Source organism: Paenibacillus sp. p3-SID1389 (genome assembly GCF_025151705.1).
GTDB classification, from domain to species: domain Bacteria; phylum Bacillota; class Bacilli; order Paenibacillales; family Paenibacillaceae; genus Fontibacillus; species Fontibacillus phoenicis.
In genome coordinates this window covers 1-52,051 of the sequence record NZ_JALXVO010000030.1, presented here as the reverse complement: position 1 = coordinate 52,051, position 52,051 = coordinate 1, and the positions used below count along the sequence as shown (strand labels likewise).

Here is a 52,051-nt window from a genome sequence, read left to right as displayed (position 1 = left end):
ACAGCAGCGCGGGCGAGGACACCGGCGCCGCGGCGAGCGCGCCGGCGCCGATGTTTGGCTTCGGCTCCGGCAAGGGAGGCTATGCCTCCGGGACGGTCGCCGTCGCCCGCGATGCCGGCCCTGGTTACCGCACCGGCGAGGGCAAGAGCTCGCGGCGGAAGAAGACGTCCGCGAGCGGGATCTTCATCGGCGCCCGCGACGAGGGCGCCGGGGATGCCGCCCCGAGCCGCAAGCGGGGCGGAGGCAAGGGCAAGAGCGGCGGCGGGAACGCCACCGCCGCGTTTGTGCGCAAGAAGAAAAAGTAAACACGTTTCCAGATTATCGATTTGGAGCTAAAGACACCGATGGCGGTGTCTTTTTTTGCTTGCTTGTTGTCCTTCTATAAGGGAGCGAGGAAAATCACAATGTTGTACAATTCGCATGCTAGAAATTGGGATGAAAACGCGTACATTTTCCGGATGCGGGATGATAAGATGATTTTGGGCGAAAGAGGCTGATTCCACCACCAGCTACTTGGAGAAAGGAGGAGAATATGGAGCTTGATGCGAGAAGCAGTCAACTGTTGCGTGAGCTGTTGACCAATCCCGGAATCAAGAACAAGGATCTGGAGCATAAGTACAGCTTAAGCCGAAGGCAGGTGGAGTACAGCCTGAGCAAAATCAATGATTGGCTCAAAGCCAATTATTTGCCGGAAATCAAGAGAAGCAGGACCGGGCAATTTCTGATCGGCAAGGCGCTGTTTACCGCGCTGTCGATGGACCGGGAGCGGAACACGAAGGGCAACTACAATTTGTCCGCGGAAGAACGCGCCAATCTGATTATTTTGATGATGCTGAGCAAAAACGAAGAATTGTCGCTGTTTCATTTTACGCATGCTCTCGGTGTGAGCAAAAATACGATTCTCCGCGACTTGAAAAATGCGCAGGATGCCATAAGCCCGCTGCATTTGGAGATCAAATACTCCAGAATGCACGGCTACTACATCGAGGGAAATGAGTTTAACCAGCGGCAGGCCCTGATCGACATCGTCCACAAAACGCTGGAAACGTATGGTGGAGAGAACTGGCTCAGGGAGCTTGCCGGAGCCGCTCCTTCCCAAGTCGCCGCCCTTCGCCGCAAAATCGAAGCGGTGGAAAGCAAGCTGAACCTGAAATTCACCGACGAAAAGCTGGAGTCCATGCCCTATATTTTGCTGTTGCTGCTCAGAAGAGTGAAGCAGGGGCGAGTTGTCGAGGGGTTCCATATTCACTATGATGAACTGTCCGATACCAAGGAGTACAGGGCCGTGGAGGAACTGCTCAGCGAGCTTGAGCCCATTCCGATGGAAGAGAGAATGTTCATTACGCTGCATCTGCTTACGACCAATATCTCTTCCACCGATTATTTGTCCGACGATACGTTGCCGGAGCTAAACCGGGCGTTGTCCGAGATGCTGTCCCAGTTCGAGCGTAACGCCTGTGTCACGCTGCAGGACAAGGAGCAGTTGCACAACAAAATTTTGCTGCACCTGAAGCCGGCCTATTACCGGATCAAATACCGTCTCTCCATTACGAATCCGCTGCAGGAATCGGTCAGCAAGGAGTTCAAGGAACTGCATCATCTGGTCAAAAAATCTTGCGGCCCTCTCGTGGAACTGATTGGCGCCGAAATACCGGAGAGCGAAACGACTTATTTGACGATGCTGATCGGCGGCTGGTGCACAAGGCAGGGGGACAGCATTCGGCAGAAGATCAGGGCGCTTGTCGTTTGCCCCAAGGGCGTGTGTGTCTCCAGGCTATTGGAGAGCACTTTGCGCGAACTGTTCCCGGAATTCGTCTTTTTCGATGCGCTGTCCGTCCGCGAGTTCCACAATTACGCGCTGGAGTACGATGTCGTGTTCTCCACCGTTTATTTGCCGACCGACAAGAAGCTGTTTCTCATTAAGACATTTCTCGGGAAGGAGGACAGATACAGACTGCGCAAGCAGGTGATGGAGGAGCTCCACGGTTATGTTCCTTCCGAGTTCAACATGGACAGAATCATGGAGATCATCGGAAAATATGCCGTTATCCAAAACAGCCAGTCGCTGCTCCTGGAGCTTAGGCAGTATCTCATGCCTGAACGCGAGCCAAGGAACAACCCCTTTACGGCCCCGGAGATGCCGGACTTAAGCGATCTAATTGTTCCAGATACGATCACGCTGGCCAGATGCGCAAAATCTTGGGAGGAAGCCGTCCGTATGGCCGCGGAGCCGCTGCTGCGCCGCGGCAGCATCACTGCGGGCTATGTGCAGGCTATGTTGGAAGCCAGTGAGAGCAGGGATCCTTACATTATCATCGGCCATCAAGTGGCCATCCCGCACGCCGATCCCGAATGCGGAGTCCATGAAGTGTCCATGAGCCTGCTGCGTCTGGAGGAACCGGTATGTTACGCGGAAGGGTACATGATCCATGTCATTGTGGTCATTGCCGCCAAGGATAAGTACCGGCATCTGCGCTCCTTGAACCAACTGATGAAGCTTGCCGGCAACCAAGAGGAGGTGATGGCCTTGATTGAAGCGGATACGCCCGAGAAAATCCACGAAATCGCCGCCGCATTTTCCATAGATGAAGAGAGAGGGATCGTACATGAGTACCGAATGGCTTGAGGAATCTTTCATTTTGCTTGGCTTGGAGGGAGACAGCAAGGAAGAAGTGTTAAGCGAAATGGCCGGCAATCTGCTGGCCCACGGTGTTGTGAAGGAGAGCTACATCCGGGCGATCATCGAACGCGAGCAGACCTTTCCCACCGGGCTTCCGACCGTGTCCTGCTCCGTCGCCATTCCCCATACCGATATCGAGCATGTGAACCGCAAGGCGATCAGCATCGGCATTTTAAAGCGGCCGGTGGAGTTCGGCATCATGGGCGAAGAGAGCGCGACGACCCCGGTGGAGATCGTATTTATGCTGGCCATGGACCAGAAGAAATCCCAGCTTAGGCTGCTGACGCGCCTGATGCAAATTATCCAGGACGGACGGATGCTTGATGCGCTTCGCCATGGGGAGAGCGCCGCCGCCGTCAAAGCATTGATGAACGACAAATTGCAGCCTGAAGAAATCAAGGAGGTCGAATCATATGACTAAAAAGACCATTCTGGTCGCCTGCGGGGCGGGCATCGCCACCTCAACCATCGTCACTGAAGCGCTCAAGGAATTGTGCAAGGCCAACCATATCGAGGCCAATTTAGTGCAGTGCAAAATTACCGAAGTGCCCTCGCTGGCTGAAGGTGCGGATCTGCTCGTCAGCACGACCATCGCCAACAAAGAATATCCATTTCCGGTCATCAACGCAAGAGCGTTTCTGACCGGGATCGGCATCGACGAAGTAAAAGCCAAAATTTTGCAGGAACTGTTGAAATAATACATTTTTACATTTTGGGGGGATTGGAATGCAAGATATGGTTGGCGCTTTACGCTCATTTTTGGATTTAGGTCCGACCGTCATTTTGCCGGTGGCGATCTTTATTCTGGGATAATCTTCGGGCAGAAGCCGGGCAAGGCTTTCCGTTCCGGTCTGACGATCGGCGTAGGGTTTATCGGCATCTCTCTGGTCGTGGATTTGCTGGTTAATAATCTTGGACCGGCGGCGAACGGGATGGTCGAGCGGTTTGGCATCCAGCTCAACGTGATCGATGTCGGCTGGCCCGGTTCGGCTTCCATCTCGTGGGCTTCGCCGATCGCGCCGTTCATTATTCCGGCAGGGCTATTGGTCAACGTGATCATGCTGGTGACGAAAACGACCAAGACGATGAACGTCGATATTTGGAACTTCTGGCATTTCACTTTTACAGGCGCTTGTGTGTATGCGCTTACCCAAAGCGTCGTTTTAGGCTTGCTGGCTGCGATCATTTTCCAGATTATCGTGCTCAAAATTGCCGACTGGACCGCGCCGATGCTGGAGAGCTATTTCGATTTGCCCGGCATTTCCGTGCCGACGGGCAGCACTGTATCTTATGCGCCGCTCGGCATTCCGCTGGTGAAGCTGATTCAGAAAATTCCGGGAGTGAGCAAGCTGCATGCCGATCCGGAAAGCATTCAAAAGCGCTTTGGCGTCTTTGGAGAACCGATTTTCATGGGGCTGGTGCTGGGGATCGCGCTTGGCATTTTGGCCGGGTACAACGCGGGCGAGGTGATCAAGGTCGGTATGGCGATGGGTGGCGTGATGTTCCTGATGCCGCGGATGGTCAAAATCTTGATGGAAGGTCTGATGCCGATCTCCGAATCGGCCCGCGATTTCCTCAAACGCAAGTTCGGCGCCGACAACGTGTACATCGGGCTTGACGCCGCAGTGGCCATCGGCCATCCGTCGGTCATTGCCACCGCACTGATTCTGGTTCCGATTACTGTTGCGCTGGCGGTGTTCCTGCCCGGCAACAAGGTGCTGCCTTTCGTTGATCTGGCCACGATTCCGTTCATTGTAGCCTTCATCGTCGGCGCGGCCAAAGGCAACATCATCCACTCGGTGATTGCCGGGACCGTGCTCATCGCCTTGTCGCTATATATGGCGACCGACCTGGCGCCGCTGAATACGCAAATGGCGATAGATGCCCATTTCAACATGCCTGAGGGAACAACGCAAATCTCCAGTATCGACCAGAGCGGGAATCTGATCAACTACGTCATATATAAAGTGTTTGCCTTGTTTAACTAAGGGCGGCAAACAACTGCATTCCAGAGCTAATATAAGCTGGCACTTATATTAGCCCGTGTGAAACAACAGTCTTTGCATCCGGATGGCTTGGACAACAAACGGCCTGTTTTTCAAATAAGCTCACCCCGAACAGACGGGAAACGGGCCGTTTATGACCTTTTTTGGGGGCTGCAAAGCTGCCGAATAAACGCGGAAAACCGATCCTTACATCCGCGCTTATTCTTCCTCATTATACCTTATGCAGGCAGCGGCGCACCACCAAATAAATAGATACAAATTGGAGGGGCGAAGATGAAAGCATTGGTTAAAAAGGAGCTTGGATTTGGAAACCTGGAGGTCATGGAGGTCGAGGAACCGCAGATCGGGCCGGATCAGGTCAAAATCGAGGTGAAGTATGCCGGCGTGTGCGGAACGGATCTGCATACCTATGAAGGCAAGTATAAAGTCAAGGCGCCCGTTACCCTGGGCCATGAGTTTTCCGGCCAGGTGGTAGAGGTGGGAGCGAACGTAGAGGGAATCCAGGTCGGGGATCGCGTCACTTCGGAAACGACCTTTTTCATTTGCGGGGAGTGCAGGTATTGTAAATCACGGCAATACAATCTGTGCGCAAGCCGCAGAGGGCTGGGAACCCAGCAAAACGGAGGTTTCGCCAAATATGTCGTCGCCCGCAAAGAAAGCGTGCATAAGCTGCCGGACAACGTGGATTATTTGTCGGCTGCCCTGACCGAGCCTCTTGCTTGCGCGCATCATGCCGTTTCCAAGGCCGGCATTAAGGAAGGCGAGGTCGTTGTGGTGCTAGGCCCGGGACCGATCGGGCTCTTGACGGCGCAGATCGCCAAAAGCCTGGGCGCAACTGTGATCATTACCGGGCTCAGCAAAGATAAGGTCCGTCTCGAAAAGGCGCTTGAACTGGGGATCGACTATGCTGTGAACATCCAAAACGAGGACTTAAAGGAGCTGGCTAACGGGCTGACGAACGGATACGGCGCGGATGTTGTGCTGGAATGCACCGGCGCGGTGCCGGCTGTTGCGATGGGACTGGACGTTCTGGCCAAACAAGGGCGTTATGTGCAGGTGGGCATATTCGCATCGCCGGAAATTCCGGTTGATTTTGAGAAAATTATCCAGAAGGAAATCAGCGTCATCGGCTGCCGCAGCCAGAATCCGTTCGATTGGGAGCCTTCCCTGCGGCTTATGAACGAACAGCGCGTCAACGCGAAAGCGCTGGTGACGCACAAATTCCCTATAACGGAATGGGCTGAAGCGTTTAAGCTGATGAGAAACGGCGAGGCGATCAAGGTTGTTCTAACCCCCGTTTCTTAAAGCAGGGTCTTCAATTTAGCGGAAGCGGGTGATTGTATGGTGGAAAGCTTCCTGGACTATATTTTGGGACCGCACGGCAGGTATGTTAGCGGACTTTTGCTTAAATATCAATTCCCGGCAAGCTGCGCCGTTTTTATCTATGCCATCTTCAAAATCGTTCGTCGGACGGCGCTAAAAAAGCAGGGGACGAAAGGAGAAAACCGATGAATAAGCCGAAGCTGGCGCCATCGATTCTTGCGGCGGATTTCTCCAAACTTGGCAGCGAGATTGAGGCGGCCGACAAGGCAGGAGCCGATATGATTCATATCGATGTGATGGACGGAGCGTTTGTGCCGAATATTACGCTGGGGCCGGACATCATCGCATCCGTCCGCCCCTATACCAATCTGGCTTTCGACGTGCACTTGATGATCGAGGAGCCGCAGCGGTACATCGCCCGTTTTGCCGCTGCAGGCGCCGATATCATTACGGTTCAAGCGGAGGCGTGCCGCCATTTGCACCGGACCATTCAGGAAATTAAGGCTTCCGGCGTCAAAAGCGGCGTCGCTCTCAGTCCGGCGACACCGCCGGACGTGCTGGATTACGTGATTGGAGAGATCGACATGGTGCTGATGATGAGCGTAAATCCAGGGTTTGGCGGGCAAAGCTTCATCCCTGCTGTTCTGGAGAAGATCAGGGCGGTGCGGAAAACGATCGATGCGCTGGGCGTGAGTGTGGATATAGAGGTGGACGGAGGCATCAAGCTGTCCAATGTCGGTAAGGTTGTCCAAGCGGGCGCCGATGTGATCGTCGCCGGTTCCGCTCTGTACAACAGCGAAGGCATCGGGCACAATGCCGCCCGTTTCAGAGCCGCCATGGACAACGCGGCTTTGCCGAAAGGGATGTGACCGCTACACGCTGGTCGCGAATTTTGGATGGGCTGCACCCGGTACGGCGCGCGGCCGGGCGAGGATGCCTTGTGCAGCCGAAAGCGGCGCATCCCAATGATGCACATGGCGCGGGCGATAAATTGGGATGAAAACGCGTACATTCGTAATTTTCACAATGATATGATGAAAATGAGGAAAGGAGGGTGAGACTGTTGCGATGAAGGTTGTCATAGCCAATGACCACGGCGGATTGATGCTGAAAAGGGAGCTTGCGTCCCTGCTGCGGGAAATGAACGCGGAAGTCGTCGACCTCGGTTGCGATACCCAAGATGCGGTGGATTACCCCGACTATGCGATTCGGGCGGCGGCGATGGTCGCCAACGGAGAAGCGGAGCGGGGAATTCTGATTTGCGGAACGGGAATCGGCATGTCGATCGCGGCCAACAAGGTGCCCGGCATTCGCTGCGCGCTCGCGCATGACGTGTTCAGCGCGAAGGCGACGCGGCTCCATAACGACAGCAACATGCTGGCTTTGGGTGAGCGGGTTATCGGGCCCGGATTGGCAAGAGAAATCGTGAAGACCTGGATAGAGACGGAGTTTGAAGGCGGACGCCATCAACGGCGGATTGACAAGGTGTCAAATTACGAGCGTTCCGCCCGATCCGAATAAAGAAAGAGGGAGAAAACCTTATGAATACTGATTCTGCTGCAAACAGTATCGAAATGCTGGCGGTGAATACGATCCGCACTTTGTCCATCGATATGGTCGAGCGGGCGAAATCCGGCCATCCGGGCATGCCGATGGGCGCTGCGCCCATGGCCTACGCGCTGTGGGCCGGTGAGCTGAGCCATAATCCTGACAATCCGGGATGGTTCAACCGCGATCGGTTCGTATTATCCGCCGGACACGGATCGCCGCTGCTGTACAGTCTGCTGCATCTGTTCGGCTACGGGCTGACCTTGGAAGATTTGCGAAGCTTCCGGCAGTGGGGCAGCCGAACGCCGGGGCATCCCGAGTTCGGCCATACGCCCGGAGTGGACGCGACGACCGGCCCGCTGGGTCAGGGCATCGCGATGGCGGCGGGAATGGCCATGGCCGAACGGTATTTGGCTTCCATCTATAATAAGGAAGGTTACCCTCTTGTAGACCATTACACCTACAGCATTTGCGGCGACGGCGACCTGATGGAAGGCGTGTCCGCGGAAGCGGCGTCACTCGCCGGACATTTGGGACTAGGGCGGCTGATTGTGCTGTACGATTCCAACGATATTTCGCTCGACGGCGATCTTGACCTGTCTTTTTCGGAAAATGTCCTGGAGCGGTTCCAGGCTTACGGATGGCAGACGCTGCGCGTGGAAGACGGGAACGATCTTGCGGCGATCCGCCGGGCGATTGCCGCAGCCAAAGCCGATACCGAACGGCCGACCTTGATCGAAGTGAAGACGGTCATCGGCTTCGGCGCGCCGAACAAGGGCGGGACGTCGGCCTGCCACGGCGCTCCGCTGGGAACGGAGGAGGCGTCGGCCGCCAAGGCCGCCTATGGTTGGCATTACCGCGAGCCGTTTTATGTGCCGGAGGAAGTGAAGGCGCACTTTGCACGGCTGGCGCAGCGCGGACGGGAGCGGGAAGCCGCCTGGAATGAACTGTGGAACAGCTACCGGCACAAGTTCCCGGAAGAGGCTGCGCGGTTTGCCGCCGCCGTATCCGGGCAGCTTCCGGAAGGCTGGGATGTGGGCTTGCCTTCGTTCGCGACCGGCCAGATGATGGCGACGCGCGATGCTTCCGGCAAGACGCTGAACGCGGCGGCGCAGGCCATCCCGCAATTGATCGGCGGCTCGGCCGATCTGGCAAGCTCCAACAAAACGCTGCTTGCCGGCGAAGGCAATTTCAGCCGCCGCGATTACGCCGCGCGGAACATCTGCTTCGGCGTACGCGAGTTCGCCATGGGAGCGATGATGAACGGCATGGCGCTGCATGGAGGCGTCAAGGTGTACGGAGCGACGTTCTTTGTATTCTCGGACTATCTGCGTCCGGCGATTCGCCTGGCGGCGTTGATGAAGCTTCCGGTCATCTACGTATTTACGCATGACAGCGTGGCGGTCGGGGAAGACGGGCCGACCCACGAGCCGATCGAGCAGTTGGCTTCGCTGCGAGCGATGCCAGGATTGTCCTTGATCCGTCCGGCGGATGCGATGGAGACGGCCGCGGCTTGGCGGCTTGCGCTGGAGAGCCAAGATACGCCGACGGCGCTCGTGCTGTCCCGCCAGAGCCTGCCGACGCTGCCCATTTCCCGGGAAGCGGCTTACGAGGGCGTGGCGAGGGGCGCGTATGTCCTTTCGCCTGCGCAGGGCGAGGCGGAAGGTTTATTGCTGGCGACCGGCTCTGAGGTTGCCCTGGCGCTGGCCGTACAGGCGAAGCTGGCGGAAGAGGGGATCAAGGTATCGGTGGTCAGCATGCCGAGCTGGGACCGTTTCGAGCGCCAGAGCGCCGAGTACAAGGAAAGCGTGCTGCCGTCTTTGCTGAAGGCGCGGCTAGCGATTGAACTCGGTTCACCGCTTGGCTGGAGAGAGTATATAGGGGAGCAAGGGGATGTGCTTGCGCTGGATCATTTCGGGGCGTCCGCGCCGGCGGAGGTTTTGCTCGAAGAGTACGGTTTTACGGTCCGGCATGCGGCCGACCAATTTAAGACGCTGGCGGCAGCGGTGAAAAGGCAGGGTGGCGGATCATGGTGAACGAGACGTTTGTAGTGACGGAGGAGTCCGGCATCCATGCCCGCCCGGCATCGGTTCTGGTGCAGCACGCGAGCAAATTCAAATCGGACATCCGGCTGGAATACGACGGGAAGACCGTCAATCTGAAGTCCATCGTCGGCGTCATGTCGCTGGGTATTGAATATGGGCATCGCTTCACGATCACGAGCTCCGGGGAAGATGAAGAGGAAGCGATCGCCGCTTTGCGCGGAGTTATCATCCGGGAGGGGCTTGGCCAATGAGCGTGAAGATGGTGCGAGGCATTCCCGCTTCGCCGGGCATTGCGATAGCGAAGGCCTATGTGATGGAAAGCCATGAGCCGGTGATCGAGAAGGAAAGCGCGCTTGGCGCGGAAGCGGAATTGGAACGTCTGGAAGCCGCCGTAGCCCAAAGCAGCCGGGAGCTTGAGGAAATCCGTGAGCATACCGCCGCTGAACTTGGAGAGGAAGAAGCTAAAATATTTGAAGCGCATTTGCTTGTCCTTCAGGACCCGGAGCTGCTCGGCCCGGTCAGGGACAAGATCCGCAATGAAGCGGTGACGGCTGAATTCGCCCTGCGGGAAACGGCGCGGGAAATCGCCGCGGCGTTCGAAGCGCTGGGCACGGAATATCTGCGGGAACGTGCCGCGGACATCCGCGACGTAACGCGGCGGGTGCTGGCTGCCTTATCCGGCGAACCGTTCCAGGATCTCGGCGGGATCACGGAGGAGGTCATCATTGTCGCGCATGACCTGACGCCTTCCGATACGGCCCGGTTGAACCGGACTTTTGTGAAGGGATTCACGATCAGCGCCGGCAGCCGCACCTCTCATTCGGCGATCATGGCCCGATCCATGGGGATTCCGGCGATCGTCGGAAGCGCGGACGTGATGGAGTCTGTCCGGCACAACGATCTGTTGATCCTCGACGGCCATGAAGGCGTCCTGCTGGTGAATCCTTCGCGCGAGCTTGTCGCGGAGTATGAAGACAGACGGAGGGAAGAAGCGCAAAAGAAACGGGAATGGGCTTTGCTCGTCGGGCAGCCTACCGTCACCGGCGACGGGCAGCGGGTGCTGCTGGCCGGAAATATCGGCAGTCCAGCCGATGCCGCCGAGGTCATTGAATGCGGCGGCGAAGGCATCGGTCTGTTCCGTACGGAATTTCTGTATATGGGGCGCGCCGACGCTCCGTCCGAAGAAGAGCAATTTTCGGCTTACCGCCAGGTGCTGGAGACGATGGCCGGAAAGCCGGTGGTCGTGCGCACGATCGATATCGGCGGCGATAAGGAGGCGCCTTGTCTGAATCTGCCGCGGGAGGACAATCCGTTTCTCGGCTTCCGGGCGATCCGCCTGTGCCTAGATAGCGCGGGGGAGGAGCTGTTCCGTACCCAACTGCGGGCTCTGCTGCGGGCGAGCGTGTATGGCCGGCTGCACATCATGTTTCCGATGATCGCCGCTCTGGAGGAGCTGCGGCGGGCCAAGCAAATGCTGGCGGAAGAGAAAAGGAAGCTTCTTGCTGAAGGGGCAGAGGTTTCGGATAACGTCAGTGTCGGGATGATGGTCGAGATTCCGTCGGTTGCGGTGATGGCCGATCTTTTTGCGCCGGAAGTCGATTTTTTCAGCATTGGAACCAACGACCTGATCCAGTATACGATGGCGGCCGACCGGATGAACGGCCGGGTCTCGCATCTATACCAGCCGTTCAATCCGGCGGTGCTTAGGCTGATCGCGGGAGTGATTGACGCCGCGCACGCCCACGGCAAATGGGTGGGCATGTGCGGGGAAATGGCCGGAGACCGCCTGGCCGTTCCGCTGCTGCTCGGTTTGGGGCTGGACGAGTTCAGCATGAGCGCCGCGTCCATTCTTCCTGCCCGCAGTCTGATCCGCAGCCTGTCCAGGGCGGAGATGGCCGTTATGGCGCAGCAGGCCCTGCGGCTGGCCGATGCCCGGGAGGTCGCCGACTTCGTCCGGCGCTCCGTTAACGCCGCGGTCGTATCTCCTTGATATTGGCATCAGGAGGACATTTTGAGACGTTTTGTTTAGGCGCATCCGGTTTCTGAGTTTCTGATCCGTTTTGAGAAGCCCGTGTTCTTTCACGTTTTGGGAGAACCGGGTTCTTTTTTTACGTCCTTAGTTTGCGTGCTTGTAGCTTGGAACACAGTGGCCTTATTTTGTCTTTTGCCGTTTACCACTTGATTCCTGTTTTTTCGGCAAATAAAAGGCGCTTTTTTGCTCCTTGTTATTGTTGTAGGAATTACGGAGGAATTATTCATAGTCCGGGGGTTCATTTTCGGCAGCGCATCCTTGCTTTTGACCGCCGGAGTTGATACAATTAATGTCTGGTAAACTGCCCCGTGGGGCTTCAGGAGGAGGATGAACATGGGTAAGAAAAGTGAAGGCAAGGTACTCGCGCAGAACAAAAAAGCTTCCCATGATTATTTCATCGAAGACACCTACGAAGCGGGCATGGTCTTGACGGGAACTGAAATCAAATCGATCCGCAATGGCCGAGTGAACATCGGGGATGCGTTTGCGACGATCCGCAACGGCGAGATTTTTATCCACAACATGCATATCAGCCCGTTCGAGCAAGGCAACCGGTTCAATCCGGCCGACCCGACGCGAATGCGCAAGCTGCTGATGCACAAAGCGCAAATCAACAAGCTGCTCGGCTTGTCCAAACAGGAAGGCTATACGATCGTGCCGCTGAAGATTTACATCCGCAACGGATACGCGAAGTTGCTCCTGGGCCTGGGCAAAGGGAAAAAGCAATACGACAAACGCGACGCCGCCGCCAAACGCGACGCACAGCGCGATATCCAGCGCGCGCTTCGCGAAAAGCAGAAGGTGGCAAGGTAAGTTCAGTTGCTCAGTTCCCTCTGTTTCCATCAAGTCCATAAACATGAGGCAGTTTAAACGTGTTATACTATGTATTGTAACAATGCGGTCGCTAATCCTTGATTGGACAAGGAAAGTGACTGCAAAGCAGCACACCTTTGCCGGCTGCACCGATGTTCCAAAACCTTTTTCATTCGGGGGCGTTTTTGGATTCGACGGGGGTAGATCGAGCATGGGTAGCGGGTAGTGGGGAGCGTCCGCTTTATCAACGCTAACGCCAAATTTAAACGGCAAAGCTAAACAACCAACTCTGGCTCTGGCCGCCTAATAACGGCCTCCAGGCTCCTACCTTCCATCGCCCATGTGGCAGGATAGGGGCTCAACTCTAGTGGGCTACGCTGTCCAGTCTCCGCCTGGGGCTGGCTGAAGAAGACAATCAGGCTGACCCGGAAGGAAGCCGGTTACGGGGCGGCCTTCCGGGTGACATCAAAACCGTGACTACACCCGTAGAAGCCTGTGTGGCGTTGCCTTCGGACAGGGGTTCGACTCCCCTCGCCTCCATTTTGGAAAACCACAACCTCATGGTTGTGGTTTTTTGCTATATGGGCATCAATTGTGAGACGCTCTTCCCCGTCTCCACATATAGAATGTCAGTCCAGCGTAGAACAGAATAACGAAGAGGCTCATGTCCCCGCTGATATATTTTGCGGCTTCTTGATGCTCGACCGTCACTCCGGCAAAAATGAGCCATACTAAATTATGCGTAGTGTGGATCATCGAGGAGGTCCATACACTGCCGGTCCGCATGCGAATTTCGCCGATCACGGGGCCAAGAAAGATCGTGCTGAGCACGGTCATGGGCAGCAGGAGCCAGAGATTCTCACCGGAGTGGTACGCTTCCGTGTTGAGAATTAACGGGAAGTGCCATACCCCGTGGACGGCTCCGTGGAGTAACATCGCCTTTTTTCGGCTCATGCATCCAAGCATGGTCGGCAGCAGATACCCGCGCCAGCCAAGTTCTTCGCCCATGGATTGGGTTAACACCGACTTGATGTATAAGAAGACAATGAGCAGCGGAAATACAGTCCAACTGAAGCCTTCAAAGTCACTTCCAGGCTCGAAGGAGGATAGGTTCGCCGCATTGGCGACGGCAAATCCCACAGCCAACGGGATGATTGGAACGACCAGCGCAAATCCCCAACTTTTGAAACCGAGCTTATGCAAACCAAGCTTTTTCCAGCCTGATTTACGGTAACCGTCACGCGTCACGATCAACATCATGATGAGCACTGCAATCGTTGGCGTCATCATATAAGCAAAGGTATTCATATGAGGGATGAAGCTGAAACCAACCGCCAGAAGCAAGACGAGCAGAATAAATACAATGGATTTAGTTGAATCTTTCAGGGAGGAAAATATGTTAATCACACCTTCTCTTAAGAATACAACCGCATGAGTGGCTGCATTCCAAGAGTATCAAAGTCATGTCATATCTACATAGTGACCGTTGTCATAATAAAAGTCATATCTGTCATGCCGTGGACTTGCTAAGGATAGGAGAAGATGCAATAATTCTAATCACATGCGAAGTTAAAGTTTTCTTTAAACTTCAACTATCGGCGATAATTCGGAGATAAAATAAGAGGAAAAGTGTCGAATCATCGTGCGAAGCGGGACCATGCATCCAGAATAAACTTTACAGTTCCATGATAAAGGGAGTGATGGATGAATGTTATCGAACGACTCGTATAGCTTGATCGATTCGACGAGCGGAACGGCAGCCATGAATGTTGAATCCTCCAATAGAATGAGTGAAAGTTCGTCTTTATTGTCCAGGCTCATCTCACCAAGTATGCATTATGTGCAATATTTCAAGACAGCGGCAACCGGAATTGTTAACTTCTTGAAATCTACATACAGAGTGCAAGAAGCGGCAAAAAAATTGATGCTGCGGAATAATCCATTATTCGAAGCAAGAACGGTGGAAACCTCGAACAGCAGCCTGGTTATTGCAATGGCATCGGCTGGAGCTGCAAGGCAAACCTATGAAGTGAAGTTGAAAGCGATTGCAAACCCTCAAAAGAACAGCGGGACCTCATTGTCAGGAGCAAGTGCATCCGTCGTAAGCCAAGGGGTGAATGAATTCACCATTGCTCTTGGCGGCAAGACGACCAAGCTATCGGTGGTGATCGCTGAGCACGATACGAATGATCAAGCGCTGAGCAAGTTACAAGAGGCGATCAATGCAGCAAAGACAGGGATGACTGCAACGATGCTCCCAGATGCAGATACGGGCCACCTGAAGCTAGAGTTATGCAGCGACCACACCGGAACGGATCAGGCTTTCAAAGTTGAAGACGTTATCGGCAATGCGATGTCAGCAACAGGCGTACGGAATGTAACCCAAATTGCGTCCAATGCCTCATACAGCGTGAACGGCGGTGCAATTCAAACGTCTCAGTCGAACACGATTGAGCTGGAGAAGGATAAAGTGACGGCAACACTCCTGGCTCCATCGATGGAAGCGGTGAGGATTCAGGTTAATTCGGATGCCGATAAAATCATTTCACAAGTGAGTGAGTTGATATCGAGTTACAATGCCATGGTGGGTCGTCTGACAGAAGCTGGCGGGATCTTGAACCCCTCTATCCGAAAAAGCTTGGACTTCTTAGTCGATTCCCCGACCTATGAGCAATTCGGCCTCTATCGTGACGGCGACGGCTTACTCCAGCTGGATGAAGAACAGTTCAAGAAGAATTTGAGCTTGAATTTCGATCAAACTACGCGAGCAATTAGCAGTCATGTCGGCCTGGCTTACCGTCTAGCCTTAGCTATGGAAAGATTCAATACCGTGCCGGCCAGCAGCCTGATGAACCAGACGGCTCGTCAGTTACAACAATTCGCGATTTACCAGTCCTCGATTCAAATCAAGATGCCAACCTACGGAAGCGGTTTGTTTGTGAATATGCTGTTTTAGCTTTAGATTAATCATCGGGTCAACCAGAATTGGTTGGCCTTTTTTGGCATCAGGTATAATGATTCTAGGCGGATTGGGGGAGGGAGCATTCTGTGTTTGCGGATATCCAAGGTTATGAAACGTTCAAAAAAATCGATCTGATCACCAAAGGCTGGTCGAGCGACCAAAAATACTACATCGAAACCGTCACCAACGAGAGATGGCTGCTGCGCATCGCTGATATTTCCCAGTACGACCACAAGAAACATGAGTTTGAAATGATGAAAAGATTAGCCAAAAGCGGGGTGCCCATGTCACGGCCTGTGGATTTTGGGGTATGCAACAACGGCCAGAGTGTCTATTCCCTCTCGACCTGGTGTGACGGCGAAGATGCGCAAGCGGTATTGCCGAAGCTGACGGACACGAGGCAATACCATCTTGGCGTGACAGCCGGGCAAATCTTAAGGCAAATTCATAGTATCCCTGCCCCGGTGGATCAAGAACCGTGGGAATCCTCTTTTAATCGAAAAGTAGACCGGAAAATCAAGCAATATCAAGACTGCGGTGTAACAATGGAAGGCGATGAGCAGCTCATCTCTTATATTGAAGCAAATCGGCACTACCTTAGCGAGCGGCCGCAGTGCTTTCAGCATGGTGATTATCATGTGGGGAATATGATCATCTCGCCCGAAGGGGAGCTGTGGATCATCGATTTTAATCGCTGGGATTATGGGGATCCATGGGAAGAGTTTAACCGTATTGTTTGGAGCGCTAAGGTGAGCCCGCATTTTGCGACGGGGCAGATTCACGGTTATTTTCATGGGAATCCTCCGGACGAATTCTTTACGCTATTGGCTCTCTATATCGGCAACAATGCGTTGTCTTCGATTCCTTGGGCGATCTCTTTTGGTGAAGCGGAAGTCGCCGTGATGCAGCAACAGGCCCGGGATGTCTTAACGTGGTTTGACGGGATGAGGAACCCGGTGCCGGCTTGGTACTTATCTGATATTAAATCAAGTATATAGATGGAATTCCGTACAAGTTGAAGTGTGGGCGGAGGATTTGCGGCGATTGATTTTTATGATGGCTGTGTCCTGTATGGCTTTGCTGCTCCTCGCGCTTCATGTCTCCAGAGGAAATTACGCTGGGTGCGGTTATCGATGAGGTCTCGTTAAGAGCTGTGAGCGAGGATCGGTGCAAGCGTCAGCAATCCCTTGTGGAGTTGAAACGGGAGTGGGATGCGGCTCTCTTGAAGTGAACTGAAGCACGCTAAAATCAACAACCCTGCGAGGTTGTTGATTTTTTTGTTTGATGGGATGATTCGTGGGAGAACGGTTGAACAAGGGGGATACTCGACGAACTTAGGCTGATGTATAATCATTCCATCAAAAAACTGAATAGTAGAGGTGATAGAGATGAGCGAGGAGATTTCCATCTTGCCGATTCAATCCTTCTACTCGCTCGATGATCGTACCGTTGCGGCGACGGTACTGCACCAAGAGCCTTTGATCATGAAATTCGAACGGCTGCTGACGGACGACGAATGCCGGCAATTGATTGAGGCAGCCGCTCCCCGACTGCGAGACTCCAAACTCGTGAACAACGTGACCAGCCAAATCCGCACGAGCCGCGGGATGTTTTTCGAAGAAGAAGAGAACCCCTTTATCCATCGCATCGAAAAACGAATCTCCGCCTTGATGAATGTACCCATCGAACACGCGGAAGGCTTGCAAATCCTCCACTACGGCCCCGGCCAAGAATACCAAGCCCACTATGACTTTTTCGGTCCGAACAGCCCTTCTGCTGAGAACAATCGGATCAGCACCCTGATCATCTACTTAAATGATGTGGAGGCAGGCGGAGAGACCGTCTTTCCCTTATTGGATCTAGAGGTCAAACCTGAGCGCGGGTCCGCCTTGTACTTCGAATACTTCTATCGCCAACAAGAACTCAACAACTTGACCCTGCACAGCAGCGTCCCGGTGGTTCGCGGTGAGAAGTGGGTAGCGACCCAGTGGATGCGGAGGCAGCGTGTGAGGGAGGGGGTTGTTTTGGGGTGATGCAGTCCACCTTAATAGAACAATTAGAAGCGACCTGTGGGTCGCTTTTTGTATTATCGGAATAATTAAGGAATCACTAGCGGTGTTTTGAAAAATTCTATGGAATAAACTGTAAGAGCCTGATCATCATCCCTCGCTGTGTTTATTATAGAAGGGACATTTAATAAAAACTAACGAATTATGGCGAAAAAGCCATTCTACATATTTATATACTGTAGAGATATACAAAACCTCTATTAAAAAGTTGATATTAAATATGTTTAGTTTTAGAGTAAAAAATAGCAAAAAATAGGAGGAATGAACTAAAATAAATCGAATAATGTCTAGTACTTAAGTATTTTTTGAATAAAGAAACGGAGGCCTACTATGGGTAATAACTACTCAAGTGAAATTAGGACTGGTGATGTTCTGACCACGTGGAATTCATCTGGAACACGAATATTAAAATATTCTGTCGAAATGTACCACAAAGGTTTAAATGAGCATAAACTCATTTCTGCACCAGAACCAGATATTCTTCAGAACAAGGTCAAAATACAAGCTAAGAAATGGAATGAAAAGTGGAGTAGTATCTTACATAAAAGACAATTGAATCAAGAGAAGGAAGCAAGCATTGAAGAAGCGGCCAGGAGAACAGAGGAGGCAACAAATAATTTAATAGAGATAGATAATCTGTTACTGCACACATTATCCGTCGATGATACCGTAGACTGGGACAGCCTGAAAAGAAATGATCATTACCCTATTAACTATCCTGAACCAAGAATTAAAAAGGTTTACCCAGAAAAACCCAGAGAGGAAGCCCCATCCTTTTCCTTGATCGATATAATTATTAAATCAAGAAAGCAAAAAAAATTGCAGGAAAGTACTAGTAGATATTCAGCTATGCTTATGCAATGGGAGGAGCAAAAGAAATCCATCGATGAATATAACCAATCTTTAGAGCGTGAGTATGAACAAGAATTACAAGAATGGGAACAGAAGAAAAATGAATTTCTAAAAGAACAAGAGGAGTACAATAAAAAAATCGATGAATTAAAGGAATTATATTTTAAACATAACGTGGATTCAGTAGTTGAATATTGCGATATGGTACTAAACAATTCTGAATATCCGGAGTCTTTTCCAAAGGATTATGAACTGGAGTATAATCCTGATACCAAAATACTTGTTGTAGAGTACCAGTTACCTTCGATAGAGTGTTTCCCCACCCTTAAGGAGGTAAAATACGTTGCATCAAGAAAAGAGTTGAAGGAATTTTATATTTCAGAGTCTCAGGTTCAAAAAATGTTTGATGAAGCCATGTATAAAATAACTCTTCGAACGCTTCATGAGATCTTTGAATCTGATGTAGCCAATGCAGTAGAAGCCATTTCTTTTAATGGTTGGGTTAAGACGATTAATAAAGCAACAGGAAGAGAAGAGATCAATTGTATCTTAAGCATCCAAGTTAAGAAAGATCAATTTGTTGAAATCGATCTTGCTAATGTTGATCCGAAGGTTTGCTTTAGAAATTTGAAGGGGGTTGCTGGCAGTAAATTAAGTGCTCTAACTCCGGTTCAGCCTATTCTACAGATAAATAAGTCGGATAAACGCTTTGTAGAAAGTTACGAAGTAGCAAATCAAATTGACGCAACGACGAACCTTGCAGCAATGGATTGGGAGGACTTCGAGCACTTAATCCGTGAACTGTTTGAAAAGGAGTTTCAAACAACTGGTGGTGAAGTCAAAGTAACGCAGGCGAGCAGGGATGGTGGGGTAGATGCAATAGCTTTTGACCCTGATCCAATCCGGGGTGGAAAAATTATTATACAGGCAAAGAGATATACGAATACGGTAAGCGTGTCTGCAGTAAGGGATTTATACGGTTCCGTAGTAAATGAGGGTGCAACAAAGGGGATTTTAGTCTCAACTGCAGATTATGGACCGGATGCTTATGAGTTCGCTAAAGGCAAGCCGTTGACTCTGTTAAATGGGTCTAATCTTTTGCATTTATTAGAGAAGCATGGTCATCATGCCAAAATTGATTTAAAAGAAGCTAAGAAAATACTGGCTGATAAAGCTAAGGGTTAATCGGTATTATATAAGGGACCGTAGAGGTCCCTTTTCAATTGAGCAAGTTCCCATCCATGATGTTTCCATAAACTGTATCGACCATTTCAGCTATAATATCTATATCACTATCCCGGAGGGCAAAGCATGTCACTTCCAGTTGAATTAGCAAATATATTTCGTACAAAGCAAAAGTCCTACAAAATGGTGCTTGTGCTTGCGATGATCGACACTTGGCGGGAAACGCATGATCAGATGCTTAAGTTTGATGATGTCGCCCGGCGGTTCCTGACCTACTATCAATATAGAGAGAGCAGTGGTCTTGTTGTAGATGCCCCACCGTCATATTTAGCAAGCCGGTGGGAGTCCATGAACCTGTCCCAGGTGAGATCCCTGCTCGATACCCCAATAGAAGCGCTTCGTTCGGTTGTTGTTAAACAAGCGGACGGGGCTTTTTTGACGTTTGCAGATTCGGTATGGGCGCAAGGTGAAGCAGTGCTGTCGGAACTTCAAGATTATGCTAACCGTGAATTGGACCTGTACCATAAGCAACTGGGGCAGGGGTCAAGCTTTTCCCTTAGGGAGAGTTTGGTTCATATTTTGCAAACCTATTCTCAAGCAAAGACCGAGTCTTTTGCGAATCATGAATTAGGTACTTTGTTTAGAAAGACGTTACCAGAACAGCTCCAATCGCTTCCTTTTATTTCAGAGCATATTCGGATTCAGGGTTCTGTGGGACAAGGCAATTGGGCAACGGTTCCTTGGCTGGCCCTTATGGACACTCGAATTACGAAGTCTACCCAGTACGGGGAGTATATCGTCTACTTATTTGCAGAGGACATGAGCGCGGTCTACCTGACCTTTAACCAAGGGGTCACGAAACCTATTCAGGAGCGAGGGAGAAAAGAAGGATACAAGTTCCTACAGCAAAAGGTGGCGGAATTAAGGGAGAGTCTCGATTTTCAAGGCTTCTCCAAAGATGAAAATATCCATCTCACTGAGGCAGGCTTGGGGCGCGACTATCAAGTTTCGACGGTCGCTTATAAGCGATACGATGCGTCTCATATTCCGAGCGATGAGCAATTAATTGCTGATCTAGAACAGCTAATGACGACATACCAAGCATACGTCGAACGGAAGCTTCAAACAGATCAGATCGAAGATCCAGAATTTCCTTTGGAAACGGTGGAAGAGAACATGGATGATGAGGCAGTTCGTGGGCATTTGGATAGAATCCAATCGTACATTCAAAATAAGGGGTTTGCCTATCCTACAGGATTGATCGAAAACTTCTACCTCTCCCTCAAAACCAAACCTTTCGTCATCCTTGCAGGCGTATCGGGAACCGGGAAAACCAAGCTGATTAAGCTCTTTGCGGAGGCGTTGGGAGCGACTTCGGAGAATGGACAGTTTACGCTAATTCCGGTCCGGCCGGATTGGAGTGATCCGTCGGATTTGATTGGCTACAGTGACTTGTCCGGCAAGTTTCGTCCAGGGCGTGTTACTGAGGTGTTGTTAGAGGCCTCCCGTAACCCGAGCAAACCTTATTTCATCTGCCTGGATGAGATGAACTTAGCTCGAGTAGAGCACTATTTCAGTGATATGCTCAGCATTTTGGAGACTCAGGAATGGCGCGACGGACGTATTGCTACCGCTCCAATCATTCACAGCAGCTCGTTCGTGCAGGATGAGGATCAAGAAGTGTATGGCAATCTGTCGATTCCGGAGAATGTGTACTTGATCGGAACGGTCAATATGGACGAGACGACGCATCCTTTCAGTAAAAAGGTGCTCGACCGGGCAAATACCATCGAGTTTAATGATATCTTTTTAGATCAGTTTCCTGACGAGGAGTTAGGGGCGGGGCCACGTCCAGAGGCAACACCTAATCGGTTCCTAAGAAGTGATTATCTGCAGCTAGTAGATGCCTATAATGCGGATTCCAAAGATCTGATTAGTAGTACGACCGAAAAGCTAATGAAGATCAACAGCATTTTGGAGGAGATCCATGCGCATGTTGGTTTTCGCATTCGGGATGCGGTGTGCTTCTATATGCTCTATAATCAACGGTTTGGATTGCTGGCCGAGGATGAGGCGTTTGATCACCAGTTGCTCCAGAAAATACTTCCTCGCATTCAAGGCAGCAGCGCTTCGATCCGGAGAGTTCTTCTGAATTTGATGCGGGAGTGTGTGGATTCTTCTTTTACCGTCAATGAGTATTTGGAGGACACGACCTCATTGTTCGAGGGCGATAAGCTCAAACCCCTACTCGATCGGGCCAAGTATCTGCGTAGTGCAAGGAAAATCGCTTCGATGTTACGGAGGCTAGAAGAAGATGGATTCACCTCTTACTGGTTATCGTAATGCGCCAATAGAGTTACTACGCATAGAGACGAATCTGTTTGATTTGTATATCAAAGGGAAGCCATTTCATCCGACCGTCGAAACGATGCAGCTTCATCGGCAAGAAGGGGATGTGTGGGTGGATGCCCATTTCCAAATCGATGTCCCATCTCCGAAAGTGGAGATGACTTCGATTGAGGTCTTTTCTCATCAGACGATGGATCTTCAGACTTGGAATCCGGGCGATCCGGCAGAGCCTCTGTTTTTTGAAACACAACCTTATGAATTCGTGGTGGAGAAGAAGCAGGAGGATCTACCAATCGTATTTTTCCATGAAAATCTTCACTTACGTCAAGCTGTGAAACCAATAGGGAGTCGTGGCCGGATCTTGTCCGGGATACTTAACTTTCAAAATGAGGTTGGCCTGTCGGAGTTGGAGCTTCGCTTGCATGACGAAGTGATCTTTAAGCTGCAGCTTGAAGTGTTTCCGTCCAAAATGGACTACAAACGCGATTACGAAGTGATTTTGCGAGAGGTGAATGAGCAGATTTATAATCTGTCTTTTGACTTTCTGCGTAAGACGTTTCATCTTACCGGGTTAAGGGAGACACGACATCAGAGTGTGACGGAGTTTTTTACGATATTACAGCAGGTTTTTGGGCAGTTGACCCAAGGTGTCGACCGCATCAAAAACGCTCCCCACTACAAAATGCGCCGTGAACCTCATCTTGTGGAAGCATCGAAGGCGAAGCGGGTAGGGAAGGAGAATATCGCTTTTTTGCGCAAACGGCCAGAGCTGTGTGTTCCTGGGCAGGAGCTACCTACGCATGTGCTTGAGACCCGGCGGTATAGGGACTTCGATACGGCAGAAAATCGATTCATCCGCTGGGCGTTACTGCGCATCACTTCGAAATTGAAAGAGCTACGGTCCCACGCAGCAAGGAGAGAAAACACGGACCCTGTATTGCTGAAGAAAACCGACGTGATGAGTTCGCAGTTACAGCGGCTGTTGAGGCAGGATTTTTTGCAAGTCGGGGATATGAAGCAGGTTTCGCTATCCCTGGTCCTACAGATGGCTCCGGGGTATCGGGAGGTCTATCGGATTTATCTCTTGCTGATGAAGGGGCTTTCGATCCAAGGCGATCTATTCCGGTTGTCGATGAAGGACCTGGCGCAATTGTACGAGTACTGGTGTTTCCTGAAAATCCATGATTTGATGCGGCGAAAATATGAGCTGGTAAGCCAGGATCTGATTAAGGTGAACCGGAGCGATCTATTTGTGACGTTGAACCAGGGACGGAAGGCGAAGATGGTGTATCGGAATCCGCGAAATGGAGAGGTGTTTACCCTCTACTATAATTCTCTGCCACCGGGAGACAGCCACACTACGTTGGCACAGAAACCGGATAATGTGCTGACATTAAAAAAGAATGATGCGGCGATTGAGTATAAGTATATTTTTGATGCCAAATATCGTTTGAATGCCGCCTATGAGGGGACGCCTTATTGGAAGAAGTACAAGCAGCCGGGGCCTGAAGAGGAAGACATCAACACCATGCACCGCTACCGGGATGCAATTGTGTACCAGGATCAACGAAACGGCGAGTACGAGCGGAGTATGTTTGGGGCGTATGTGCTCTTTCCATATCCAGATGAGGTGAAGTTTAAGGAGCATCCTTTTTACAAAAGCATTCAGCTCGTCAACATCGGGGCAATCCCGTTTCTGCCCAACACAACCGGTCTGATGGAGCAACTACTGGATGAGATCATTCAAGACAGCCCGGAGAAAGCTTACGAACGTTCCACTCGCCCTCGCGGGACGAAGGAATATTACTACAACAAGTTTGCGGGCAAGAACGTCTTGGTAGGTTCACTCAGAGAGCCTTCCCAGCTGGAAATGGCGCTGAAGCTCCGTTTTTACCATATGCCACTGAAAAATATCGTCGACCACAAGTTACTGACTCAAATCGAATACATTGCAATGTGCCAGTCTCGCAAGAAGTTCCAGGACCCAGGGAACACGGGGATCCATTGGTTTGGTCGTGTTCTGGATTGGAAGGTGGTCCGGAGAAGGGAAATCACGGAACGGCCCGCTCGGCCCGGGACGGAGGAGGAGTTGTATGTTAAGTTTACGATCGAACGGTGGGAGCGGCGGGACAAGCCCATTGCGCTAGGTGGACAAGGGATATATACCTGTCTGTACACGAGCAAGTACATGTTTGATCGAGCCAGTGAAATTGCGGAATTGAAGCTGGAGAATGAGGAAGACCTGCGGGAATGGCGTGAAGCACGTCGACTTGGTAAGGTGAAGGTGCAACTGGATCACAGCGATGTGGATTTGGCAGAAAAAGTGGTAGGGATTCGGGTGGAGGAATCCTAGGAACACTTCTGAAATAAATATCTTGAAGCAATGAAGCCCGCTCGTTGAGCGGGTTTTTGCTTTCAAGGTTATATGATTGAATTTACATGAATTAATCGTTTGTGGAATCGATAAACTTAACATTCTTAAGGGCATATTCCAACGCCATGTTAATGATTTCGTTCCGAGAACGATTGCTCTTCCGGGCAAGTTCATCTAATTGTTCTTGAAGGATTTTTTCAATGCGAATGGACATTGTCACAGTCTTGTCTTCCCTTGGAGTTATGATGAACTCATCATTGCTCACACGAATCACCTCACATATCAGTATAGATAGAAAGTGAGGAATTATAACATAACACAAAATGTATTTAGTAATGAATACAAATTGCAATATAGTAATAATACATATATAATTACAAACATGATGAAACGACTGAAATGACCCTCTTGCTGCACTCATACTATGCAGAAGCATTCGTTATTTTTGACCCCGGGGCTGTAATTCATGTTAGGAGGCATCATTTATGGAAATTATTTTAGAATCAATTCCAGGTGGAGCCTTATTCTTTGATGAATACATAACCGACTTGTTTAAAGTGAGATTTTATCTGGAAGACCAAAAAATCGTTAGTCCTATTTATGCTTATGGTCCAAACTCAGAAGGTAAGGAATTCAAAACTGAACTCTGTTTGAGCAGCTTACTACCCTATGTAGATGAAGTTAGAATTAAAAGAATTTTATTAGAGATCTTGATATCGGATACAAGATTGGAATTGAACTCCTATGAACAGGAACTAAACACAGCAAGTTCCGAAGAACTCACGAAAATATGGGAACCCCGCGATAAAAGCAAATGGTGGACACTGTTATATCTAACAAAAAGAGAAGTTCTGCATTACAGTAAATACGATGCACAAAGGAAACTTCATAAATACGAGAAAATGCTAAGTGAATTGTTGGATGAGTTTTAGTTTCTTCACGTATTGAATGGCTTCTTAAATATATAGGGCAGGGATACGACGCCCCTCGCACCCATGAAGAGAAACCACAACCTTATGCGGTTGTGGTTTCTCACTATGCTCAGTTCATCACATTGAACAACACAGGAAGCAAGATCAACTGGTTAATGACATGCGTAGCGATATGTCCGAGCATGGCGTAGGCTATTCCGTGTTTCCAATACAGATAGCCAAATCCGATGCCTGGCAAGAAGTTAAGCAATAGCGTCCGGGCTACAGTAACGTTGCTTAACCCCAGCATTTGTGCAGTGGCAGGAAGATGCCCTGCGGCAAAGATCAAGGCGGCCAAGACTATTCCCACGATATAGATGCTATTGCGATCCGAGGTGTTTGTCAGCTTGCTGGCCAGCCAGATGAGGATGGACATCAGTCCGAATCGGATTAGAAGCTCCTCAATGATTCCCCCATACAATACGCTTCCCGCAAAATAAAGCCAGGAAAATTCAAACTTCTCCGATAGTCCCAAACTTCCGGCAAACACCAGCTTCTCTGCAATGGCAATAAAACTGGCGGACAACAGTCCGATGCTCAGCGCTGCTATCAGGCTGGTTCTGCTCCACACCAATGGCTTGTTCAGATTCACTTTGGGAGCCGCCCAGATCCCTGCGATTGTAGCCAGTCCGGCTAACACTGCCGTTTGAAGCATGGTGATCAGAATAAGGACTTGCTTCGACCCGAGTTGCGCCACGATTTGATCTTCCAGTTCAGGGGATAAGACAATCGTTTGTTGGGCTCCTAGCAAAGCCCCGGAGATCAAGCCTAGTACGATCGCGGCAATCACTTTTTTTGCGGATAACATTCTCTTTGTTGTGGTCATCGCTCGTTTTCCTTCCCAATACTAGATTTCAAGGCATTGATGACAGCAGCATCGTCACGAATGCCGACATCACGTAAATAGATCGAGCCGCTGGCGGTTTGATCAAACACGAATCGGATTTGGCGGATCCGCTCCGGCTGGAACGACGAATTGACGTGGCTGAAGTCGGATAGCTGGAAAGCGAAGTTTTGAAAAACCGGCTCTTTGGTCGGCATCAGCGACGTCAACGGCCATTTGACGATACCGCCTTCGAACATAGGCAGCAGACCGCCCGCTGCACTTAGCGGCAGGGAGGCCGTGTTGCCGCTGATATCCTCGACTTCGATGGTCAGATCGACAAGCTCTTCCTGTGTACCCGACTGATCCGCCATGGAGAAGACGAGGGTGCCATTCGGCGGGACAACAAGTCCGTTACCGGGCAAGACGATCGTATAGGAAGGAGTGCCGTCGACCTTGACGCGGTCCCATCCGAGACGAACGGCGTTAAACGGGCCGGGGGCGAACTTCATCTCGACCTTCTCTTCCTTCCATTCCGTGAGATGCTCTCCCCTCAGTTGACCGCCGGGCATTGTGGTGGTGGATAGATCAATATCCTCGTCGAAGTTGCTGATCAGCGTCGTCCGAGCATCCGAATAATCGTTGATATACATCGTATCCGGCAGCCATTCTCGTGCATAACTCAGATTTTGAAAAATGGCGCGGTACTCTGTTCTCCCATACAAGGTTGCATCAAGGAAGGACGAGATGAGCACCTTCGCCGCTTGCAGCTGCTCCTCCTGTGGGATCAGCTGGGCCCGGTTGTACAGCAGGTTGCCAAGCCCCGGTGCATCGCTCCGGCCCCATACCGTATTGAACTGCCCGTGATTGGCCCCGTAGATATAGACGGACGCTTTGAAATCATCGCTGCCTGAGGTAAACCGGATCCGGTTGTACTGGCTTGCTCCGGCAAAGGAACTGACGTCCATGTCGTGAGCGCCTTGCAGGGCGAGGTAGTTCACATCAGTCAACTCCGTTGGCTGGCTTGCCGGTTCGTATTGCCCGTCTGTACCCGCCAGCGAGATGACGGAACGGATGCCAAAGCCGTAATTGAACTTGATGTTGCCGTCCTCCGGCGACGACTTCAGCCGGTTGTACGCGGCCGCCACGGTGACTGCCTCGCCGCCCCGGGAGTGGCCGATGAGCGCGATCCGGTTCATGTCCACTTTCCCGTAGAACGGGTTGCCCGCCGTGCTGTTCCATTCCTTCCATACGCTCAGGTGCTCCAGCATGAGCCAGCCGCGTGCGGGGTTTTCCTTCTCCAGCACGTTCAACATGAACAAGTCGTTGAAGGGCGACGTGTTAAGGAAATTTTCATCGATGGACACGACGATATAGCCGCGGCTTGCCAGCAGTTCCCCTAAATAGGCATAGCCCGGGTCTGAATAATCGGTGGCGAGATGGTTGCCATGCACGATCATCACCAGCGGAAAGGGCCCGTCTCCGTCTGGATACCAGACCAGTCCGTTTAACGGCATCGCATCTGGCCCAAAACCAAACGTCTTCGTCCGGAGCGAGGACCAGTTCGCTACAAAAGCAGACCCGTCCACCGGCTCTGTGATCAGCGAATCCTCTGCGTTAAAAACCTTACGGTAGCTGTCTGCGCTCCCGTAGGTTAGGGTTTGAACCGGATACGTTCCTGGCTCCGCAGGATTCGCTAGGGTTCCCGAGGAATGCCCCGCTGCCTTCATGGCCGACAGCCGGTAAGGCTTCACCAGTTCGGCGCGCCCGCCATCGACCAACCAAACTCCCGTACAGAGGGTAAAAGCTACGGTCACTGCCGTCGCCACTCCGGCCATCACCTTGGTGCGTGTTGTCGCTTCGCGATAGGAACCCCGGATCCAGCGGGAGATCAACGCCCCCGATAAGGAACAGCCGGTCAGCACGGACAAGGTGACGATCAGCATGACCGTCATCGGACCGATGAAGCTGATGAACATTAGGAGGAAGGAGGCAAGTGCCAGACCTATGTACCTCGAAGGCACACGCTTGGCAAGATGCAGTACCCCGGCAAGGATCATGGCAATGAAAGTAATGGCAATCAGGAACACGCCGGTTCCGATCACATAATCCCACAGGCCCCGCGACCCAATCAGGTGATAGCTTTGGATGAGAAAAATGACGCCCGCGATACCATAGAGCGCGATGGATGCTCCTTTCCAACCGGGAGACAACGGGGGCCTACCCTTGAACCCCTCGACAAGCCGATTCCGCCACGTTCGGATGGAATCTCTTCTGGACAACTCTGTTTCTGCCATAATATGACCTCTTTCTCAGATAAAAGTTACAACATCCAATATAGAAACTTTGCCTTTCTACCGCCTGTCGCTTTCCTTACAATAACCTTACATAGCAGGAAAACGGCTGCACGGTGCGAACATTACGAAGGAGTGAGGTGGTGGAATCATGCGCAAAACGATACTGTTAGTCGACGACGAGCAGGATATCTTGGATATGCTGAAGCTTTTTTTGGAGCCGGACTATCACGTTCTTGAAGCCAACGACGGACAATCCGCGATGGAGATGTTCGCTCGCGAGTCCATTGACCTGGCGGTGATTGATATCATGATGCCTTATGTGGACGGCTTCAAGCTCCTTCAATGGATACGCAGCCATTCCAAGATTCCGGTGATTGTGCTGTCGGCCAAAAACCAGGAGGCGGACAAAATCGCTGGGCTTGGCCTCGGTGCAGACGATTTTATTACAAAGCCGTTTAGTCCCTTGGAGGTAGTGGCCCGAATTCAAGCGCATTTGCGAAGAACATACGAATTCAACGACGCCGGCGCGGCTAAGGGAACTGGTGCGGGCAAGGGCATCGCGGAGACCCGACTTGGAGAGTTGATCCTGGATCATGAAGCATGCCTGTTGTACAAGCGTGGAGAACCGATCGAGCTGAGCGCGATCGAATACAAGCTGCTGAAGTTGTTTATGAGCAAACCGGGGCGTATTTTTACGAAAAAGCAAATCTTCGAGCAGGTGTGGTCCGAGCCCTATATCGCAGATGACAATACGATTATGGTGCAGATCAGCCGACTACGGGACAAAATCGAGGATTCGCCGCGGGAACCTTTTTATATTCGGACGGTCCGCGGACTCGGATACCGGTTCGCCAAAAAGGATGAGTTAGATGCGACGTAGACCCCAAAAGCTGTTTGGGATGTTGCTGCGGAATTACGTGATTTTTTCTCTCACGCTGGGGATAAGCTTCGTCTTGCTGCTGCTTTTTTTCGTGGAAAGAACCAATGTGCGGATGCCTGCGGATATGTCATTGCTGCAAGCCCATGCGATTGTTCGACCAAATCCGGCCGATATCCCGACCGATGTGGTTGAAGAAGTGGGCGGTTGGGTGGAAGTTCTCGATGAGCAGCTGCGGATCCAGGAGGTTAGGGGAGAGAAGCGGGACGGTGACAGAACAGCGTATACGGAGCGGGAAGTGAACGCTCTTTTTTACGATACGGACGACAATCCGTACTATACGTCAATGGCTCCATTTCATACGGAGGACGGAGAGCGTCGTTACGTCTTGGTCCGGCTGCCGAAACAACAGATCCAAGCGGAATTCATGCTCAACGAGATGACGGAAGACTATCAGAGAATCTTCTGGATCGCACTAGCCGAGACGGGAGCGTTGTTCGTCTTGCTATTTGGAATAAATGTATATGTATACAGTCGCTTGGCCGCAGTCAGACTAACTAACCCGCTTAGCGCGATTGCCGCAGGTATCCGGAGTGTATCGGATGGGCGTTACCATGAGCGGCTTCACATCGAAGCGAATTACGAGCTGGCGCAAATTCAGGAGAGCTTCAACAAGATGGCGGAAAAGCTGGAGCGAGCAGAAGCGAACAATCGACAGCTGGCGGAGAGCAAGCAGCAAATGCTTGTCCATATTTCGCACGATCTGAGAACGCCGATCACGACGATTCAAGGTTACGTAGAAGCGCTGCAGCATGGGGTCATCAAGGAGGAGTCCGGACGTCAACGGACACTTGGCCTCATCCACGGCAAGACGAAGCTGGTCGCGGAACTGATCGACGATGTATTTGAGTTGGCGAAGCTGGAGGTTCCGGATTATCCTGTCGTCAAAAAGGGATGTGATCTTGCAGAGTTCACGCGCGAAATGGCCGCCGATTATTACGATATGTTCGAGGAGAAAGGGATGACGTTCGAGTTCGACATTCCTTCAGACGAGGTGTCGGTGCCGATCCATACGAAGCTGCTGTATCGAGCCGTCTCCAATCTGCTGGCGAACGCGCTGAAATACAATCCACCGGGGACGCATGTACGGCTGTCGCTTATTGATGGGCCGGACGTAGTGCGGATTGAGGTCGCAGACAACGGCGTTGGCATCCCCGCTGAACTGCGTGCCCGTGTCTTCGAGGCGTTCGTCCGCGGAGACGCCGCGCGCAAGAGCGACGGCGGCTCAGGGCTTGGCCTGACGATCGCCAAGCATATCGCAGAGAAGCATGAAGGCAGCCTTGTGCTTGATAGCGACACAGGCTGGACGTGCTTTGTGCTGACCTTGCCAAAGACGGGAGAGATGAGCTCGGTCAAAGCCTAGTCTATATAAGACTGGGCTTTTTTTTTCTTATCTCTGGTTCGTAGACTTCAAAATTCTCTAATTTTAAAATGCAAAAAAATTTGAATTTCTGTATTGATATTAATTTAACATGATGTTAGAATTACACTCGATGATAATGATAATTATTATCAATTTGTGATCACTTGCGATGTAAGGGAGTGGATTCATGAAGGATGGAACAAGGTACATACGGATTTAGTTAATCATTCTATTTATATAATTTTTATTTAAAGGAGAGGTCATACAAATGAAAAGATTCATAACGAGCATCTTGATGGTCATCTTGGTATTGGCGTTAGCCGCATGTTCCTCTAATACAAACACTGCGGGGGAAAGCAATACGAAAGCAAATAACAGCAACGCTTCCACTGCAACCGAAACGTCCGCTGAATCGACGGAAGCAGCAAAACCAACGACCGTTGAGTTTACAGATAGCCATGGTACGGTAACGGTTCCGGTTAATCCGAAGAGCGTCGTTGCTTTGGATAACAGAACGTTTGAAACCCTTGCGGATTGGGGGGTTAAGCTCGCGGCTGCACCTAAAGGGGTAATGCCTAAAGATTCCCCTTATGTTGCCGACGAATCGGTACAAGATATCGGTAACCACAGAGAGCCTAACCTGGAAGTCATCGCTGCGGTTAACCCAGATCTGGTGATTGTAGGTCAACGTTTCTCCGGCTACTACGAAGATATTAAGAAGCTTGTTCCGAATGCAGCCGTCATTGATGTAAACGTTGATGTATCCGGTGAAAATGGCACGCCAGGTGACAATCTGGTCAACGGCTTCAAAGAGATTACAACGAAGTTTGGTGAAATCTTCGATAAGAATGAAGAAGCAGCTCAACTGGTAGCCGAATTCGATCAAGCGCTGGCTGACGCGAAAGCAGCTTACAATGGAACAGACAAAGTCATGAGCGTCATTGTTTCTGGTGGTAACATTGGTTTCGCTGCTCCATCTACTGGCCGCGTATGGGGTCCGCTGTACGATATCTTCGGCTGGGTTCCAGCACTGGAGGTAGAGAACGCAACTACTGACCACCAAGGGGATGAAGTTTCTGTAGAAGCTATTGCGCAAAGCAATCCGGATTGGATGTTCGTACTTGATCGCGACGCTGCAACTTCCAGCGGAGAAGAGAGTGTTCCTGCTCAAGACGTAATTAACAACGCTCCGGCACTTCAAAATACAACAGCCGTATCTAAAGGACAAGTTTTGTATGCTCCTACGGACACCTACACAAATGAATCGATTCAAACGTTCATTGAAATCTTCCAAGAAATTGCGCAAACTCTAAAGAAGTAAAATAAAGGAGTACATGATTGTGCCCGAGAATGTTATCGCTGAGGTTGAGACTACTTCTCAACCTCAGCTTTCTAAGCGTAAAAAGATATGGACGTTTCCCTTCATACTTGCCATCCTCGGCGTTATTATTCTAGGTATCATCTCTCTGTTTACGGGGGTGTATGATATCTTTGGACAAGAAGACGGCTGGGATATGTTCTTCATCACTCGGATTCCAAGAACGGTGGCCTTAATGCTTACCGGGGCGGCGATGGCCATGACAGGGCTGATCATGCAGCTGATGACACAGAACAAAATGGTCGAGCCGACCACCATCGGAACAACGGAGTGGGCGGGTTTAGGTCTGCTTACGGTCTACTTGCTAATCCCCAGCCCTTCATTAGTAGTACGGATGACGGGTGCAATTATATTTTCATTCGTTGGAACGATGGTTTTCTTCTTCTTCCTAAGGAGTGTAAGACTTCGCTCTTCTCTGATCGTTCCGATCATTGGATTAATGCTTGGTGCCGTCATCTCGGCATTGTCCACTTTCTTGTCGCTCTTCTTTAACATGTCTCAAGTGATCGAAGGCTGGTTCATCGGTTCTTTCGCTCCAGTTCAAGCCGGAAGATATGAATATTTGTGGATTATTATCATTGTCACGTTCTTCATTTTTCTGTATGCCAATCGTCTAACGCTAGCTGGATTGGGAGAAGACGTAGCCACTGCTTTAGGTGTCAATTACAAACGACTTATTCTATTGGCGAATTTACTCATTGCAGTTGCCGTAGGGATTGTCGCCTCGGTCATCGGCAATCTTCCTTTCTTAGGATTAATTGTCCCTAACATCATATCCATGGTTCGCGGAGACGATCTTCGCAGCAATCTCCCTTGGGTATGTGTCATGGGGATGGGGACGATCATGCTGTGTGATATCGTATCCAGGGTTATCATTATGCCGTTCGAAGTGCCCGTCTCCTTAATTCTAGGTACCGTAGGAGCGGTCGTTTTCATCCTAATTTTGCTAAGACAACGAAAAAGCAGGAGGCTGTGATGAAGACATTAACAGTGGATTCTCAACTCAGCACAAACAGCGAATTAAACGCCAGCCCTCGTGCTAGATCTGCCAGCGCTTTTCGAACCAAGAAAGAAGCGAAACGCTACTGGATTTTATTAGTGTTGTTCATTGGTGTGGGTTTGCTTGCTGCACTTGGGTTGTTGCTTTATAACAATCCAGTACCGGTGGACTCTCCCTCTTTCGTTCCTGTTGTAAAGAGACGGCTCGTGGCCATTGTCGCTATGTTCATTGCTGCATTATGTCACAGCTTCTCAACCGTCGCGTTTCAGTCTGTAACGAATAACCGGATGATTACCCCTTCTCTGCTGGGTTACGAATCCCTTTATTCAGCGATCCAGACCGGTACGTTGTTCTTCTTCGGAGCGGGTGCGCTCGTCAGCTTCACGGGGCAGGGCGCCTTCTTCCTTCAGGTTTCGCTGATGGTTCTGTTGAGCTTAACCTTGTATGGATGGCTGCTGTCCGGGAAGTATGGCAATTTGCAGCTGATGCTTCTCATCGGCATCATTATTGGAGCAGGCCTGAATTCCGTTTCGGGCTTTATGAGACGAATGCTTACCCCATCGGAGTTTGACCTGCTGCAGTCCAGGCTTATTGGCTCGGTCAATAATGCGGATTCTGAATATTTTCCTATCGTGATTCCGCTTGTTATCCTTACTGCCTTAGGTCTATTCTTCTTTTCTAGAAAGTTAAATGTCCTGGCGCTAGGAAAAGATGTGGCAACGACCTTCGGCTTGAATTATCAGGCGGGCATCATCTTTACGCTTGTCTTAGTCGCTGTCTTAATGGCTATTTCTACTTCATTGCTTGGTCCGCTGACCTTTTTTGGTTTTTTAGTGGCGATGCTGAGCTACCAAGCCGCACCAACGTATGATCACAGATACGTCTTTCCAATGGCTTTTGCCATCGGTTTTTGTATTTTAACGTCTGCTTATTTCTTGTTGTATCACGTCTTTCATGCACAAACCGTCGTAGGTGTCATTATTGAGTTATTTGGTGGACTTGCGTTTCTTATTGTAATCTTAAGGAAGAGGTCGCTATGATAAGTATTCAGAACGCTAGGAAATGGTACGGGGATGAAGTCAAAATCGGGCCCTTAAACATCGAAATTCCCAAAGCCGGGGTAACCTCCTTAATTGGCCCGAACGGTGCTGGAAAATCGACGACGCTTCTCATGATCGGCAGATTGCTGAACATGGATGAGGGTCAAGTTACCGTCGCCAATATGAACGTGACAACATCGAAATCCGATGATCTAGCAAAGATCCTCACGATCTTGCGCCAAGAGAATCATTTCGTTACTAGACTTACCGTCAGACAGCTCGTGGGGTTCGGTAGATTTCCCTATTCCAAGGGAAGATTAACCAAGGAAGATGAAGTCATCATTTCGAAGTATATTGATTTTCTTAAACTGACGGACCTCGAGCATCGGTTTTTGGATGAGCTTTCAGGCGGGCAGAGACAAAGAGCCTATGTAGCCATGGTGCTCTGCCAGGAAACCGAGTACGTGCTGTTAGATGAACCGCTCAACAACTTGGACATTGCCCGTTCGGTACAGATGATGGAGCATCTGAAGATCGCCGCGAATGAGTTTGGCCGAACCATTCTTACCGTCATGCATGACATCAACTTCGCCGCCAAGTATTCCGATCGCATCTGCGCGATGAAGAATGGACAAATTGCCGCATTCGGAACGGTTCAAGAGATTATGAAGCCTGAAATTTTGTCGGACATTTTCGAAACGAAAATTGAAATTATCGAAGGACCTTATGGTCCGATCGCAGTTTATTAGGTGAGCGGGAGATCAGTTAAGAGCATAAAGCTGTACGAGGCGAGTTTCAGGTTGTCCTGGGCTCGCCTTTTTGGTGTCTTTTGAACCAAGGAGAGCCCCTTGATTGAGCTAAATTGGCATTGATTGAATCATTGCAGAAGGCGATTGATTATATGGAAGCTCACGTTCTTGATCCTGACCGATATCACGGTTGGTGATTATATTCGGCGGCGTCGGTTAACGCTGGCGGCACAAGAATTAATCAGCACAGACAGCATGGTGTTACTCCGAGTGAAGCCCGAAAAGGGATCGGAAAACTACAATCCAGGGACCTGTCCCAACCGCATTTGTAAATACCTACAGACAAATTTATTCGGAATGGCTGCCTTCAAATGGGTATGTGCCTGCTGAACTCCCGACTATTGAGGCTTATATCAGTCAAGATCTCTATAGTCCGAATTCCAAGAATGAAATCTGGCCTACCGTAAAGTGAAATTGTATTATCAGAAGGCTTGATTCAGATTCAACGGAGAATCAAGTACATTGGACGAGGCTGATCTGCAGCCTTGAGCCCTATAAAAGTGATCACATGACACTGTCATCCCAATCTCCTGACAACTGTGAATTCCGCCGCCCCGGTGTTCAAAGGTAGAATGAAGCTACCAAGAGAAACGAAAGGACGGGAAAGGGATGGAGAATCACGGCGGGAGAATACGCTTGCTCGATATTCTGAGAGGGTTCGCGGTGTTGGGGACGCTGGGGACGAATATCTGGATTTTCGCGCATTTGGGAGACGTTAATTATGTCTTTACTTTTTATCATGCGGCGTGGTGGTCGTCGCTTCAGGACTTCGTGCGAGTCTTCGTGTTGTTCTTGGTCAACGGCAAGCTGCTGGGCTTGCTGACGATCATGTTTGGCGTTGGGCTGGAGATGAAGTATCGCCAGGCCTTGAAGCGGGGGAACCCCTGGCCGGGAATGTACCTTTGGACGTCGTTTATCCTGATGGCGGAAGGGTTGCTGCATTTTACACTGGTGATGGAGTATGACATTCTGATGAGCTACGGGATCACGGCGATCATTGCCGCTTTTATCGTCAAAGGCGGGGATCGGGCGATTCGGCGGGCGATGTGGATCTTTGGCGGGGGGCATGGAGGAATCATGCTGCTGATCCTGGGCTTCGGGATCTATCTCGGACTCTCCGGGGCGCATATCTCCATGGGAGATATGCGTGCGACGACAGCGTTATATGGCGGCGGCAGCTGGGTTCAACAGGTACAGGATCGCCTGGCGAATTTCGTGGCGCTCCGTTTGGAAGCCGTGTTCGTAATTCCCATGAATTTGTTTCTGTTCTTGCTGGGCATTCGGATGATGCGGTCCGGGGTGTTTGCCCCCGATGAGCAGGGGCGGCGGCACCGAGGAAAGCTGTTGAAGCTGGGCTTGGCGATCGGGGTTCCGCTGAATTTGCTGATTTTTATCCCGGGCGGGTATCTGGATTTCCCTGTACGGTACTTATTTGCACCGATCCTCTCGCTGGGGTATCTTGCACTCATCGCGAAGCTGTTTGAACGATACGAAGGGCTGTGGCTGTGGAATCGGCTGGAGCAGGTGGGGCGGATGTCCCTGAGCTGCTATGTCTTGCAAAATATCACCGCTTCCCTTATTTTTTATGGATGGGGTCTTGGCCTGGGAGGCAAGGTGGACGCATTTACCACGGTTCTCATCTGGCTGGCCATCTCCAGTTTCCAAATCGTATTTGCCTCGCTGTGGTCCAAGCGGTTCCGATTCGGGCCGTTGGAAGCGACGAGAAGGTGGATGACGAACCTCGCGGGCAAGCTGGCCGCTTGAGGATCAAGCATAAGGTGAGGATGCCCATTGTTACGGAAGCTGTATCCTGCGGACCAAATCGAGAAGTTTTTACTGCTGGACGTTATTATCATTGTATTTCTAATCTACCGGGTGCTGATGCTGGACGTTCCCTATCCGATCCTCGTCAAAATAGGGTTTCTTCTCCTGTTCCTAGCCTCATACTATATTTGCCTATGGCAACGTCGGTGGCTGATGCTCCTGGGCAGCTGCGTTGGCTTCCTGTTGATTCTCGCGCTGAGCGTCTATGAAGGGATGGGGGCTTTGCTGTATGGCTTCGTGTTTGCGGATTTTTTGGGAAGGGCGGATCGCAAGCGGGTCATCGGCATTGGTATGGTCGGCATTGCCGCGATGTTCATTCTGGCTGGTTGGATCCATGAAGGGGAGCCGGCGGGAGTCTTTCGGACGGTTTATTTTCCGGTGATGATTATTCAACTGGCGGTCCCTCCCATCCTTCAGGTTCGAGAGGGAAATAAGGCGCTGAAGGAGAAGCTCAATCTCGCGAATGCTCAGCTGGAACGATATATTCAAGAGGAGGAGCGAAACCGGATCGCCCGGGATCTTCATGACACGTTGGGGCAAACCTTGACGATGATTAAGATGAAAAGCGAGCTGACCATCCGGTTAGTGGATCAACACCCTGATCAAGCCAAGGAGGAGCTGCGAGATATCGTGAACACCTCCAGACACGCTTTAAAGCAGGTGCGGGAGCTGGTGACCGGAATGAAGTATGTTCCGCTGGAGAAGGAGATCGAGCTGGCGGGGGATCTTTTGCAAAAGGTGGGGATTCGGTTGCTTGTTTCAAATGAGACGCCGTTAACCCCTCTATCCCCGGTGGCGGAAACGATGCTAGCGTTATCCGTCCGAGAGGCGGTCACGAACATCATCAAGCATAGCGGGGCTAGCGAATGCATGATCACCCGATACGAGCGGGATCAGCGACTTTATCTTGAAGTGAGCGATAACGGGAATGGTCAGCTGGAGCCGGGAAAAGGTAACGGCGTGCAGTCATTCCAGGAGCGCATGGCGATGCTGCAAGGTGAAGTTGAAATGAAGCAGCGCCCGGAGCAAGGGATATCCATTACGTTTATTGTACCGCTCATGGGAAATAGGGGGTGAAGACGGATGATCCGAATTGTCATTGCCGAGGATCAACAAATGCTGCGCGGGGCTTTTAAATCGCTGTTGTCTTTTGAAGAGGATATGGAGGTTGTCGCCGAAGCGGAGGACGGAGAAGCCGCATGGGAGGCGATTGTGCGCCTGGAGCCTGACGTGTGCTTGCTGGATATTGAAATTCCGGGGCTGACGGGGTTGGAGGTTGCCGAGCGGCTTAAACGGTCCGGAAATCCGGGGAAAGTGATAATCGTGACCACCTTTGCCCGTCCGGGGTATTTACAGAAAGCGATGGATCTCAAGTTAGAGGGGTATCTGTTAAAAGATGAACCGATCGAGTTTCTGATCGATGCCATCCGGAGAGTCATGGCCGGAGAACGCGTGATCAGCAAGGACCTGGCGGAGGTACTGTTTCTGAAAGAGGACAATCCGCTGACCGAGCGGGAGACCGAGGTGCTGCGGTTATCGCACGCGGGACGTTCAACCCGGGAGATTGCGGAAACGTTGTTTTTGACGGAGGGAACGGTCCGAAACTACTTGTCCCTGGCGATTCAGAAGCTCGGAGTGGAGACTCGGCAGCAGGCCACTGAGCGGGCGAAGGAGCGAGGCTGGATTTAGACGAAGGTTGGGTACTTTCGGCAAAGTCCCGGTTTAATATATAGCTGAACCATTGGGATAGGGTGTGACTCATATCTATTTCCCTCGATGACCCGAACTGGCTTTCCTAGAAAACGAAGCTTTGAAAGCAAATACTCCAACTCATCACTAGGCAAGCTAACCTTGATTCGGTAGGTGTCGTGCAATTCATCGTACTCTACTTTTTTCTCAAAGCTAGAGAAAGCATAAAGGATGCGGGACAATTCTTCGTTGTAGTTAGGGTAATTTCAATGACGGCTTCAGTCCTGCGGTTATCCAGTGTTTCCTCGATCTTCTTCCGGATCATCTCCACTTCTGCCGGCTCGATAGGTTCTTGCGTAACAGCGTGGATCTTCTTCAGCCGGGTGCTCATCACAGATTGATGCCTGATGTTATACCAGATCAGATACCATTCTCTCTTGACCATGGAATATTCCAGTTTATAAGGGAACCCCGAATAGTCGGTGTACACGCGTTCACCCTTGACTTCGTAAGTGATCCGGAAGCCCGATTGATTCATGATGAGTCGGCGTAGCAGCCGCAGGAGGGGGTGGTAGACCTGTTTTTCCTTGGCGCGGGCTTTTTCAATCAAATGATCGTCAATATCCATCACGGGATCCGGCTCTAGAACGGATCGCAGCTTGGTTAATGTAGCCGCAGTGAAGGCATCCGTTGCCGCGGGGTGATTGAGCATCGTCTTCAGCCATGCCCGTTCATGAGAAGTCACCGTGAACGTTCCTGAGTCCTCCAGCCGGGAGATGATCTGGTGGTTAAAGTTTTTCTCAAACAGATTCATAGTAAGACAGGATCTCCTTCCATTCGGCAATCATTTCACGGCGAAGCGAAGCAGGTTCTATGACCTCACAGCTGGACCCGAAGCTTCGCAGCCACGGTTTGATTTCGGTTGTTCCGTTTACCGTAATTTCGTAAATAAAGGAATTCTCATCTTCAAACACGATTTGTCCCCACTGGCCTTGTAGCAGGACCCGTTCTTTCACGAAATTCGGTACTGAACCCTCCGGGTTATAAAATCGGGCACGTACTCTTACAGTTTGGCCTGTATCTATCAGCCAGCTGTAACGGATTTTCTCGGTAAGCTCGGCCACTTTCTCCAGGTAATCAGCCTCATCAACTGACTCATCCTCTTCAATTTGCGTCATTCCCTCCATGCGGTATTTCCGAATTCCTTCCCGGCCGTAGGATAGCAAATACCATCTCCCATATTGGTGGTCATATACGATTTTAAGTGGAAGTGTCTTATGGGCTTTACCTGCCGGGTTCCGTTCAAACCGCGGATTAGTGTTTTTGGCCATGTTCATACCGTTTGAAATGAGTGATTATAGAACCGGTACTAATCAACCGTTCGTAACGAGGCGTGGATATCTCAGGGTCCTGCAGTGCCGTACCTGCTAGGTTACGGTATCCTGTACGAGCGGCTTGGTAGAACCGCTATTGGTATTTGGGGTTCGATTCCCCAATCGCCTAAGACGCGATTCTGGTTGAACACTCGACTGTTACTCGAGAGCCAAAAAAGTTCAGTTCTAAGACCAATGGGCAGAATCCCTCGCGGCTAATTCAAGCGCACTGCAGTTAGGCCTTGTAATCCGTGGATACCGATGAGCGAAGCTTCGGAGGTTGATGAAGAATGGGAGAGAGGTTCTTCTGATAACACCGTTTGCCCGCTCATCTTAAACGAGATTCCGCCGATCCTGCGGTGGGATTCTTCACCAGCGGTTGAGCTATGAAGGAGGTAACAAAATGATTAAACAAGTGATTATTCAAGATGACCAGCGCGGGTTGCTGTTTCATAAAGGAAGTTATGTGAGGAAGCTCAATCGAAAGCTATGAGACGGGGGTTTTGTTTTACGATCAGGTTCTTCAAAGAGAGCTTACTCCAGGAACGTACTATTTCTGGAGTGGACCCGTATCGGTCATGGTGAAGCCGATTGATAGGAGACAGCAGCAAATGGATCTCCTTGGCCAAGAACTCATGACGGAAGACAAGGTCACACTGCGTCTAAACTTCGTTTGCCAATATCGAATTGTGAACCCTTTACGTAGCTTGGAGATAAAGTCGTTTGACGAGCAAATCTACATCCAGCTCCAGCTCATGCTGAGAGAATATGTAGGGACGCTTAGATTAGATGATCTCTTGAAACGGAAAGAGGATGTGGCAACATTCGTCCTGTCTCGGCTGCGCGAGAAGGGGGAAGAGTTCGGCGTTCAGTTCCTGAGTGCGGGGGTAAAGGATGTGATTTTACCAGGAGAAATGAAAGAGATTCTAAACACCGTCCTGTTGGCGGAGAAAAAAGCGCAAGCGAATCTGATCACCCGCCGGGAAGAGACAGCCTCGACCCGAAGCTTGCTTAACACCGCGAAGCTGATGGATGAGAATCAAACGTCGTACCGTCTGAAGGAGCTGGAATTCCTCGAGAAGATTTGTGAGAAAATCGGTTCGATCTCTTTGACGGGCGGCGGGGATCTCTTGGAACGGTTAAGTTCGCTAATTGGTGAAAGAAAGGCAGTAGAACAGTAAGAGAAAATCGATTCTTCAAGGGGATGTTCGGTTGAGCCGCAACGACCCTCCATATACAGTTTCAAAAGCGACTCAGACTAAAAAGGTCGCTTTTTTTATTTTTGAGAAATCTTCTATCACGTAAAAACTACTGTACTATATGTCATGATAAATATATTATATATAATTAAAACAGAACTATAATTTGGGAGGGATCAGCTTGAAGAACACAACCGCCCGTACTGATCGGGATTGGGCATCGTACGTCAATACGAATATCGGCACGTTGTCCTACAAAACGTGGTCCACGTCTCCAACCGTGCAGCTTCCTCATGGGATGATGGAGATCGATCCGGTCACCACGCCGGGCATCGGAGACAAGTATTTGGCGGACAAAATCTTCGGATTTTCCTTCGGACCGGCATCGGTGACGGTTTCCGGCAGCCCTTTGTCCGATCGTCGGGAGGAGCATGCTTCCACCTTCGATCATGATTTGGAGGAGACCCGGCCCTATAAGTATCGCGTCTTCCTGGAGGATCATGAGATCGATGCCGAGATGACGGCCGCTCAGCGCAGCGCTTATTTTCGTTTCCACTCCGCTGGGCCGGTTCATGTCATCATCGACGGCGGCGAGACGACGCAAATTCACAAGCACGATGGCCGCATAATCGAAGGGGAGCGCGTGAATAAAGGATATGTTTGCTATTTTAGCTTAGAAATGAAAGAGGCAACGTCGTCGTTTGGTGTGATCGAAAACAGCCCGAGAATCTATTTAACCTACGAGCCGCAGCAGAAGGAAGAAACGATAGAGTTCAAGGTAGGGATCTCCTACATCAGCTTGGAGCAAGCCCGGAAGAACCGACAGCAGGAGCTGCCGGATTGGGACTTCGAGGCTTCCGTTTCCCGAGCCCGCGACGCTTGGAACCGTGCGCTTTCGGCGATCGAGGTGGAAGGCGGGACGGAGGAAGAGCGGACGATTTTCTACACGGCGATGTACCGTACGCTGCAACGGATGCGGAACATTACGGAAGATGGCCAATATTACAGCGGCTTCGACGGAAAGGTCCACAAGACGGAAGGGCGGGATTTCTACACGCACGACCAGCTTTGGGATACGTATTGCTGTGCCCGACCTCTACAAAGCATTATCGAACCCCGCGTATTTGAAGATATGGTGTACTCGTTGGTCCGAATGTACGAACAAGGCGGGTTGCTGCCGAAATTCCCCCATCCGGGAGGAGATCATGCAGTGATGATCGGCCATCATGCCGCTTCGCTGATTGCCGATGCCTGTGCGAAAGGGCTGGATGATATCCATGTCGAGAAGGCTTTTGAAGGAATGCTGAAGGATGCGACGGAAATGTCCTTGATTCCCTGGCGGACGGTGCCAGCAACGGAATTGGACCGGGTGTACTACGAACAAGGCTGGTTTCCGGCCCTCCCTGTAAGGGAAGACGCGAAGGTAGCAGATCCGGACGAGTGGAGAAAAAAGCTCTGGGACCTCGTCATGGAGAAGATGCCTAATCAAATCACCTGGGTTCCTGAGGTTGGCGTTGACGAATGGGTGCCCGAGGTGGATCCTTGGCATCGCCGGCAATCCGTGTCCGTTACGCTGGAGCGAGCTTATGACGATTGGTGCGTCGCCCAAGTGGCCCGTAAGCTGGGGAGGGACGAGGAAGCCGAGTTTTTCCTTCAACGCGCGGGCAACTACCGCCATCTGTTCCGCCCTGACCTCGGGCTGATGGCGCCCAAGACAGCGGAAGGGGAATGGGTTGAACCGTTTGATCCGAAGCTGTCCGGCGGGTTTGCCGGGGAGGGGTATTTTGCCGAAGTGAACAGTTGGATCTATACCTTCCATGTACAGCACGATGTGGAGGGGTTAATCCGGCTGATGGGCGGGAGAGAGGCTTTCGTGCAGAAGCTCGACGCATTGTTTACGGAGCAATACACGATGGAGAAGCCGTGGTTTCTCGGGCAATTCCCCGATATGTCGGGACTGATCGGCATGTATGCCCATGGCAATGAACCTAGCTTTCATATCCCGTACCTGTACAATTATGCGGGAGCTCCTTGGAAAACCCAGCGGCGCGTACGCGACATCCAACACCTGATGTATAACGACGGACCGGCAGGCCTGTGCGGAGACGATGACATTGGTTCGCTGTCGTCCTGGTATGTTTTCAGTGCGATGGGCTTCTATCCGGTGTGCCCGGGACGGCCTGTCTATGATATCGGCAGCCCGATCTTCGAGAAGACGACTCTGCATGTCGGGGAAGGCCGGACGTTTGTCATTGAAGCGCGTAATGTCTCAAAAGCGAACAAGTACATCCAATCCGCCGTTTTGAACGGGCAGCCGTATTCACGGCCTTGGCTCAGCCATCAGGATCTGATGAGCGGAGGGCGACTTGTGCTGGAGATGGGGCCGCGACCCAACAAGGCATGGGGAAGCTCGCCAGAGGATGCGCCGTCTTCGATGACTTCTTTAGGATCCCTGCCCTGTGAAACGGAGGAATGCAGCATGACCCTAGGCAAGCCCATTTACCATTTTACCCCGCCGGCCAATTGGATGAACGATCCGAACGGACTGATCTATCACGAGGGTGAATATCATTTGTTCTATCAATACAACCCGTATGGGGATCGGTGGGGAACCATTCACTGGGGGCACGCGGTGAGTACGGATCTGGTGCATTGGCAGCATCTGCCGATCGCGCTGGCGCCGTCCGCCGAGCTTGGCGAAGTGCACTGCTACTCCGGCTGTGCGGTGATTGATGACCAGGGCGTGCCAACCCTGTTCTACACCAGCATTGGTGAGGGCGAACGAAATGCCGAGACCGGCGCGGAGCAATGGATGGCCACCAGCCCGGATGGACTGCGGACGTGGGTGAAGTCCGACGCGAATCCGGTGCTGACCCAGGAGATGCATGGAGAGGATTTGGCGGTGCGGGATTGGCGGGACCCGTATGTGTGGAAAGAGGGGAACCGGTGGCTGATGGTACTGGGAGGGAGCCTGCAAGGCAAAGGCTGTGCGTTACTGTACGAATCGGCGAACTTACAGGATTGGACGTTTCGGCATCTCCTTCATACGGGGGAGGAAAGCCTTTGGGAATGCCCAAACGCCTTCCGCCTGCAAGACAAAGCGGTTCTGATTTACTCGCCTAGCGACAAGGTGAAATATCTTGTAGGTTCCATGGGAGACGATCTGCGATTTGTGAAGGAACAGGAGGGCTTCGTAGACCATGGCGGCTGGGAAGGGTATTATGCACCGCAATCGATGTTGGCGCCGGACGGCCGTCGCATCCTGTGGGGCTGGCTCCCCGACAACGCCCGCGGGGAGATGAAGGAAATCCAGGGATGGTCGGGGGTGCAGTCGATCCCAAGAACCGTGGAGCTCCATCCAGACACGAACACCCTGATTTTTAAGCCGGTCGTGGAGCTTCAGGTGTTGAGAGAAACCCCCTACGAACTGCCGAAGACGGTCTGGTCGCCGGGCCACCATGAGCTAGGGATCCAAGGAAAAGCTGCCGAGATTATCGCTGAGTTTGAGCTAATCGGTTCGGAGACGTCGTTTGGATTCGAGGTCTTCCGTTCCCCGGACGGGGAGGAACAAACCACCCTTAAGTTCGACGTTTCCGGGGGACAGATCGTATTGGATCGCTCTCGATCGAGCCAAGCGGCGGGCGTCCACTCCTGGGAGCTCGTGGCCCCTTACGAAATGCAGCAACATAAACAGCTCCGAGTTCACCTGTTCCTCGACCACTCCATTGTGGAAGTGTTCGTGAATGACGAGCTTTGCTTGACGGGCCGAGTGTACCCTCTTCGGGAGGACAGCGACTCGATCCGACTGTTTATCCAAGGGTCAAGCGTTACGATGAAGTCCCTTTTCGCGTGGAATTTACGTAGCATTTGGTGAAGTCGGTTCAGCAAAAGAATTGAGAGCGGTTTCAGCTGAATTCTGAGTTTGATTCTACTAAGAAGAGAAAGGGGTTGAATAGGATGAACCTATTTACCTATTTAGATGAAAGTTGGCGAATCCAGCGCATCGAACAAGTGCATATGAAGGGGGAACGCCGCCGGTTGGCTGGCTGCAATGCACGGCTAGGGGTACACGGCAAAGAAGTAAGCTTTCCTTTAGTTCGCATCACCATCGGGGGCATATCCGGCTTCGGCTGGTCAAGGATTACCCGTGAACAGGCAGCCTCTCTTATTGGGACTCCGGTCAGAGAGATTTTCTCCGAGGAGCAGTGGATTCAAGACCGCTTTCTACATCTGCAATTCCCGCTCTTCGATTGGTTGGGCAAGGTCAGAAATCAACCCGTTTATGAACTATTAACAGGCAAAAAGGCTGCATCTCCGTTGGAGGTGCCCTGTTACGATACGTCCTTATATTTTGACGATTTGCATTTGAGCTCCGAGAGCGATGCGGTACGTCTGCTGCAAGAAGAAGCGATGCAAGGTTACAATGAAGGCTTCCGCGCTTTCAAAATTAAGGTAGGACGCGGAGCGATGCATATGGATTTAGTGGACGGAACCAAACGCGACATCGCGATTGTTAACGGGATCCGGGAGGCAGTCGGCCCCGAATGCAAGCTCATGATTGACGCCAATAATGGCTACAACTTGAACTTGACCAAGCATGTGCTAAAAGAGACGGCATCGTCCAATTTGTCGTGGATTGAAGAGGCGTTTCATGAGGACGATTGTCTGTACCGCAACCTGAAGGAATGGATGAGCGAACAGAAGCTGAATGTGCTCATTACGGATGGCGAAGGTCACGCTGCAAAGCCCATCGTGGAATGGGCCGAGCAAGGGTTGATTGACGCGATTCAGTATGACTTACTGGATTACGGCATTGTGAATTGGATGAAGCTCGGGGAGCGGCTGGCCCGAAGCGGGGTTCACGCTGCGCCGCACCATTACGGCGTATTCTATGGCAATTTTGCTTCCGCTCAGGCTTACCCTGCGATTCCAGGGTTTATGTCTGTCGAGTGGGATGAGACCCATATCCCCGGCATCGATACGTCGGGTTACTCGATTCACGACGGCGTCGTAGCCCTTCCCTCGACCCCAGGGTTTGGTTTACACCTTGACGATACCTATTATGAGGGGGAAGTTCGGGAAAGCGGCTGGACGGTATAAGCTCACCAGATGGCAAGCCATCGGTCAGGAAATCCTGGCCGATGGTTCTTTTTTGCACTCCGCTTGGTACCGAATTGGCCGAAATGCATCGGGTATTTCACCAAGCGCAAGAGAAACGAGGGATGGAGCTGTTCAAGAGTTACGATACGGTGTCCTTGGAGATCGTTGCCGATTTTCTGGAGAAGCTGGCCAGCTTGGTGGCGGAGCCGCCGAAACCAGAGTAATCACTGGGCTCGTCCTAGCCTAAAGTCTAGTTTCAAACACCACCTAAGACGGTTATGTCACGCCAGTAGGGTAGTTATAATGAACTTATAAATTTTGTGCGTGACTGAAGCAGTCAAAGGAGTGTTTGAACGTGAAAGCAGTTGAAGCGACGAATGTGGCGAAAGCGGGGAAGGTGAATTGGGCGCTGTTTAATCCCAAAACCTATGCAACGATTCTTTATTTGCTGTTAGCCCTCCCGTTAGGGATCATCTATTTTACGGTGGCGATCACCGGGCTTACCCTCTCCATAGCGTTGACTCCGGTATTTGTCGGAATCCCGATGTTTTTTGGAATGGCCAAGCTGTTGAACGGAATTGTAAGCTTTGAGCAAGGTTTGATTCGGCATATTTTAGGGTTGCCAGTTCCGCCTGCAGCGGCTCTAAACCATCCATCGGCAGAAGTCGGGTCCAATTGGTTCATGCGCATGGTCAAAGGGTTTGACGGGGGACTGTTCATCCGCAACTTGATGCTGGTCTTGCTTCGCTTTGTCACCGGCATCGTATTCTTTGCGGTAATGATCGTCGCTCTTGCCCTGGGCATTGGCTTTATAGCGCTTCCTGTGGTGCATATCGTTCTGATGAATGAATATAAGCTGGATATTTTAGAAAATAACCTGTTTACCTACTTCCATATCAACTGGACCTATAATCAACAATACCTGTTTTACGTGGGCGTGGGGCTCTTCCTGTTCTGGGTTGCGCTTCGCATCGTGAATGGGCTCATGCAGGTTCAGCGCAGAATCATGTATGTGGACGAAGCCTATTTGCAGCCGACATCAGAGCCTGCTCCAGCCGCAGCACCACACCAATTCCATGCGCCGGTTCTGCCGCAATTTGAGGATGATCTACACGAGCATCCTACGACTGAGAAAGTGTGGCTTGCTTAAGAGGTTGAGTAGGTACTGAATAAATTAAACATATTATTAATAGCGACAAAACGATGAAGAGAAAATGGATAGGGCTCCGGGTTTCGCCGGATGGAATGGATTCTTATTTGGAATAGACGTCTTCGTTTAGCAGATACTGCTGATAACGGAGACGTCTTTTCTTGTGAAACGATGTCAGCTATTCATTGCGATGTTACTTAATATATGTTAGAATGAATTTATGTAACATTATGCGGAGGGATTCTCTGTGGAGTTTGTTAATCCGATTCGAGACCTTGAAACCATTCAGGCGATGAAGGAGGAGTTGCGTAAACATTCGGTTCGAGACTTATTACTTTTCGTGCTGGGGATTAATACCGGCATTAGTTTAATTGATTTACTAAGTCTTACTGTCGAGGATGTGTGGGACGGCGAGAAACCGAAGCAGTTCCTATACGTGAAGAATGAACGAACAGGGGAGGACCAGGCGCATTATCTCAACTGCAATATCGGGGAAATCTTGAAGGAGTATTTGAGCATGATCGATTGGCAACCAGGGGACTACTTGTTCAAGTCCAAGAAGGATTGCCGGCCGATTACCCGCCAGCAGGCCTATCGCATTATTAATCGTTCGGCCAGAGAGGTTGGTATTTCGGAGAAGATCGGAACGCATACGTTGCGCAAGACCTTCGGTTACCATGCCTACTATAAAGGGGTTGCCATCTCGATCATTAAATCGATCTTGCATCATCACTCTACCGCTGAAACCCTAAAGTATTTAGGGATTGATAAAAATGAAAGGTTGCCGATCAAAGTGGACGTTAATTTGTAACATTCCCGTTTGGCCATGACAAATCACAAAAAAACTCTCCACATAAAGCATGCGGAGAGTCTGTTATCCCTCATTCGTTAATATTCCCTTTTTCCTACTGTTCTTCTACGGCGACCCGATTCATCGCGGTTTGAATGTCCACATTTCTGAGTTCGGTGACGATTCCGTCCTTAACCAGGACCTGAAGCGTTTCAGCGTCCTTCATAAAGCGGAAAATGCCATTATCGAAATCCGTATTGGCTTCTTTGAAGAAGATCCCTTCATATTCGGCATCCTTGAGGTGGTTAAAGCTTAAGGTATAATGATCACCGTCCTTGATCAAGTAAGCACGAACTCCCTTTTCGTAAATCCCTTCCTCGTCAGGAATATAACGGGCAACTGAAATAAGATGCAGGTCCACAAAGGGGATCTCCCGGATCAAGGCATTGATAATGGACCCTTTCGTCATTTGCTCCCAACGGCTCTGGGCCGTCTGTCCAAGGATGATTTGAGTAATGTTCTTCTCCCTAGCGACTTCAGCAATGACCTTATAAACAGGGCGGCTTTCATTGTCCTTCATAATAAATTGTGCTGTCGGGTGGGAATTGGCATACTCTTTCCACTGTTCGATATGAAATACTTTATCTGCATCCAATTCGTCGAAAGGTTTGGGATCCACAGTCAGTATATACAGCGGGGCCTTCATCAAGTTAGCGATTTTGCAACCGCGTTTGATTAGTCGTTCCCCGTTCGGACCATAATAAACGCAAACCAGAACACTTTCATTGCATGGATTATCCATTTTACATTATTCACCTCAAAGGATAATAATAGAGCACTTAAATAAACTACGTACGACTATAATTGATGTTTTATCTCCAGTCAAATCGTGTTATCGACAGAATGATTCTCAAGTAAGGAGGATTGCGCTTGGTTACATTCTATACCTTCATTTTTCTTCCGTTGTTAAGTGCTATACTCGTACCATTTCTGTATAAGTACTTGAATCGTCAAGTCCATACAGGATGGTTTGTGCTAATTATACCCCTATCCATCTTCGTCTATTTATTACAATATATACCCGATGTTGCGGGCGGGAAAACCTATGTCTATACGCTGCCGTGGATTCCGACGCTAGATATCCAGTTGACCTCTTATGTGGATGGACTGGGTCTCTTATTCGGGCTTCTGATTTCGGGTGTGGGGTCCCTGGTGATCCTTTATTCCGTCTTCTACATGTCCAAGGAGCGGGAGGCTCTCCATAACTTCTATATCTATTTGCTCATGTTCATGGGTGCGATGCTAGGCGTCGTATTTTCTGATCATCTCCTGGTCTTCTACGGCTTCTGGGAGTTAACCAGCGTGTCTTCGTTTTTATTGATCTCTTATTGGTTTGAGCGGCGAAGCTCCCGGCAAGGCGCGTTAAAGGCAATGCTGATTACTGTGTTTGGCGGATTGGCCATGTTAGCTGGATTTATTATGTTGATCATTATGGCGGATACCTATAGCATTCGAGAATTGATTACGAATGTGGGCATTATTCAAAATCACGTGTTGTTTATCCCGGCGATGCTATGCGTGTTATTGGGTGCATTTACGAAATCGGCACAGTTCCCCTTTAGCATTTGGCTGCCGGATGCGATGGAAGCACCAACCCCGGTCAGCAGCTACCTCCATTCCGCAACGATGGTGAAAGCTGGCATTTACTTGGTGGCGCGAATGACGCCGATCTTCGGCGGCAGTTCGGTTTGGTTCTGGCTGGTCGCCGGTGTGGGGCTGATTACATTGCTTTACGGTTCCTTGAGTGCGCTCAGACAGACAGATCTAAAAGCGCTCTTAGCTTATTCTACGATCAGCCAATTAGGATTGATCATGTGTTTGCTTGGCATCGGCTCGCTGGCGGTTTATTTTGGGCCAGGTGAGAGCGGCACAGTCTTTACGGTAGCGACCTTCGCCGCCCTGTTTCATCTATTTAACCACTCCACGTTTAAAGGCAGCTTGTTTATGGTCGTGGGAATTATTGACCATGAGACAGGTCGGCGGGATATTCGCTATTTGGGCGGTTTACTGCAGGTGATGCCGGTGACGTTTACGGTCGCCTTGGTCGGCGGTTTATCGATGGCCGGGTTGCCGCCGTTTAACGGCTTTTTGAGTAAAGAGATGTTTTTTGCTGCGGTCAATGAAGTTACCCAAGCGGGAATCTTCGGGCTCAGCAACATCGGCTTCATCTTCCCGCTCCTGGCTTGGGTAGCGAGCATATTCACCTTTGTGTATTGCATGCTCTTTATCTTCAAAACCTTCGGAGGCAGCTTCCGCCCGGAAAGATTGATGAAAGAAGTGCATGAAGCCCCTCTGGGGATGTTGATCTCCCCTATCGTTTTGGGTGTGCTCGTGATTCTCATTTTCTTCTTCCCGAATGTACTTGGGAAATATATTCTAACTCCCGCTTTGAACGCGGTTTTGCCGATGATGTCCGTGACTGCCTATGATCTCAAAATCAGCGCGTGGCATGGCCCGAACCTCGAATTGCTGATGACCGTGGGCGTCATCCTCTTTGGGTTATTGCTCTTTCGGACAGCGAAGCGTTGGGTTCCGGCGATTCGGAGCTTTCCGCAGAGGCTAACGCTAAATCACTGGTTTAATCAAGGGCTGGATGGAACCGAGAAGCTCTCGCGATCGCTGACTAATCGATATATGACAGGTTCGCTGAGACATTACCTCATCTACACTTTTTCATTCTTTGTGATTGTGCTGATGGCTTCACTGTTAGGGTTCCATGGCCTGCAACTCGATTTCTCGAAGGACGCTCCTATCGGGATCTTCGAAGCTGGACTGGTGGTTGCGATGATCATCGCTGCCTTTGTCGTCTTGTTCGCTCCGAATCGTATCGTCGCCATTGTGGCTTTGGGGGCGATAGGTTATATGATTTCGATGTTCTTCGTCATCTTCAGGGCTCCTGATTTGGCATTAACGCAAATGGTGGTGGAGACGGTGACAACGGTCCTGTTCTTGCTGTGCTTCTACCATTTACCGAAGCTGAAGAAGAGCATCGAACGCCTATCGTTTAAGCTGACCAATCTCATCATTTCCATCGCGATGGGATTAACGGTAAGTCTCCTGGCTTTAGCTGCGAACGGACATAAGCTGTTCGCGCCAATTACCTCTTTTTTTGAAAATGCCTATGAACTGGCCGGGGCAAAAAACATCGTCAACGCCATCCTTGTGGATTTCCGCGGCTTTGACACCATGCTGGAAATATCCGTGCTGACGATTGCCGGGCTGGGCGTCTATCTCTTGGTTCATCAGCGTTCCAAAAGGAGGGAACCAAATGAAAACGAATGATGTGATCTTAAAAAGCGTCACCCGCGTGGCCGCCGTGATTATTTTGACCTTTTCGATATACCTGTTCATGAACGGCCACCATCATCCGGGGGGCGGATTTATCGGCGGGCTGAGCACGGCATCCGCAATTGTTCTATTGTACCTGTCCTACGGGATCGAGAAGGTGAGAGAGAACATTCGCATGGATTTTAAGAAGCTCGCGGCGATTGGGGTGCTGATCGCGGTGGTCACCGGAATGGCCGGGGTTGTGTTCGGAGAGCCATTTCTGACCCAAACCTTTGGCCACGTCGAGTTACCGGTATTCGGGGATACTGAGCTTGCCTCCGCTCTTATTTTTGATACGGGGGTTGCCCTGGCGGTCATAGGTACGGCGGTAAATATCATTCTAAGCATAAGTGAGGATCGATAAATATGGAGACACTCATCGTCATACTCGTCGGGATATTCGTATCGATCGGCACCTATTTGATCTTATCCAAGCAATTGCTTCGCATCGTGCTGGGAGCGTCTATTGTGAGTCATGCCGTGAATTTATTGCTGATCACCTCCGGCGGACTGAAGCGGGGGAGCGCCCCCCTGTTGGGCGAGAAGGAAGCCGGTTTTACAGATGCGATGCCTCAAGCTTTGATCTTGACGGCCATCGTCATTAACTTTGCCGTGACGGCACTAGTTTTAGTTTTATGTTATCGGGCCTATCAGCATTTCGGGACAGATGACATGGAGCGATT

41 protein-coding genes, 1 other RNA gene and 4 pseudogenes are annotated in these 52,051 nt (G+C 50.7%); 39 read left to right on the top strand and 7 right to left on the bottom strand.

Annotated elements, in window-relative coordinates; genetic code table 11:
- The 13 genes and pseudogenes from M3G15_RS13465 to ssrA form a co-directional block, all read left to right on the top strand.
- Positions 1-305: pseudogene (locus tag M3G15_RS13465) on the top strand (ribonuclease R); the annotation flags it as partial.
- A gap of 227 nt (positions 306-532) precedes the next feature.
- Positions 533-2,626, top strand: coding sequence for a BglG family transcription antiterminator (locus M3G15_RS13460; protein WP_260071210.1), 2,094 nt, complete (start codon positions 533-535; stop codon positions 2,624-2,626).
- Complete coding sequence (locus tag M3G15_RS13455) at positions 2,607-3,101, top strand: PTS sugar transporter subunit IIA (RefSeq protein WP_009224962.1); 495 nt, start codon at positions 2,607-2,609, stop codon at positions 3,099-3,101. The genes M3G15_RS13460 and M3G15_RS13455 overlap by 20 nt, the downstream gene beginning before the upstream one ends.
- Positions 3,094-3,378 carry a PTS sugar transporter subunit IIB gene (locus tag M3G15_RS13450; protein WP_009224961.1) on the top strand — a complete coding sequence of 95 codons (285 nt, stop codon included), beginning with the start codon at positions 3,094-3,096 and terminating at the stop codon, positions 3,376-3,378. The genes M3G15_RS13455 and M3G15_RS13450 overlap by 8 nt, the downstream gene beginning before the upstream one ends.
- 28 nt (positions 3,379-3,406) lie before the next feature.
- Positions 3,407-4,668, top strand: a pseudogene (locus tag M3G15_RS13445) (PTS galactitol transporter subunit IIC).
- A gap of 291 nt (positions 4,669-4,959) precedes the next feature.
- Complete coding sequence (locus M3G15_RS13440; protein WP_009224959.1) at positions 4,960-5,991, top strand: zinc-binding dehydrogenase; 1,032 nt, start codon at positions 4,960-4,962, stop codon at positions 5,989-5,991.
- A 203-nt stretch (positions 5,992-6,194) separates the two neighbouring features.
- Positions 6,195-6,878, top strand: coding sequence for a ribulose-phosphate 3-epimerase (gene rpe / locus M3G15_RS13435; protein WP_260071209.1), 684 nt, complete (start codon positions 6,195-6,197; stop codon positions 6,876-6,878).
- Between the two features lie 199 nt (positions 6,879-7,077).
- Complete coding sequence (gene rpiB / locus M3G15_RS13430; protein WP_009224957.1) at positions 7,078-7,530, top strand: ribose 5-phosphate isomerase B; 453 nt, start codon at positions 7,078-7,080, stop codon at positions 7,528-7,530.
- 20 nt (positions 7,531-7,550) lie between these two features.
- Positions 7,551-9,593, top strand: a complete 2,043-nt coding sequence (gene tkt / locus M3G15_RS13425) for a transketolase (RefSeq protein ID WP_260071208.1) — start codon at positions 7,551-7,553, stop codon at positions 9,591-9,593.
- Positions 9,587-9,853: a phosphocarrier protein HPr gene (locus M3G15_RS13420; protein ID WP_009224955.1), complete on the top strand. Its 267-nt coding sequence runs from the start codon at positions 9,587-9,589 to the stop codon at positions 9,851-9,853. Before tkt ends, M3G15_RS13420 begins: the two co-directional genes overlap by 7 nt.
- The gene (gene ptsP, locus M3G15_RS13415; RefSeq protein ID WP_009224954.1) at positions 9,850-11,592 is read left to right on the top strand and encodes a phosphoenolpyruvate--protein phosphotransferase; all 1,743 of its coding nucleotides are present in this window, start codon (positions 9,850-9,852) and stop codon (positions 11,590-11,592) included. Before M3G15_RS13420 ends, ptsP begins: the two co-directional genes overlap by 4 nt.
- Positions 11,593-11,967: 375 nt before the next feature.
- Positions 11,968-12,447, top strand: coding sequence for an SsrA-binding protein SmpB (gene smpB / locus M3G15_RS13410; RefSeq protein WP_260071207.1), 480 nt, complete (start codon positions 11,968-11,970; stop codon positions 12,445-12,447).
- 175 nt (positions 12,448-12,622) lie between these two features.
- Positions 12,623-12,990, top strand: a transfer-messenger RNA (tmRNA) gene (ssrA, locus tag M3G15_RS13405).
- 45 nt (positions 12,991-13,035) lie between these two features.
- On the opposite strand, the gene M3G15_RS13400 is transcribed toward ssrA, so the two are convergent.
- Positions 13,036-13,854 carry a CPBP family glutamic-type intramembrane protease gene (locus M3G15_RS13400; RefSeq protein WP_260071206.1) on the bottom strand — a complete coding sequence of 273 codons (819 nt, stop codon included), beginning with the start codon at positions 13,852-13,854 and terminating at the stop codon, positions 13,036-13,038.
- A 301-nt stretch (positions 13,855-14,155) separates the two neighbouring features.
- On the opposite strand from M3G15_RS13400, the gene fliD reads away from it, so the two are divergent.
- The 6 genes from fliD (at position 14,156) to M3G15_RS13370 (ending at position 24,217) form a co-directional block, all read left to right on the top strand.
- Entirely contained in the window at positions 14,156-15,403 is a 1,248-nt protein-coding gene (gene fliD, locus M3G15_RS13395; protein WP_260071205.1) for a flagellar filament capping protein FliD, read from the top strand.
- A gap of 92 nt (positions 15,404-15,495) precedes the next feature.
- Positions 15,496-16,407, top strand: coding sequence for an aminoglycoside phosphotransferase family protein (locus M3G15_RS13390; RefSeq protein ID WP_260071204.1), 912 nt, complete (start codon positions 15,496-15,498; stop codon positions 16,405-16,407).
- Between the two features lie 390 nt (positions 16,408-16,797).
- Positions 16,798-17,442, top strand: a complete 645-nt coding sequence (locus M3G15_RS13385; RefSeq protein ID WP_260071203.1) for a 2OG-Fe(II) oxygenase — start codon at positions 16,798-16,800, stop codon at positions 17,440-17,442.
- A gap of 366 nt (positions 17,443-17,808) precedes the next feature.
- Complete coding sequence (locus tag M3G15_RS13380) at positions 17,809-19,515, top strand: restriction endonuclease (RefSeq protein ID WP_260071202.1); 1,707 nt, start codon at positions 17,809-17,811, stop codon at positions 19,513-19,515.
- A 126-nt stretch (positions 19,516-19,641) separates the two neighbouring features.
- Positions 19,642-21,858, top strand: a complete 2,217-nt coding sequence (locus M3G15_RS13375) for an MrcB family domain-containing protein (protein WP_260071201.1) — start codon at positions 19,642-19,644, stop codon at positions 21,856-21,858.
- Positions 21,830-24,217 carry a DUF2357 domain-containing protein gene (locus M3G15_RS13370; protein ID WP_260071200.1) on the top strand — a complete coding sequence of 796 codons (2,388 nt, stop codon included), beginning with the start codon at positions 21,830-21,832 and terminating at the stop codon, positions 24,215-24,217. The genes M3G15_RS13375 and M3G15_RS13370 overlap by 29 nt, the downstream gene beginning before the upstream one ends.
- Positions 24,218-24,308: 91 nt before the next feature.
- Here the strand turns inward: M3G15_RS13370 and M3G15_RS21520 are convergent, their stop codons facing one another.
- On the bottom strand, positions 24,309-24,452 hold the full coding sequence (locus tag M3G15_RS21520; protein WP_084770855.1) for a ribbon-helix-helix protein, CopG family: 144 nt from the start codon (positions 24,450-24,452) through the stop codon (positions 24,309-24,311).
- Between the two features lie 271 nt (positions 24,453-24,723).
- Here M3G15_RS21520 and M3G15_RS13365 point away from each other — a divergent pair, with 271 nt between their 5' ends.
- Positions 24,724-25,170 carry a hypothetical protein gene (locus tag M3G15_RS13365; RefSeq protein ID WP_260071199.1) on the top strand — a complete coding sequence of 149 codons (447 nt, stop codon included), beginning with the start codon at positions 24,724-24,726 and terminating at the stop codon, positions 25,168-25,170.
- A gap of 109 nt (positions 25,171-25,279) precedes the next feature.
- Here M3G15_RS13365 and M3G15_RS13360 read toward each other — a convergent pair whose 3' ends face one another.
- Both M3G15_RS13360 and M3G15_RS13355 read right to left on the bottom strand, forming a co-directional pair.
- Positions 25,280-26,035: a CPBP family intramembrane glutamic endopeptidase gene (locus tag M3G15_RS13360; protein WP_260071198.1), complete on the bottom strand. Its 756-nt coding sequence runs from the start codon at positions 26,033-26,035 to the stop codon at positions 25,280-25,282.
- On the bottom strand, positions 26,032-28,329 hold the full coding sequence (locus M3G15_RS13355; RefSeq protein WP_260071197.1) for an alpha/beta hydrolase family protein: 2,298 nt from the start codon (positions 28,327-28,329) through the stop codon (positions 26,032-26,034). Before M3G15_RS13355 ends, M3G15_RS13360 begins: the two co-directional genes overlap by 4 nt.
- Before the next feature lie 148 nt (positions 28,330-28,477).
- Here M3G15_RS13355 and M3G15_RS13350 point away from each other — a divergent pair, with 148 nt between their 5' ends.
- The 10 genes from M3G15_RS13350 to M3G15_RS13305 all read left to right on the top strand — a co-directional run bounded on the left by M3G15_RS13350 (position 28,478) and on the right by M3G15_RS13305 (position 38,369).
- Positions 28,478-29,209, top strand: a complete 732-nt coding sequence (locus M3G15_RS13350; protein ID WP_260071196.1) for a response regulator transcription factor — start codon at positions 28,478-28,480, stop codon at positions 29,207-29,209.
- On the top strand, positions 29,199-30,629 hold the full coding sequence (locus M3G15_RS13345; protein WP_260071195.1) for a sensor histidine kinase: 1,431 nt from the start codon (positions 29,199-29,201) through the stop codon (positions 30,627-30,629). Before M3G15_RS13350 ends, M3G15_RS13345 begins: the two co-directional genes overlap by 11 nt.
- 268 nt (positions 30,630-30,897) lie before the next feature.
- Positions 30,898-31,950 (top strand): siderophore ABC transporter substrate-binding protein, encoded by a 1,053-nt coding sequence (locus M3G15_RS13340; RefSeq protein WP_260071194.1) that lies wholly within the window; start codon positions 30,898-30,900, stop codon positions 31,948-31,950.
- Between the two features lie 13 nt (positions 31,951-31,963).
- Entirely contained in the window at positions 31,964-32,983 is a 1,020-nt protein-coding gene (locus tag M3G15_RS13335; RefSeq protein ID WP_009224926.1) for an ABC transporter permease, read from the top strand.
- The gene (locus M3G15_RS13330) at positions 32,983-34,047 is read left to right on the top strand and encodes an iron chelate uptake ABC transporter family permease subunit (RefSeq protein WP_260071193.1); all 1,065 of its coding nucleotides are present in this window, start codon (positions 32,983-32,985) and stop codon (positions 34,045-34,047) included. The genes M3G15_RS13335 and M3G15_RS13330 overlap by 1 nt, the downstream gene beginning before the upstream one ends.
- On the top strand, positions 34,044-34,796 hold the full coding sequence (locus M3G15_RS13325) for an iron ABC transporter ATP-binding protein (RefSeq protein ID WP_028538461.1): 753 nt from the start codon (positions 34,044-34,046) through the stop codon (positions 34,794-34,796). The genes M3G15_RS13330 and M3G15_RS13325 overlap by 4 nt, the downstream gene beginning before the upstream one ends.
- A gap of 301 nt (positions 34,797-35,097) precedes the next feature.
- Entirely contained in the window at positions 35,098-35,268 is a 171-nt protein-coding gene (locus M3G15_RS13320; protein WP_311202281.1) for a GyrI-like domain-containing protein, read from the top strand.
- A 197-nt stretch (positions 35,269-35,465) separates the two neighbouring features.
- Entirely contained in the window at positions 35,466-36,620 is a 1,155-nt protein-coding gene (locus M3G15_RS13315; protein WP_260071192.1) for a DUF418 domain-containing protein, read from the top strand.
- Positions 36,621-36,647: 27 nt separating this feature from the next.
- Entirely contained in the window at positions 36,648-37,757 is a 1,110-nt protein-coding gene (locus M3G15_RS13310; protein WP_127575555.1) for a sensor histidine kinase, read from the top strand.
- A 6-nt stretch (positions 37,758-37,763) separates the two neighbouring features.
- Entirely contained in the window at positions 37,764-38,369 is a 606-nt protein-coding gene (locus M3G15_RS13305) for a response regulator transcription factor (RefSeq protein WP_260071191.1), read from the top strand.
- 196 nt (positions 38,370-38,565) lie between these two features.
- On the opposite strand, the gene M3G15_RS13300 is transcribed toward M3G15_RS13305, so the two are convergent.
- Entirely contained in the window at positions 38,566-39,183 is a 618-nt protein-coding gene (locus tag M3G15_RS13300) for a WYL domain-containing protein (RefSeq protein ID WP_260071190.1), read from the bottom strand.
- Positions 39,170-39,697, bottom strand: a pseudogene (locus M3G15_RS13295) (WYL domain-containing protein); the annotation flags it as partial. The gene M3G15_RS13300 and the pseudogene M3G15_RS13295, both read right to left, overlap by 14 nt.
- Positions 39,698-40,221: 524 nt before the next feature.
- Here M3G15_RS13295 and M3G15_RS13290 point away from each other — a divergent pair.
- The 6 genes and pseudogenes from M3G15_RS13290 to M3G15_RS13265 form a co-directional block, all read left to right on the top strand.
- A pseudogene (locus tag M3G15_RS13290) lies at positions 40,222-40,923 on the top strand (slipin family protein); the annotation flags it as partial.
- A gap of 199 nt (positions 40,924-41,122) precedes the next feature.
- Positions 41,123-44,815, top strand: a complete 3,693-nt coding sequence (locus M3G15_RS13285; protein ID WP_260071189.1) for a GH92 family glycosyl hydrolase — start codon at positions 41,123-41,125, stop codon at positions 44,813-44,815.
- An 83-nt stretch (positions 44,816-44,898) separates the two neighbouring features.
- Positions 44,899-46,041, top strand: coding sequence for an enolase C-terminal domain-like protein (locus M3G15_RS13280; RefSeq protein ID WP_260071188.1), 1,143 nt, complete (start codon positions 44,899-44,901; stop codon positions 46,039-46,041).
- A 41-nt stretch (positions 46,042-46,082) separates the two neighbouring features.
- Positions 46,083-46,265 carry a hypothetical protein gene (locus M3G15_RS13275; RefSeq protein WP_260071187.1) on the top strand — a complete coding sequence of 61 codons (183 nt, stop codon included), beginning with the start codon at positions 46,083-46,085 and terminating at the stop codon, positions 46,263-46,265.
- Between the two features lie 131 nt (positions 46,266-46,396).
- On the top strand, positions 46,397-47,191 hold the full coding sequence (locus M3G15_RS13270) for a sensor domain-containing protein (RefSeq protein WP_085169412.1): 795 nt from the start codon (positions 46,397-46,399) through the stop codon (positions 47,189-47,191).
- Positions 47,192-47,438: 247 nt separating this feature from the next.
- Positions 47,439-48,002 (top strand): tyrosine-type recombinase/integrase, encoded by a 564-nt coding sequence (locus M3G15_RS13265; RefSeq protein WP_009224905.1) that lies wholly within the window; start codon positions 47,439-47,441, stop codon positions 48,000-48,002.
- 94 nt (positions 48,003-48,096) lie between these two features.
- On the opposite strand, the gene M3G15_RS13260 is transcribed toward M3G15_RS13265, so the two are convergent.
- Complete coding sequence (locus M3G15_RS13260) at positions 48,097-48,783, bottom strand: universal stress protein (protein ID WP_260071186.1); 687 nt, start codon at positions 48,781-48,783, stop codon at positions 48,097-48,099.
- A gap of 128 nt (positions 48,784-48,911) precedes the next feature.
- Between M3G15_RS13260 and M3G15_RS13255 the strand changes: the two genes are divergently transcribed.
- The 3 genes from M3G15_RS13255 to M3G15_RS13245 all read left to right on the top strand — a co-directional run.
- Positions 48,912-51,323: a Na+/H+ antiporter subunit A gene (locus tag M3G15_RS13255; protein ID WP_397376623.1), complete on the top strand. Its 2,412-nt coding sequence runs from the start codon at positions 48,912-48,914 to the stop codon at positions 51,321-51,323.
- Complete coding sequence (locus M3G15_RS13250; RefSeq protein WP_036645051.1) at positions 51,310-51,732, top strand: Na(+)/H(+) antiporter subunit B; 423 nt, start codon at positions 51,310-51,312, stop codon at positions 51,730-51,732. The genes M3G15_RS13255 and M3G15_RS13250 overlap by 14 nt, the downstream gene beginning before the upstream one ends.
- A gap of 2 nt (positions 51,733-51,734) precedes the next feature.
- Positions 51,735-52,051, top strand: a 317-nt coding sequence (locus M3G15_RS13245) for a Na(+)/H(+) antiporter subunit C (RefSeq protein ID WP_260071184.1), incomplete at its 3' end; no start/stop codon positions are given.

Excerpts from the sequence above, each read along its gene's own strand:
- M3G15_RS13460 (WP_260071210.1), top strand. The coding sequence starts at position 533 with ATGGAGCTTGATGCGAGAAGCAGTCAACTGTTGCGTGAGCTGTTGACC.
- M3G15_RS13455 (WP_009224962.1), top strand. The coding sequence starts at position 2,607 with ATGAGTACCGAATGGCTTGAGGAATCTTTCATTTTGCTTGGCTTGGAG.
- M3G15_RS13450 (WP_009224961.1), top strand. The coding sequence starts at position 3,094 with ATGACTAAAAAGACCATTCTGGTCGCCTGCGGGGCGGGCATCGCCACC.
- M3G15_RS13440 (WP_009224959.1), top strand. The coding sequence starts at position 4,960 with ATGAAAGCATTGGTTAAAAAGGAGCTTGGATTTGGAAACCTGGAGGTC.
- rpe (WP_260071209.1), top strand. The coding sequence starts at position 6,195 with ATGAATAAGCCGAAGCTGGCGCCATCGATTCTTGCGGCGGATTTCTCC.
- rpiB (WP_009224957.1), top strand. The coding sequence starts at position 7,078 with ATGAAGGTTGTCATAGCCAATGACCACGGCGGATTGATGCTGAAAAGG.
- tkt (WP_260071208.1), top strand. The coding sequence starts at position 7,551 with ATGAATACTGATTCTGCTGCAAACAGTATCGAAATGCTGGCGGTGAAT.
- M3G15_RS13420 (WP_009224955.1), top strand. The coding sequence starts at position 9,587 with ATGGTGAACGAGACGTTTGTAGTGACGGAGGAGTCCGGCATCCATGCC.
- ptsP (WP_009224954.1), top strand. The coding sequence starts at position 9,850 with ATGAGCGTGAAGATGGTGCGAGGCATTCCCGCTTCGCCGGGCATTGCG.
- smpB (WP_260071207.1), top strand. The coding sequence starts at position 11,968 with ATGGGTAAGAAAAGTGAAGGCAAGGTACTCGCGCAGAACAAAAAAGCT.
- fliD (WP_260071205.1), top strand. The coding sequence starts at position 14,156 with ATGTTATCGAACGACTCGTATAGCTTGATCGATTCGACGAGCGGAACG.
- M3G15_RS13385 (WP_260071203.1), top strand. The coding sequence starts at position 16,798 with ATGAGCGAGGAGATTTCCATCTTGCCGATTCAATCCTTCTACTCGCTC.
- M3G15_RS13380 (WP_260071202.1), top strand. The coding sequence starts at position 17,809 with ATGGGTAATAACTACTCAAGTGAAATTAGGACTGGTGATGTTCTGACC.
- M3G15_RS13375 (WP_260071201.1), top strand. The coding sequence starts at position 19,642 with ATGTCACTTCCAGTTGAATTAGCAAATATATTTCGTACAAAGCAAAAG.
- M3G15_RS13370 (WP_260071200.1), top strand. The coding sequence starts at position 21,830 with ATGGATTCACCTCTTACTGGTTATCGTAATGCGCCAATAGAGTTACTA.
- M3G15_RS21520 (WP_084770855.1), bottom strand. The coding sequence starts at position 24,452 with ATGTCCATTCGCATTGAAAAAATCCTTCAAGAACAATTAGATGAACTT.
- M3G15_RS13365 (WP_260071199.1), top strand. The coding sequence starts at position 24,724 with ATGGAAATTATTTTAGAATCAATTCCAGGTGGAGCCTTATTCTTTGAT.
- M3G15_RS13360 (WP_260071198.1), bottom strand. The coding sequence starts at position 26,035 with ATGACCACAACAAAGAGAATGTTATCCGCAAAAAAAGTGATTGCCGCG.
- M3G15_RS13355 (WP_260071197.1), bottom strand. The coding sequence starts at position 28,329 with ATGGCAGAAACAGAGTTGTCCAGAAGAGATTCCATCCGAACGTGGCGG.
- M3G15_RS13350 (WP_260071196.1), top strand. The coding sequence starts at position 28,478 with ATGCGCAAAACGATACTGTTAGTCGACGACGAGCAGGATATCTTGGAT.
- M3G15_RS13345 (WP_260071195.1), top strand. The coding sequence starts at position 29,199 with ATGCGACGTAGACCCCAAAAGCTGTTTGGGATGTTGCTGCGGAATTAC.
- M3G15_RS13340 (WP_260071194.1), top strand. The coding sequence starts at position 30,898 with ATGAAAAGATTCATAACGAGCATCTTGATGGTCATCTTGGTATTGGCG.
- M3G15_RS13335 (WP_009224926.1), top strand. The coding sequence starts at position 31,964 with ATGATTGTGCCCGAGAATGTTATCGCTGAGGTTGAGACTACTTCTCAA.
- M3G15_RS13330 (WP_260071193.1), top strand. The coding sequence starts at position 32,983 with ATGAAGACATTAACAGTGGATTCTCAACTCAGCACAAACAGCGAATTA.
- M3G15_RS13325 (WP_028538461.1), top strand. The coding sequence starts at position 34,044 with ATGATAAGTATTCAGAACGCTAGGAAATGGTACGGGGATGAAGTCAAA.
- M3G15_RS13315 (WP_260071192.1), top strand. The coding sequence starts at position 35,466 with ATGGAGAATCACGGCGGGAGAATACGCTTGCTCGATATTCTGAGAGGG.
- M3G15_RS13305 (WP_260071191.1), top strand. The coding sequence starts at position 37,764 with ATGATCCGAATTGTCATTGCCGAGGATCAACAAATGCTGCGCGGGGCT.
- M3G15_RS13300 (WP_260071190.1), bottom strand. The coding sequence starts at position 39,183 with ATGAATCTGTTTGAGAAAAACTTTAACCACCAGATCATCTCCCGGCTG.
- M3G15_RS13280 (WP_260071188.1), top strand. The coding sequence starts at position 44,899 with ATGAACCTATTTACCTATTTAGATGAAAGTTGGCGAATCCAGCGCATC.
- M3G15_RS13275 (WP_260071187.1), top strand. The coding sequence starts at position 46,083 with ATGGTTCTTTTTTGCACTCCGCTTGGTACCGAATTGGCCGAAATGCAT.
- M3G15_RS13260 (WP_260071186.1), bottom strand. The coding sequence starts at position 48,783 with ATGGATAATCCATGCAATGAAAGTGTTCTGGTTTGCGTTTATTATGGT.
- M3G15_RS13250 (WP_036645051.1), top strand. The coding sequence starts at position 51,310 with ATGAAAACGAATGATGTGATCTTAAAAAGCGTCACCCGCGTGGCCGCC.